The sequence below is a fragment of the Chryseobacterium sp. 6424 genome (assembly GCF_003692615.1).
GTDB lineage: Bacteria > Bacteroidota > Bacteroidia > Flavobacteriales > Weeksellaceae > Kaistella.
Window position 1 is genome coordinate 922,743 of record NZ_CP023540.1, and the last position, 57,671, is coordinate 980,413.

Annotated in this window: 52 protein-coding genes and 2 tRNA genes (2 of these 54 cut by a window edge); 28 read left to right on the top strand and 26 right to left on the bottom strand. The window is 43.2% G+C overall.

The window, feature by feature from the left end:
* Positions 1–1,318, bottom strand: partial view of a malate dehydrogenase (quinone) gene (gene mqo, locus CO230_RS04270; RefSeq protein WP_122027460.1) — the 5' portion only. Its footprint begins 188 nt before the window's first position; the window shows 1,318 of its 1,506 coding nt (coding positions 1–1,318); it begins with the start codon at positions 1,316–1,318; its stop codon lies off the left edge, out of view.
* Positions 1,319–1,403: 85 nt separating this feature from the next.
* Positions 1,404–2,411 (bottom strand): NAD(P)H-dependent glycerol-3-phosphate dehydrogenase, encoded by a 1,008-nt coding sequence (locus tag CO230_RS04275; protein WP_122027461.1) that lies wholly within the window; start codon positions 2,409–2,411, stop codon positions 1,404–1,406.
* A gap of 200 nt (positions 2,412–2,611) precedes the next feature.
* Between CO230_RS04275 and CO230_RS04280 the strand changes: the two genes are divergently transcribed.
* Positions 2,612–3,511, top strand: a complete 900-nt coding sequence (locus CO230_RS04280; RefSeq protein WP_410492874.1) for a M23 family metallopeptidase — start codon at positions 2,612–2,614, stop codon at positions 3,509–3,511.
* Between the two features lie 142 nt (positions 3,512–3,653).
* On the opposite strand, the gene CO230_RS04285 is transcribed toward CO230_RS04280, so the two are convergent.
* A tRNA-Arg gene (locus CO230_RS04285) sits at positions 3,654–3,730 on the bottom strand.
* A 47-nt stretch (positions 3,731–3,777) separates the two neighbouring features.
* Between CO230_RS04285 and CO230_RS04290 the strand changes: the two genes are divergently transcribed.
* From CO230_RS04290 to CO230_RS04300, 3 genes are read left to right on the top strand one after another with little or no spacing between them, the layout of a single operon-like run.
* Complete coding sequence (locus CO230_RS04290) at positions 3,778–4,824, top strand: ABC transporter substrate-binding protein (protein ID WP_122027463.1); 1,047 nt, start codon at positions 3,778–3,780, stop codon at positions 4,822–4,824.
* Between the two features lie 52 nt (positions 4,825–4,876).
* Positions 4,877–5,521, top strand: a complete 645-nt coding sequence (gene mtgA, locus CO230_RS04295) for a monofunctional biosynthetic peptidoglycan transglycosylase (protein WP_122027464.1) — start codon at positions 4,877–4,879, stop codon at positions 5,519–5,521.
* A 15-nt stretch (positions 5,522–5,536) separates the two neighbouring features.
* Complete coding sequence (locus CO230_RS04300) at positions 5,537–7,570, top strand: recombinase (RefSeq protein ID WP_122027465.1); 2,034 nt, start codon at positions 5,537–5,539, stop codon at positions 7,568–7,570.
* On the opposite strand, the gene CO230_RS04305 is transcribed toward CO230_RS04300, so the two are convergent.
* Genes CO230_RS04305 through CO230_RS04315 form a run of 3 tightly spaced genes read right to left on the bottom strand, consistent with a single transcriptional unit; the run spans position 7,548 to position 9,745 of the window.
* On the bottom strand, positions 7,548–7,844 hold the full coding sequence (locus CO230_RS04305) for a hypothetical protein (RefSeq protein WP_122027466.1): 297 nt from the start codon (positions 7,842–7,844) through the stop codon (positions 7,548–7,550). The genes CO230_RS04300 and CO230_RS04305 overlap by 23 nt on opposite strands.
* Positions 7,841–8,926, bottom strand: coding sequence for a DNA replication/repair protein RecF (gene recF / locus CO230_RS04310; RefSeq protein ID WP_122027467.1), 1,086 nt, complete (start codon positions 8,924–8,926; stop codon positions 7,841–7,843). The genes CO230_RS04305 and recF overlap by 4 nt, the downstream gene beginning before the upstream one ends.
* 60 nt (positions 8,927–8,986) lie before the next feature.
* On the bottom strand, positions 8,987–9,745 hold the full coding sequence (locus tag CO230_RS04315; RefSeq protein ID WP_122027468.1) for a hypothetical protein: 759 nt from the start codon (positions 9,743–9,745) through the stop codon (positions 8,987–8,989).
* A gap of 60 nt (positions 9,746–9,805) precedes the next feature.
* On the opposite strand from CO230_RS04315, the gene CO230_RS04320 reads away from it, so the two are divergent.
* The 7 genes from CO230_RS04320 to CO230_RS04355 all read left to right on the top strand — a co-directional run bounded on the left by CO230_RS04320 (position 9,806) and on the right by CO230_RS04355 (position 21,158).
* Positions 9,806–15,736 carry an alpha-2-macroglobulin family protein gene (locus tag CO230_RS04320; protein ID WP_122027469.1) on the top strand — a complete coding sequence of 1,977 codons (5,931 nt, stop codon included), beginning with the start codon at positions 9,806–9,808 and terminating at the stop codon, positions 15,734–15,736.
* Between the two features lie 233 nt (positions 15,737–15,969).
* Entirely contained in the window at positions 15,970–17,367 is a 1,398-nt protein-coding gene (locus tag CO230_RS04330) for a TolC family protein (protein ID WP_122027471.1), read from the top strand.
* A 21-nt stretch (positions 17,368–17,388) separates the two neighbouring features.
* Positions 17,389–18,354, top strand: coding sequence for an HlyD family secretion protein (locus CO230_RS04335; protein WP_122027472.1), 966 nt, complete (start codon positions 17,389–17,391; stop codon positions 18,352–18,354).
* Between the two features lie 4 nt (positions 18,355–18,358).
* A complete protein-coding gene (locus tag CO230_RS04340; RefSeq protein WP_122027473.1) occupies positions 18,359–19,558 on the top strand; it encodes an ABC transporter permease in 1,200 nt (399 codons plus the stop codon).
* 91 nt (positions 19,559–19,649) lie between these two features.
* Positions 19,650–20,210: a Crp/Fnr family transcriptional regulator gene (locus tag CO230_RS04345; RefSeq protein WP_122027474.1), complete on the top strand. Its 561-nt coding sequence runs from the start codon at positions 19,650–19,652 to the stop codon at positions 20,208–20,210.
* Between the two features lie 50 nt (positions 20,211–20,260).
* Positions 20,261–20,716: a DUF1569 domain-containing protein gene (locus CO230_RS04350; protein WP_122027475.1), complete on the top strand. Its 456-nt coding sequence runs from the start codon at positions 20,261–20,263 to the stop codon at positions 20,714–20,716.
* A 31-nt stretch (positions 20,717–20,747) separates the two neighbouring features.
* On the top strand, positions 20,748–21,158 hold the full coding sequence (locus CO230_RS04355) for a hypothetical protein (protein ID WP_122027476.1): 411 nt from the start codon (positions 20,748–20,750) through the stop codon (positions 21,156–21,158).
* Positions 21,159–21,205: 47 nt separating this feature from the next.
* On the opposite strand, the gene pcaF is transcribed toward CO230_RS04355, so the two are convergent.
* From pcaF to CO230_RS04370, 3 genes are all read right to left on the bottom strand, one after another.
* Positions 21,206–22,423, bottom strand: a complete 1,218-nt coding sequence (gene pcaF, locus CO230_RS04360; RefSeq protein WP_122027477.1) for a 3-oxoadipyl-CoA thiolase — start codon at positions 22,421–22,423, stop codon at positions 21,206–21,208.
* Positions 22,424–22,627: 204 nt separating this feature from the next.
* Entirely contained in the window at positions 22,628–23,383 is a 756-nt protein-coding gene (locus CO230_RS04365; protein ID WP_122027478.1) for a tryptophan-rich sensory protein, read from the bottom strand.
* Between the two features lie 49 nt (positions 23,384–23,432).
* Complete coding sequence (locus tag CO230_RS04370) at positions 23,433–24,527, bottom strand: MBL fold metallo-hydrolase (RefSeq protein WP_162989978.1); 1,095 nt, start codon at positions 24,525–24,527, stop codon at positions 23,433–23,435.
* A gap of 145 nt (positions 24,528–24,672) precedes the next feature.
* Here CO230_RS04370 and CO230_RS04375 point away from each other — a divergent pair, with 145 nt between their 5' ends.
* On the top strand, positions 24,673–25,098 hold the full coding sequence (locus CO230_RS04375) for an SRPBCC family protein (protein WP_122027480.1): 426 nt from the start codon (positions 24,673–24,675) through the stop codon (positions 25,096–25,098).
* A 23-nt stretch (positions 25,099–25,121) separates the two neighbouring features.
* Here the strand turns inward: CO230_RS04375 and tatC are convergent, their stop codons facing one another.
* A complete protein-coding gene (gene tatC / locus CO230_RS04380; RefSeq protein ID WP_185140502.1) occupies positions 25,122–25,946 on the bottom strand; it encodes a twin-arginine translocase subunit TatC in 825 nt (274 codons plus the stop codon).
* A gap of 64 nt (positions 25,947–26,010) precedes the next feature.
* Complete coding sequence (locus CO230_RS04385; RefSeq protein WP_122027481.1) at positions 26,011–26,970, bottom strand: SIS domain-containing protein; 960 nt, start codon at positions 26,968–26,970, stop codon at positions 26,011–26,013.
* A 209-nt stretch (positions 26,971–27,179) separates the two neighbouring features.
* Here CO230_RS04385 and recQ point away from each other — a divergent pair, with 209 nt between their 5' ends.
* The 4 genes from recQ to lpdA all read left to right on the top strand — a co-directional run bounded on the left by recQ (position 27,180) and on the right by lpdA (position 34,690).
* A complete protein-coding gene (gene recQ / locus CO230_RS04390) occupies positions 27,180–29,384 on the top strand; it encodes a DNA helicase RecQ (protein ID WP_122027482.1) in 2,205 nt (734 codons plus the stop codon).
* A 45-nt stretch (positions 29,385–29,429) separates the two neighbouring features.
* A complete protein-coding gene (locus CO230_RS04395; protein WP_122027483.1) occupies positions 29,430–30,503 on the top strand; it encodes a glycosyltransferase in 1,074 nt (357 codons plus the stop codon).
* A 152-nt stretch (positions 30,504–30,655) separates the two neighbouring features.
* Positions 30,656–33,202 carry an adenosylcobalamin-dependent ribonucleoside-diphosphate reductase gene (locus CO230_RS04400; protein WP_122027484.1) on the top strand — a complete coding sequence of 849 codons (2,547 nt, stop codon included), beginning with the start codon at positions 30,656–30,658 and terminating at the stop codon, positions 33,200–33,202.
* Between the two features lie 84 nt (positions 33,203–33,286).
* Positions 33,287–34,690, top strand: a complete 1,404-nt coding sequence (lpdA, locus tag CO230_RS04405; protein WP_122027485.1) for a dihydrolipoyl dehydrogenase — start codon at positions 33,287–33,289, stop codon at positions 34,688–34,690.
* A gap of 105 nt (positions 34,691–34,795) precedes the next feature.
* On the opposite strand, the gene CO230_RS04410 is transcribed toward lpdA, so the two are convergent.
* Positions 34,796–35,053, bottom strand: a complete 258-nt coding sequence (locus CO230_RS04410) for a KTSC domain-containing protein (protein WP_228438187.1) — start codon at positions 35,051–35,053, stop codon at positions 34,796–34,798.
* A gap of 4 nt (positions 35,054–35,057) precedes the next feature.
* Here CO230_RS04410 and CO230_RS04415 point away from each other — a divergent pair, with 4 nt between their 5' ends.
* Positions 35,058–35,891 (top strand): S1 RNA-binding domain-containing protein, encoded by an 834-nt coding sequence (locus CO230_RS04415; protein ID WP_122027486.1) that lies wholly within the window; start codon positions 35,058–35,060, stop codon positions 35,889–35,891.
* 65 nt (positions 35,892–35,956) lie between these two features.
* Positions 35,957–36,586 (top strand): chloramphenicol acetyltransferase, encoded by a 630-nt coding sequence (locus CO230_RS04420; protein ID WP_122028886.1) that lies wholly within the window; start codon positions 35,957–35,959, stop codon positions 36,584–36,586.
* Positions 36,587–36,710: 124 nt separating this feature from the next.
* Here the strand turns inward: CO230_RS04420 and CO230_RS04425 are convergent.
* The 3 genes from CO230_RS04425 to CO230_RS04435 form a co-directional block, all read right to left on the bottom strand.
* Positions 36,711–36,784: transfer RNA gene (locus CO230_RS04425), tRNA-Pro, on the bottom strand.
* Positions 36,785–36,872: 88 nt separating this feature from the next.
* Entirely contained in the window at positions 36,873–37,220 is a 348-nt protein-coding gene (locus tag CO230_RS04430; RefSeq protein ID WP_122027487.1) for a hypothetical protein, read from the bottom strand.
* Positions 37,221–37,562: 342 nt separating this feature from the next.
* Positions 37,563–38,228, bottom strand: coding sequence for an SMI1/KNR4 family protein (locus CO230_RS04435; protein WP_122027488.1), 666 nt, complete (start codon positions 38,226–38,228; stop codon positions 37,563–37,565).
* A gap of 292 nt (positions 38,229–38,520) precedes the next feature.
* Between CO230_RS04435 and CO230_RS04440 the strand changes: the two genes are divergently transcribed.
* The gene (locus CO230_RS04440) at positions 38,521–38,919 is read left to right on the top strand and encodes an N-6 DNA methylase (protein WP_122027489.1); all 399 of its coding nucleotides are present in this window, start codon (positions 38,521–38,523) and stop codon (positions 38,917–38,919) included.
* Positions 38,920–38,974: 55 nt separating this feature from the next.
* Positions 38,975–39,220, top strand: a complete 246-nt coding sequence (locus CO230_RS04445; RefSeq protein ID WP_122027490.1) for a hypothetical protein — start codon at positions 38,975–38,977, stop codon at positions 39,218–39,220.
* Here the strand turns inward: CO230_RS04445 and CO230_RS04450 are convergent.
* The 6 genes from CO230_RS04450 to CO230_RS04475 form a co-directional block, all read right to left on the bottom strand.
* Positions 39,207–39,563 carry a hypothetical protein gene (locus tag CO230_RS04450; protein WP_122027491.1) on the bottom strand — a complete coding sequence of 119 codons (357 nt, stop codon included), beginning with the start codon at positions 39,561–39,563 and terminating at the stop codon, positions 39,207–39,209. The two genes, CO230_RS04445 and CO230_RS04450, sit on opposite strands and share 14 nt — an antisense overlap.
* Positions 39,557–39,991, bottom strand: a complete 435-nt coding sequence (locus CO230_RS04455; RefSeq protein WP_122027492.1) for a hypothetical protein — start codon at positions 39,989–39,991, stop codon at positions 39,557–39,559. Before CO230_RS04455 ends, CO230_RS04450 begins: the two co-directional genes overlap by 7 nt.
* Entirely contained in the window at positions 39,985–40,323 is a 339-nt protein-coding gene (locus CO230_RS04460) for a hypothetical protein (protein ID WP_122027493.1), read from the bottom strand. The genes CO230_RS04455 and CO230_RS04460 overlap by 7 nt, the downstream gene beginning before the upstream one ends.
* Positions 40,320–40,559, bottom strand: a complete 240-nt coding sequence (locus tag CO230_RS04465; protein ID WP_122027494.1) for a helix-turn-helix domain-containing protein — start codon at positions 40,557–40,559, stop codon at positions 40,320–40,322. Before CO230_RS04465 ends, CO230_RS04460 begins: the two co-directional genes overlap by 4 nt.
* A gap of 466 nt (positions 40,560–41,025) precedes the next feature.
* A complete protein-coding gene (locus CO230_RS04470) occupies positions 41,026–42,570 on the bottom strand; it encodes a SulP family inorganic anion transporter (protein ID WP_122027495.1) in 1,545 nt (514 codons plus the stop codon).
* 331 nt (positions 42,571–42,901) lie between these two features.
* The gene (locus CO230_RS04475) at positions 42,902–44,680 is read right to left on the bottom strand and encodes an AMP-dependent synthetase/ligase (RefSeq protein WP_122027496.1); all 1,779 of its coding nucleotides are present in this window, start codon (positions 44,678–44,680) and stop codon (positions 42,902–42,904) included.
* 240 nt (positions 44,681–44,920) lie between these two features.
* Here CO230_RS04475 and CO230_RS04480 point away from each other — a divergent pair, with 240 nt between their 5' ends.
* Both CO230_RS04480 and CO230_RS04485 read left to right on the top strand, forming a co-directional pair.
* Positions 44,921–46,060, top strand: coding sequence for an acyl-CoA dehydrogenase (locus CO230_RS04480; protein WP_122027497.1), 1,140 nt, complete (start codon positions 44,921–44,923; stop codon positions 46,058–46,060).
* A gap of 18 nt (positions 46,061–46,078) precedes the next feature.
* Positions 46,079–46,447 carry a hypothetical protein gene (locus CO230_RS04485; protein ID WP_122027498.1) on the top strand — a complete coding sequence of 123 codons (369 nt, stop codon included), beginning with the start codon at positions 46,079–46,081 and terminating at the stop codon, positions 46,445–46,447.
* Positions 46,448–46,485: 38 nt separating this feature from the next.
* Here CO230_RS04485 and CO230_RS04490 read toward each other — a convergent pair whose 3' ends face one another.
* Positions 46,486–47,604, bottom strand: a complete 1,119-nt coding sequence (locus CO230_RS04490; RefSeq protein ID WP_122027499.1) for a DUF4349 domain-containing protein — start codon at positions 47,602–47,604, stop codon at positions 46,486–46,488.
* Between the two features lie 153 nt (positions 47,605–47,757).
* A complete protein-coding gene (locus CO230_RS04495) occupies positions 47,758–49,356 on the bottom strand; it encodes a peptide chain release factor 3 (RefSeq protein ID WP_122028887.1) in 1,599 nt (532 codons plus the stop codon).
* 118 nt (positions 49,357–49,474) lie between these two features.
* On the opposite strand from CO230_RS04495, the gene CO230_RS04500 reads away from it, so the two are divergent.
* The 3 genes from CO230_RS04500 (at position 49,475) to CO230_RS04510 (ending at position 52,014) form a co-directional block, all read left to right on the top strand.
* The gene (locus CO230_RS04500; RefSeq protein WP_122028888.1) at positions 49,475–50,317 is read left to right on the top strand and encodes a CPBP family intramembrane glutamic endopeptidase; all 843 of its coding nucleotides are present in this window, start codon (positions 49,475–49,477) and stop codon (positions 50,315–50,317) included.
* A gap of 6 nt (positions 50,318–50,323) precedes the next feature.
* Positions 50,324–50,899, top strand: coding sequence for an RdgB/HAM1 family non-canonical purine NTP pyrophosphatase (gene rdgB / locus CO230_RS04505; RefSeq protein ID WP_122027500.1), 576 nt, complete (start codon positions 50,324–50,326; stop codon positions 50,897–50,899).
* Positions 50,900–51,003: 104 nt separating this feature from the next.
* Complete coding sequence (locus tag CO230_RS04510) at positions 51,004–52,014, top strand: phenylalanine--tRNA ligase subunit alpha (protein WP_122027501.1); 1,011 nt, start codon at positions 51,004–51,006, stop codon at positions 52,012–52,014.
* 62 nt (positions 52,015–52,076) lie between these two features.
* Here the strand turns inward: CO230_RS04510 and CO230_RS04515 are convergent, their stop codons facing one another.
* Together CO230_RS04515 and CO230_RS04520 are read right to left on the bottom strand one after the other, a co-directional pair.
* Positions 52,077–54,500, bottom strand: coding sequence for a DUF5916 domain-containing protein (locus CO230_RS04515; RefSeq protein WP_122027502.1), 2,424 nt, complete (start codon positions 54,498–54,500; stop codon positions 52,077–52,079).
* 113 nt (positions 54,501–54,613) lie between these two features.
* A complete protein-coding gene (locus CO230_RS04520) occupies positions 54,614–55,381 on the bottom strand; it encodes a DUF3108 domain-containing protein (protein ID WP_122027503.1) in 768 nt (255 codons plus the stop codon).
* 148 nt (positions 55,382–55,529) lie between these two features.
* Here CO230_RS04520 and CO230_RS04525 point away from each other — a divergent pair, with 148 nt between their 5' ends.
* From CO230_RS04525 to CO230_RS04535, 3 genes are all read left to right on the top strand, one after another.
* Complete coding sequence (locus CO230_RS04525; protein WP_122028889.1) at positions 55,530–56,582, top strand: NAD(P)/FAD-dependent oxidoreductase; 1,053 nt, start codon at positions 55,530–55,532, stop codon at positions 56,580–56,582.
* 66 nt (positions 56,583–56,648) lie between these two features.
* Complete coding sequence (locus CO230_RS04530) at positions 56,649–56,831, top strand: hypothetical protein (RefSeq protein WP_122027504.1); 183 nt, start codon at positions 56,649–56,651, stop codon at positions 56,829–56,831.
* Positions 56,832–57,054: 223 nt separating this feature from the next.
* On the top strand, positions 57,055–57,387 hold the full coding sequence (locus CO230_RS04535; protein WP_122027505.1) for a 2Fe-2S iron-sulfur cluster-binding protein: 333 nt from the start codon (positions 57,055–57,057) through the stop codon (positions 57,385–57,387).
* Positions 57,388–57,448: 61 nt separating this feature from the next.
* Here CO230_RS04535 and CO230_RS04540 read toward each other — a convergent pair whose 3' ends face one another.
* Positions 57,449–57,671, bottom strand: partial view of an aminoacyl-histidine dipeptidase gene (locus CO230_RS04540; RefSeq protein ID WP_122028890.1) — the 3' portion only. 1,220 nt of this gene lie beyond the right edge of the window; only the last 223 of its 1,443 coding nucleotides appear in the window; its start codon lies beyond the right edge, outside the window; its stop codon occupies positions 57,449–57,451.

Genomic DNA, 57,671 nt, shown 5'->3' on the forward strand with positions numbered 1-57,671 from the left:
CCGGCGAGGCGCCGAGTAGAGACGCGATGGTACCTTTTTTATTCACCACCACTTCTGTCCCGAATTCGAGTTTACCGCCCTGCTTTTCATCTTTTTTAATAATCTGTACACGTTGACCGGCTATTTTTATTTCCCAGTCTTTTTCGTCAGCATCTTTTATGAACTCCCGAAGGTGCTGCATACGTTGGGTTTTCGTCATGGCTACCTGTCGCAACAGGTATTGCGTAAGGGGTAAGTTGTGCCACCAAGCGCCAAACAACGACCGGATATTCTTGAAATTGATGCTTTCCGGGAGGTCGAGATAGCTGCCTTCTTTTAAAAATTTGGTCGAAAAACTCGCAAACGGCCCGAACAGCAGTGCCTTTTTACCATCAATGATGCGCAGATCAAGATGTGGTACACTCATCGGGGGCGCATTCAACGGTGCCTGTGTATATACTTTGGCGTGGTGTTGTGCCACCAATTTTTCGTTGTGGGTGACAAGCCATTCACCGGATACCGGAAAACCGCCGTAACCTTCGCTTTCAGGGATGTCGGAACTTTCGAGCAAGGGTAACGCGTAGCCACCAGCGCCGATGAACACAAAATCGGTTACCACACGCTGGCTGTGCTGGTGCAGGCGGTCCTTGATTTTCATTTCCCATCGGCCATCGCTTCTAAGGTCCAAATCTTTGGCTTCATGATAGAGGAAGACCTCTACTTTAGAATCTTCGGAAAGGAATCTGGCCATTTTACGGGTAAGCGTACCGAAGTTTACATCGGTCCCCAAGTCCATTTTGGTGGCGGCCAATTTTTCATTTTCCTTTCGCTTACTCATGATGAGTGGGATCCATTCTTTCAGTTTTTGATGGTCGGTGGTGAATTCCATTCCTTTAAAAAGTGGCGATTTTATCATCTCTGCATGTCTTTTTTGCAGGAAAGTTGTGTCATATTCACCGAAAACCAGACTCATATGAGGACATGAATGGATGAATTCTTTTGGATTTGAGATGTGGTCCTTTTTAAGTAAATAGGCCCAAAATTGTTTGGAAACTTCGAACTGTTCGGCAATTTTCTCTGCTTTCGAGATATTAATGCTGCCGTCAGCGCCAGGCACGGTATAATTCAGTTCACAGAAAGCGGAGTGGCCTGTACCGGCATTGTTCCACGCGGCCGAACTTTCTTGTGCAAACCTCCCAAGCCGTTCGAAGATGGCTATTTCCAGATCGGGCTGCAGTTCATGTAGAAGAGTGGCCAGTGTAGCACTCATGATTCCGCCCCCAATCAGTACAACATCGTAAGAGGGTTTTGGCGTATGTGTAGTTTTGAGTCCGTGCATGGTGAAAGTATTTGCAAAAAAGTTTTTGTAAATTTAAAAAATTCGGGATAAAAGGTGTTTTTTTCGTCCGGTGTGCCTCTCAGCTTTAATTTAGGACTTTCGTAAGATGTTTGAATTCTTTTTCCGCGTTTTTTTCTTCGTAAAGAATTCGGTAAACCGCGTCAATTATTGGGGTTTTCATCTTTTTTTGCTGAGTGGTTTTGTAGATGGAATCAACAGCGTAATATCCTTCGGCTACCATGTTCATAGACTGTATGGCAGACTTCACCGTATATCCCTTACCTATGAGGTTCCCCAAACTGCGGTTTCGGGAGAAAAGTGAGTAGGCTGTAACCAGTAAATCCCCCAGATAGGCGCTTTCATTCACGTCACGCGGGGTCTCGTGTATCGCATCCAGAAAAACTTCCATTTCGCGGATAGCGTTGCTAACCAAAACTGCGGTGAAGTTATCACCATAACCCAAGCCGCTGGCAATACCGGCGCTGATAGCATAGATGTTTTTAAGAATCGCGCTGTATTCGTTGCCCAAAATATCAGCAGAACAGTTCACCTTGATGAAATGGGAAGAGAATTTACGGCTGAGCATCTTTTGATTTTCCTCAATGGTAGCGATGGTGAGGTAGGAAAGACGCTCCATGGCCACTTCCTCCGCGTGGCACGGGCCGGCGATAACGGCCTGATGGCGGTAACCTATTTTAAACTCATCTCGCAGGTAGTGGGCAACTACATCATTCACTTTTGGTACAATGCCTTTAATGGCTGAAACAAAGATTTTCCCAGTGTAATCGCACGTCATCTTGTCAAGCGCATCTGATAGATATATGGAAGGCGTGGCAAGTACTACGATATCACAGGCGGTAACCAGTTCGTTAATATCGGTGGTTAAGCACAGGTTACGGGTGTTAAATTTAACAGCGGTAAGATAGGTGGGATTATGGTGGCGAAGCTCGATGGCGCCTTTCACATATTCATTTCTTACACACCAATGAACGGTTTTGCTGTTTTCGGTAAGCATCTTCACAATTGCCGTGGCGAAACTGCCGCTGCCCAGCACACCTATTACTTTGTCGTTGTCCAATTCTTTCTTAACCATAACAGTTTTGCTAATCTTACAAAGATACAAAAGTACACATGTTTACCGAAGATTTCTGGCGTAATTAGGCAAAGGATGGGTGGCCAACCTTTAACATTCTGTAAGCGATGGTATTAAAAATATGATAAATATCCTGATTGTTAAAGATTCATCAGGATTTTCGTAATTTTGCAGGCGCAAATTTAATCATAATGAAATATATAAAGAATATAAAGAATTATTGGAGTAAAAGGAATAAGCATCTTTTGCTAACTCTGTTACTGCTGGTGATTTTCGGGCAGGCAGTGATGATTGGGAAGCTATTTTCCGAACGCGACCACAAATCGTATGAAGTAAATCTGGTAAAAATAAATACAGAAAAAGACAGTGTAGATTATCTGGAAATGAAGAACAACCTGTCCTTGGTCGATCAAACTGTACGTGAATTAAACGCTTTTTTAGCTGCCAAAAACCTTAGTGACGCAAGAATTAGCGTGTTGGCGCAAGACAGTATCTCCGATGCGGTATATCTGGCAAAACAGACCAACCGTTACAGCCAATATCTGATGGACCTTCAGGATAGGTTGCAGAAAGTTCCGCTTGGGATCCCGACTTCGGGATATATTTCCTCCAACTTCGGACAGAGGAAAAATCCGATCCCGGTGCGCAATGTATTGCTTGCTGCAGTAAAACCCGCTAAACCTGCCGCCGTGCAGTACGCAGAGGAGAAAGACAGCTTAGGGAACATCATTCGTAAACCCATGCCGGCACCGGTGATAAAAAACGACCAGCCAAAGGAACAAAACCAAATGCAGTTTCATAAAGGGATTGATATCGCCGTGGCTTATGGCACCGATGTGGTGGCTTCAGCCAAAGGGAAAGTGATTTTTGCAGGTCAGAAAGGCGGTTACGGTAAATGTGTGATCGTTTCTCATGGCAACGGATTGGCTACTTTGTACGCGCATCTTTCAGACATCCTGGTAGCGGCCAATGATGAGGTGAAAGTGCATCAGGTAATCGCAAAATCGGGGAACTCTGGCCGTTCTACAGGGCCACACCTGCATTATGAAGTACATAAGAACAACACACCTGTAAACCCAAAACTGTTCATGCAGCTTTAATTAACCGGATATTAGGATTTGATATAAAACACTGTTTCGACAGTGTTTTGTTGTTTAATGTAACTACCGAAACCTATTTGGTGAAGAAGAAAGATGGAAAAAGTAAAAAACCGGCAAATGAATTAACTTCAAATGCCGGTTGTGGTGACCTCGACAGGATTCAAACCTGTAACCTTCTGAGCCGTAATCAGATGCGCTATTCAGTTGCGCCACGAGGCCGTGTTTTTCGGTTTGCAAATATAGCAAAATTTTGTTTCCTTTGAAATATGAAACGATTTTTTTTAATAATTTTTATACTTTTTTTATGTTCATCCTGTCACGACAAGAAGCAAACTGTTGACGAAAATTGGCGGAATGTCTCGCAAAATGTTCAGTTTCAGAAAGATGAGCAGGTTTTTAAACTGAAGTCCGGTCGTTTTACCTATGAGATCCCATTATCTGAACTTCCTTTCAAAAAAGTGCTTTTACTGAACGCAAGCCTGGTAGGTTACTTTACCGAACTTCAGTTGGAGCATAAAATCGCCGGAATATCCAGCCCCGAATACGTGTATTCCCCGAAAATGAAACAATTAATTGCAAAAGGACACATTCAAAACCTCGGAAATGAACAGAAATATGATGTTGAAAAAATCCTGGCACTGAACCCGGAGGCTATTTTCACTAACTATGTCGCAAGTTTTGAAAATACGTATAACCTAATAAGACAAAAAGGCATCAAAATCATCTTTTTAGATGAATATATGGAGCAGAACCCACTTGAAAAGTCTGCTTATCTACTGATTTTCGGTGAATTGCTAGGCGCACAGGAAATGGCCGAAAACCGTTATCAGCAAATAGTGGATAATTATCATGCCCTTGCTTCTTTGGCCAAAAAAAGTCATCAGTCACCGACAGTGCTGGCCAACGAAATGTATGGCAACCAATGGTTTTTGCCGGGTGGTAAAACCAGTCTGGCCATGTATTTAAAAGATGCCAACGCGCACTACATCAATGCCGGTAACCCAGCAGAAAAAGCTGTGCCTATGAGTTTTGAAGAAGTGTTTAGCAAATCGCAAGAGGCTACTTTCTGGGTAAATGTCGGTAATCATAAATATAAGAAGGAATTGTTGCAGATTAACCCGAATTATGCTGAGATGAATGTATATAAGAACGGGAAATTGTACACGGTAAGCGGCCGAGAGGCTGGTAGCTCAAACGATTATTTTGAAAGCGGCGTGGTGCGTGCAGATCTGGTGCTGAAGGATTATATTAAAATTTTTCATCCGCAGCTATTGCCCGGTTATAATTTAACCTACCTGAAACCGCTGAACTGATTTATATTTATATTTTTGCAGCTTCAAACCGTGCTTTTTATTCATCATCTTTATGTGGAAGAAACTTAAGAAACTACTATATATCGTTATCCTTGCCAATATTTTATTCATTGTATGGGGTAAATTCTTCAATCCACCCATTACGATAACCCAAATGGGTGGTGTGGTGGATTATGGCAAACTCGAAAGGGATTATATTTCCTATGCCGACATGGGTAATAATGTAAAGAAAGCGGTTATCGCTTCGGAAGACCAGGCTTTTTTCACCCATAACGGTTTCGATTATAAAGCTATTGAAAAAGCAATGAAGCACAACGAACAGGGCAAAAAACTGCGTGGCGGAAGCACCATCTCACAACAAACGGCTAAAAATATCTTTCTTTGGCAGGGCCGCAGTTGGCTGCGCAAAGGGCTTGAAACCATTTATACCTTCATCATTGAAACCATTTGGGGTAAAGAAGTTATTCTTGAACGATATTTAAACTCCATTGAAATGGGCCAGGGCGTTTTCGGGGTAGAAGCGGCGGCTGATTATTACTTCAACAAATCATCAAAAGACCTTACAAAAAGCGAAGCTGCATGGATTGCCGCCATCCTACCGAATCCCAAAAAATACGATCCCAAAAATCCTTCTGCCTATCTGAAACGCAAACACCGTTGGATCCTGCGACAGATGAGTCATGTAAGTCTTAAATAAATTATCTTTGCAGCGATGATGCCTTTTCAACGGAATAAAGTAAATTTCAATACGGTGCTTGCCAAATATTTCAGCTTCCGTAATGAAACTAAATCGCTGGAGCCACTTTCAGAGCTGATGCGCAACCTCCGCGATACCCAGTTCTCGGAAATCCTTTCCTTCTTACATGATAATCCGGAAATTGCTGAAAATTTCGGCTTCTACCTTAACCATCTGTTTGACGGTAAACCATTCAACCTGTCGCTTACCGAAGCCAATATCATCTCTGAAAATGCCTTCTTCCCGGAATTTAAGAAGCGTTTACTGAATAAGATTTTGCCCCCAGTAGAGAATGAAAATTCCGTGTGGGTATTGGTGGATACAACCTCTGTTCGGCCAATTAAAGATTTGGAGTATTTCCGCAGTTTGCACCCTGAACAGTTGGATCAGTTTTTCCGTTTATTGAGGATTGATGACATGGTTGCGCGCCCCAAAGCTAAGCGCGAATTACTGTTTTCACTGAATATTCTGGCTTGGCGCGCCATCGGTAACGCCATGGATGCTGAAGTCGTAAATATGGTGCCCAGCTACCGGCAGTTTGATAATCCTTTTTTGGCCCTGCAGAATGAACTGGATGTGCTGAACGAGAATTTTGCCGCAGACCAGCAATATTTCCTGACCTCGCGGGATGAGTTGTACAAACAGATCAAGGTGTACTTACAACAATGCCTTAATTTTGTAACGCTTGCCTTTAAAAATTCTGAAAAATACGGTATCTCAAGTAAGATCAACCAATCTTTGATCAAGATTCGGCAGCAGCTGAACCGTATGGCAGATATTCTCCAGATTCTGGTGATTGACGCGCCAGAGGATGTCTTAAAGAAGTCTAAGCAATTGTTTTTCAATATATTAGAATATAAGACGCACAAAAACAATATACGCGACCTGATTTCCGACAGTACCACGCTGCGCTCCCACCTGATCACCAATCACACCGCGGAAACCGGTATGCATTACATTACCTCTTCGCGGGCAGATTATGTAACGATGTTTATGAAGGCTGCTGGCGGCGGTATCATAGTGGCCTGTCTGGTCGTACTGAAGCTTTTTTATGGCTCTTTGCCGGGCAGTGATTTCTCACACGCGGTACTTTTTGCGTTCAATTATGCGATGGGCTTTATCATGATTTATCTGATGAATTTCAGCTTGGCTACTAAACAGCCTGCGATGACGGCGGCTACGATGGCAAAGGTGCTTTCGGATGGTGAGAATAAACGTAAGAATTACAAGGATTTTGCCCATTTAGTGTCTAAATTGTTCCGCTCGCAGTTTATCGCTTTTGTGGGGAATGTACTATTGGCCTTTCCGGTGACATTGGCGATCATTTATGGTCTTGAAGTGCTTTTCCAAGAAAATTTTGCGGCCGAGAAAGCCACCAAATTGCTCAGGGATCAGGATCCGTTTCAGTCCAAAGCCATTCTGCATGCGTGTATCGCAGGTTTTTTCCTGTTCATTTCTGGGATTATTTCGGGCAACGTAGGCAACAGTTCTGTGTATTACAACATCCCGAAACGCATCGCCAAAAATCCCTTGCTTAATTACTTCATCGGGGCAAAAGCGGCCAAGAATATATCAGATTATTATGCACGCAACTGGGCTGGGATCGTCTCTAATTTCTGGTTTGGGATTTTTCTGGGTGTTACCGCTCCAATAGGGATTTTCTTGGGGCTTGATCTGGATATCCGCCACATCACGTTTGCAGCCGGTAATATCGCGCTTGGTTTTTATGGGAAAGGGTTCGTGGTAGATCCTTATACCGTTTGGGTTTCCGTAACCACGGTTTTCTTGATAGGTTTTTTCAATTTTGCGGTGAGTTTCGGACTTTCCACGCTGTTGGCATTCCGGTCCCGAAAGGTGAATATGCAGGAAATCCGATTGATATTCCGCGAGATCTTCCGTTATTTTATGAAGAATCCGCTGCGTTTCTTCCTGCCGATACGTTCACATCTTGATGATTCCACTCAAAACCTGCTGCGTGGCACCAAGGCTACAAAATCTGAAGATCGATAAAGTTTTCAGCACCGAATCTATCCCTGAATTTCTCGAGAAAAAAAGTTTTCCGCATTTTGAAATCGTTTTTTAACAGAGGCGATTTGATCTTGATTTCAAGTATTTTTTTATTCAGGTTCACCGACTCTATTTCCTGAAACAGCGCGTCGTTTAAATAATCACTCAAAAAATCCTTTACTTCAAAAGCCAACAGTTTTTCTTCAAACCCGTGGATGCGCGCGAATGATTTTACCAGATCAGAAGCCTGAAACTCTCTTTTACGTGGTTTTTTCATGCCTGGATTTCAAAGATTTTCGATTCTTCATTGATTTTTTTCACCACCGCCTCAGTGCGTTCGCGGCTTGTATCGGTAATGAATATCTGCCCGAAATGTTCCCGGTTCACGAGTTCTATCAATTGTGAAACACGCGTGTCATCCAGCTTATCAAAAATATCATCCAGAAGCAGCACGGGTGTCTTGCCGGTAAGTTCTTTCATCCTGTTCATCTGCGAAAGTTTCAGCGCTATCAGAAACGACTTCTGCTGGCCCTGGCTACCGGTTTTTTTTATCGGGCTGCCATCCATTTCGAACAGCAGGTCGTCTTTGTGGATGCCGCGTGAGGTGTGCGTGAGCAAACGGTCTCTTTCTAAATTCGTTTCCAGAAGCGTTTCAAAACTGGCTTCAGAAAGATCAGATTGGTATTGTATCGTAACTTTCTCACGGCCGTTTGACAAGATGTCATAATACTGTTGAATGAGTGGCGAAATGGCGCTCGTAAAATCACGTCTTTTATTGAAGATGGCTGTGCCAAACCGGCTGAGCGGCTCATTATAGATTTCCAGGCTTTCTGCATCGAAATAGCGGTTTCGGGCAAAGTTTTTAAGGAGTGCGTTTCTTTGCTGCAGCGTTTTTTGATACTGGATGAGATGAAAAAGATACTCGGCGTCGGTTTGCGAGATCATCGCATCCAAAAATTTCCGGCGGCTTTCCCCCGAATCAGAAATGAGGTTAGAATCGTACGGAGAAATGATCACATTAGGCAAAAAACCGATGTGGTCTGCGAGCCGATCATAGGTTTTATCGTTTTTTTTAATGATTTTTTTGGCTTCACGGGGCATCTGGACCTTGATGATGTTCTCTTTATCACCATCATTTATTTCGGCTTCAATCGCAAAAAAATCCTCACCGGCTTGTATATTATTAAGGTCTGTGTTTCCCAGAAAACTTTTCCCGACAGACAGGTAATGCAGCGCATCCAGAATATTGGTTTTCCCCACGCCATTGTTACCTACAAAGCAGTTGATCTGCGGTGAAAATACAAATTTCTGTTCTGTGTGATTTTTAAAATGATAAAGAGAAAGACTTTTAATAATCATATAAGAGCTTGCTTTTTGTGGTTAAATATTATTTTTAAACCGGAAAAAAGCGACATTTTTTTATTGGATGTAAAGATACGCAATGTAGAATAAAAGCGGCAGGCCTGTACAACTTTCTATCCAAAAGGTAAAGTAGGTATTTCGGCTGCTGTTTGTAGAAAAGTATATCAGGAAAAATGTAATGACAGAATTTAATAAGAAAGCCATGGCAAATGCTGTTTTTAAATAAAGAACTGAGATAATCGCCGCTACCAAGACCAGCCAGTACGCCATAACTTTAGTTCTTTGCACGCCAATGAGTTTAGGGAAAGTTATCACTTTGTCCTCATGCATATCCCGGATGTCAAACGGAAGCACAAGCGCAGTGATGAAGAGCAGCGTAACGAAGAAGATACCGAGGTGAAATTCAGGTAAAATGAGCCATGAGTTTACCAGCGCCCATGTAAAACCCACGTAAAATACCTTTAACAGCGGCACTTTTCGGATGTAGATTTCAAGAAATGTAGAATTGTACATCAGCCCCAATAAGACAATAACCAGCCATTTCACAAGGCGGATTTCATTATGATTCTGAAAAATTAAAACCGCTGAAATTATTCCGCAAAGTAAATTGAAAACCAGGATTTTCGGAAAGAGACGGTGTTTCTGATATTTCGTATAAAGATATCCGCTGAAATAAGTGATGAAAATAAGCAGCACCGTGGGCCAGCGGAATATATTTTGCTCCAGCATGAAAAATACCGCCAGCGCGGTTCCCATCAACGAAACATAAATCTGCCCGTCAATGATGTATTTTTTCGCTAAATTTAGAAACTGCATCTGCGCAAATTTAACCAATAATTACTTGCCCAATCCTACTTATATTCCAGTGCTACAGATATGAACAACTTTACACGAATTTTCACCGTTTTCCTGTTTTTAATACTTTTCACGCCTATGTTCGGACAAAAACTTTACGATGACCAATGGAAGAAAATTGAAGCCAATTACAAATCCGGAAAATACAAATCGAACCTTCCCATCATTTTAGAAATCCAGAAACAGGCCGTTAAAGACGGTAATGCAAACCAGCTCATCCGTTCGCTGAAAGCGGAATTCAGCATCGCAAACCAAACGCAGGACGATGAGAACAACGATTCGGCGAGCCGGTTTTTTACGAAGCTTTCCACTTTCGGAAATCAGTTGAAAGGCGAGCAGCGCTTGCTTTATGAGGTTCTTTTGACGGAATTCTTCAATGATTATTACGATAATGAATCATGGGAAATCAATCAGCGCACCAACATCAACAACCAGGATTTTTCACAAATCGAAACCTGGAGCAAACTTGATTTTAAGAATTATCTGACCAAAAAATATAACGAACTCGAAGCGAAAAAACCCGATTTGCAGAAAGTGCAGCTTTCCAAATACAAGGCGATTTTCGAGGAAACGCAGGATCTCGATTATTTCCCGACTTTATTTGAATGGAACGCCATCAATCAGATCGAATTCCTTAAAGATCCAAATTTCTTTACACCAAACGAACTTAAAGCAAATCATACGAAGATTTTAAGTCTTTTCGATGAACTTATTGCAAGGAATTCTGCGAATGCAAAACTGTATTTTGAACATCAGAAACTCAATTATTCCTGTGAGTTCAGCAACTGCAAAGACCGTTTGGTGCAGCTTGAAAATTTAGTAAAATCTCCTGTTGATGGTGATTACAAACTTCTGCTTACGGCGGAAATGATGGATGAACTTACCCAAGACCAGAAATTTAAAGAAGCGCTGCTTCTCGCAGAAAATGCTAAGAAAAATTATCCAAAATCCAAATTCCTCAACAATATCCTTCAGCGTGAAAATCAGATTGTAAATCCGTCCCTGAACATCAAATATGAGACGCACACACAGTCTAATCTACCCATTCATTTGGTGGCCAATGCGAAAAATATCCGTCAGTTTTCGCTGAATATTTATGAAGTGAAAAGCGATTTCAATAATTTCTTAAAATATGTCAGCGATTCTTACAGTAAAGAAAATTTCGCGGCCGTAAAGAAATCTTTGGTCCGCAAAGAAACCTTTGAGCTGCAGGATTTGAAGGATTTCAAAACGCATACAACTTCTTTGGAGATCAAGCCGTTGCCTTCTGGCATTTATATGGTGGAATATGTGGTTGAGAATGCTATTCAGGAACATTTTTATTTTATCGCGACACAATCGCGGCTGATTTACCACAAAAAAGATGAAAGAAAATTCTTAGAAAACCAGATGAAGCTGGTCAACCGCGAAAACGGAACATCGATTTCAAATGAAGACCTTAAAATCCTTGAATATGGTAGGGGAAAAACCGGAACCGTTGTCGCTGAGAAGACTGACGCTTCCGCTAATTTTAAATTCCCGGGAACAGCTGAGAAGGCCTATTACCGCTACTATTTGGTGCAGCAGCCTAGAACCAATGACTTTAATCTGATGCAGGTTTATGGCAATCAGTATTATGGTGAAAAAAAGATTCAGGACCGCGAACAGGCGCAGATTTTCCTTGACAGAGCCATCTACCGTCCGGGGCAAACGGTTTATTTTAAAGTGATCGCGACAGCGTTCAACGGTGAATCAAGGAAAGAAAATGTCGTTTCAAAATCTAAACTCAATGTTATTTTAAATGATGCGAATGGTGAAGAAATCTCGAAACAGCAGCTCATCACCAACGAATTTGGCTCCATCAATGGCAGTTTTATTCTTCCGCAGGGAAAATTGAACGGCCAATTCAGTATTGTAGTGGATAATGATGATGAAGATTCGGATTATCTGATTGGTGGTACTAAATATTTCCAGGTCGAGGAGTACAAACGCCCGAAATTTGAAGTCGTCATCGACCCCGTTAAAGATGAATACAGATACGGCCAAACCCTAGAAATCAAAGGAAAAGCCATGACTTTTTCCGGCATTCCGCTGAGTAATGCGACGGTGAATTACGAGATTAAAAAACGCAATATCCGATGGATGTATTTCTGGTGGTACCCACGCGGAAACGATAACGAAAACTCCATTTTAGGTGAGGTGAAAACCAATGAAAAAGGGGAGTTTGTCATTAAAGTCGAGCTTCAAAAAGACGAGACTTTAGACGGAATTCAGATCGATAATTACGAAATCAATGCTTCTGTAACCGATATCAACGGCGAAACACAGTCGGAAATGGCGAATGTGAAGGTTTCTTCGGTTTCACATTACCTAAAAGCCGATGACATCAAAGATACTTTCACGGATGAAAATATTAAGATTAAGGTTGAAACAAAAAACTACAACGACCAAAATTTAAACAAACCATATCAGGTAAAACTGTCGAAACTTAGCGGGGATGCAAGGGTTTTCAGAAGCAATTTTGAAAACGAAATTCAGGATTTGCCTAAGTTTTCAAAAACAGAATTCATCCAGAAATTTCCGCACGATTATTTTTCAGAAGATGAAAAAGATGAAAAAGAGGACAAAGTTGTTTTGGAGAAGATGCAAGAGCCCAGAAGCAAGAATCAAGATAAAAATAATGGTCCTGAATCTGATATCTTAAATCTTGGTGCTCTACCTGCCGGAAAATACAGACTGGAGTTGTACAATATCGAAGGAAAAGACACCATTAAAACCGAAAAAACCTTTGAAGTTTTCGATAAAAGGTTCCTGGTAGATACGCAGAAACCATTTCTGAAAGTCATTCAGCCAAAAAATGAATTTAAAAGAAACGAAAAAGCAAAAATTTATGTTTATTCCGCGGTTCCGAATGCTTTGGTAAATGTTTTCGTACAAAATGGAAACGGTAAAACGGCAACCGAACAGAAAACTTTCAAAAACGGCGTTTTGGAATATGAACTTGCATTTCCGAATGATGAAAGCATCGACCAGATCAATGTTCAGTTCCAATTGGTGGCTTTCAATGATGTGCAGACGGAATCGGTTAATCTGAAGATTGCGACTGACAAAAAACGTTTGCGTATTGAAACCGTGACTTTCCGCGACAAACTGCAGCCGAACTCCAAAGAAAAATGGACAGTGAAAATCCTTGGCGAGGGCAAAGAGCGCGTCAACGCCGAAGTTTTGGCGAATATGTACGATAAATCTTTGGATCAGTTTGCGATGAATTCTTACTCGTGGCAAAAACTGTATCAGCAATATTTCCGCGTGAATTCTTACGGCTTCAATGAGTATTTAGCGCAGGAAAATTACAGCAAAAGAGTAGGGTATCTCAATCAGAGAGAAATTAATATTCCGGAATTTCAATGGTTTGATGGCGGGATTTATGGATTACCTATAATTACCCGACAACTTGAAACGAGTGCAGGATTAGTAAACCAAGTTGGCGCGAAAGATGCGAACTATGCTCCACCACCGCCCTCAGTATCGAGTACTGAGGTTTATTCAGAAGTTGAAGAAATAGATGCAAAGGGGTACATTGTTAAGATAAATGGACAACCTGTGCGACCTAGAAAAAAAAGATCAGATGAAAAACAAAGTTTAGACAAAATCCCCGTCCGCCAAAATCTCAACGAAACCGCATTTTTCTACCCGAATTTAATGACGGATAAAGACGGCAATGTAACTTTCGAATTCACTTCACCAGAAGCGTTGACTCAATGGAAACTCATGTTTTTGGCGCATACAAAGGATGCCAGAGCGGCCACACTTGAAAAGGAAGTCGTGACGCAAAAAGAATTTTCAGTCACGCCAAATTATCCCAGATTTCTGCGCGAAGGTGACGAACTGAACCTACAGTCGAAACTTTCGAGCTTGGTTAATCAAAAACTCAGCGGAACCGCGCAACTACAAATCTTAGACGCCTTCACCAACGAGGATATAACCGAAAAATTCGTAGAAATTCGAAATAATTCGCGCCAATTTGCATTAAAAGAAAACGGAAATGATGTCGTAAATTGGAAGTTAAAAGTTCCGAACGATGTGTCTTCGATTATCATCAAGGTCGTAGTGCGGGCCGGAAATTTCTCCGATGGTGAACAGAAAGCCATCGCTATCCTTCCGAACCGGATGCTGGTGACCGACGCGGTTCCGATTTTCGTTAAAGAAGGCCAGACTAAGACCTTTACCCTGGAAAATTTAGCAAAAAATACGTCCTCCACCGCGAGCAATTTTTCCAACACACTCGAACTGACGACTAATCCGATCTGGGAAATTCTGTTTGCGCTGCCAAGTCTGAAAAACGACCAGAACAATTCGGCGGATGTGATCTTTAATAAATGGTTTGCGGATGTTTTGGCGTCTGAAATTTTTAGAGCAAACCCAAAACTGAAAACCGTTTTCGACGAATATCAAAGCAAAGGTTTGCTTACTTCAAATCTTGAAAAAAACCAGGAGTTGAAACAGCTTCTGCTCGAAGAAACGCCGTGGGTTTTGGACTCTAAAACTGAAACGGAACAGATGGAAAAACTCGCACGGCTTTTTGATGCCAACACGATGCGCAATTCTATTCAAACGGATTGGGCGGAACTGAAACAACTTCAGAACCCGGACGGCGGTTTCTCGTGGTATCAGGGTTATCCGAGCTCGTATTACACTTCATTATATATCCTTAAAAATTTAGGCAGGATCAACGAATGGCTGAAAGGAAATCTCGCTGATTATCAATCTTCCGAACAGAAAGAACTGGTGTCGAAACTCATTGCGTATGTTGATCAGGAAGTCAATAAATATGACAACACCGACAAAAAACTGGTGGTGAATAATTTCGTGCTCGATTATCTCGACACCCGCAGCTACTGGGAAGCACAATATCCTTTAAAAACTAAAGGAAACGCCCTCAAAAACGCGGTGATGACAAAAGCCAAAACCGAGAAAATCACCGATTTTACTTTCTTCGGACTTCACCGGTTGGCACTTCTTTTTGATAAATACGGCATGAAAACCGAGTCAAAGAAATTCCTGACGTACTTAAAGGACACTTCCACCGATACCCAAACGCAGGGCGTTTACTGGAAACAGAACCTCAACGACTGGGGTTGGTACTCAACGAAAATCGTAAACCATGCCGGTGCATTGGAAGCCTTTAACAAACTGACTCCGAACGACATCAATTTCATCGAAGAAATGAAGATCTGGCTCGTCACCCAGAAAGAAGTCAACTCCTGGGGAAGTTCGCGCGGCACCGCCGAAGTGATTTTCACGATGCTGAATTCCGGAAAATCGTGGACAACTGCAGAAAGCGATAAAGCCACAATTATTTGGGGAGGGAAGGAACTTGTAAATCCGGACACAAAAGCCACCGGCTATGTGAAATCAACTTTAAAACCAGAAAAAATCGACAAAAACTTAGGAACGGTAACCGTTACCAAACCCGGCCCGGGAATCGCTCAGGGCGGCTTATTCTGGCAGTATTACGAAGATCTGGATAATATAAAATCCTCGGAATCTTATCTTTCAATCACCAAAGAACTGTACAAAAAAGTGAAAACGGTCAATGGTGAAGAATTAATTAAAATCACAGAAAATTCACCGCTGAAAGTCGGTGACAAAGTTACGGTACGAATGATCCTGAACACCGACCGCAACATGGAGTTCATCCACCTAAAAGACATGCGCGCCGCAGGTTTCGAGCCGCTCAACGTAATTTCCGGCTACGAATGGAAAAACGGTCTCGGCTATTATCAAAGCACAAAAGACGCATCCACCAATTTCTACATCGAGTACTTGCCGAAAGGGAAATACGTGTTCGAGTATGATTACATCTGCAACGCTTCCGGAACCTTCAACAACGGTATCACGACGCTGCAAAACTACTACGCCCCGCAGATGAACGCCCACACGATGGGAGCGAGAGTGACCATTTCGGAATAATAATTCTCCGGAAATAAGCTCATAATGGGCCATACCACAAACCCCGCTTTTCAGCGGGGTTTGTGGTACCGCGCTTTCCGCTGCAAGTTCCTGCCAGTGCCTTGGCCACCGCTGGCGGAAGCTTTCCGCTGCAATCGCTTGTCCGTACCCAAGCCTGAAACACGTTTTTTGATAAATATCAAAGGAAAAGTTGAAAGGTTTTCCGAACTTTGCACCCGCAAATCATCTAGAACATGACACATTTCCGTAAAATATTTATCCACAGTTTATTATTGCTTCCGCTGTGCCTCTCGGCACAGCAGGCGCCTACGCTGCGCGAACTGGTCGATAGCGCCATGGTACAGGACGGTGCCTTGCGCAACCAGATCCTTGAAAACCGCTACACTCACCTCGATGACGAAAAGCTGCGCTCAGTTTTTCTGCCAAAACTCGAAATCAGTGGCAAGACAGGTTACACGCAGGCAAACGTTCAGTTTCAGTCCCCCGAAATCACCGTTCCTGCGGTAAAGCCGGTTTTTCCCGGGATGCAGATTCCCGCCGGGCAAATTAACGATTTGTCCGTGTCCGGTATTTCAGCCGCGGCAAAGGCCGAAGCTAGTGTACTCATTTATTCCGGTGGTAAAGTGAAATATCTGCGTGAAGCCAACCGGGAGAAAAACCTGTCGGAAAAAGTGCTTATGGAGAGAACCAAAGATGAAATCATCACTGAAATCTCGAAAGCATACGATCAGCTGGCCTTAATCCGTGAGACCGGAAAAACGCTGGCTGAAGCAGAAAAACGTCTGGCGATTAACAGGAAAACTGCGGACAAGGCTTTGTCTTACGGTTTGATCACGCCTTATGATCACAAAAAAATAGAACTTGCACAGGCCGTACTCGACTCAAAAATGGTGGAGTATGAAGGTAAAAAAGAACTGCTGATGACTCAATTGAGTTTATTAACAGGAATTGAACGGGCACGGATCAGTCAGATTTCAGCCGCTTTAGAGCCGATTGCAAACGTTGTCTCCGATTTCAGTATAGAAAACCGCTCCGAAATTCAGGCGCTGAACCACGGAATAAAAGCGACAGACTATAAAATAAAAGCCGAAGAAAGATGGTGGGTGCCAAAAGTACAGGCGCAGTCATCTTTGTCTTACCTCGGTTTATACGGCCGAAACATCAGTTCAAAAGACGAATTATTACCCGGTAGAAAACTGGATATCAATCCTTCAAATTTAAATATACTGCCGCTTTTCGAGGCCGGGATCGCTTTTAAATGGGATGTTTTCGATGGAAACGAAGGTCGGCATGCCATAGAAAAAGCAAAATTAGATCGTGAGATTCTTAACGCTAAACGGCAGGATGCTTTAAAGAAACTTCAGTTGAATTTAGCCAGTCAGCAAACCGGTTTTAAGACTGCCGGTGCGCAGGTATCGCTGAAACTAAAAGCCAAAGAAATTGCGCAAAGCGCGCTGCAGCAGGTTGAAAAAGAATTCCGCTACGGTTCCAAGACCTCTTCCGCGCTCATCGAAGCTGAAAACGATCTGCAAAACGCAGAGCTCGAACTTCAGACAGCCATCTTTAATCAGCGCCGAGCCGCCATTGAACTGATGAAAGCCACGCAAAACCTTAATATTGACGCACTTTAATTGTAAAAATACAGAACTCTAATGAAAAATCACTTTTTATCTATTTCATTTATATTGTCCTTTTTGATGCTCACCGGATGTTCCGAAACTCATGAAAAACGTGTACTAACCGAGGGAAAAGCCAAAAAGGATCTGGTCACTTTTTCTCCAAAAGTTACAGGACGCATTCTTGAAATTTATGTAGAAGAAGGCCAAATGGTTAAGGCTGGCGATACGCTGGCCAAACTCGACGTACCTGAAGTTTCGGCAAAAATTGCGCAGGCTCGCGGCGCAACTGCAGCTGCCCGCGCACAGGCGCAACTCGCCCGAAACGGTGCCACACAGGACCAACTGCGTCAACTGAATGCCAAACGAAAGGGATTGCAGGAGCAGTTTTCTTATGCACAAAAAGCCTACACCCGAGCACAGAATATGTACCGCGACAGCTTGCTTTCTCCACAGAATTATGATGAAGCTTTTGCAAAATATCAGGGCGCAAAAGCGCAGCTGGATGCCGTAAATGCGGAATTGCATGAGGTACAGCTCGGTACCCGCTATGAGAAAATTGATATGGCGCAGGGGCAGGCAGATCAGGCCGCCGGCGCGTTGCAGGAAGCCACCGTGGCCTATTCTGAACGATATGTGATCGCCACGAACGATATGGAGATTGAAACCATCAGCCTGAACAAGGGTGAACTGGCGACAGCAGGCTACGCACTTTTTTCGGGGTATATTCCTGACACTACTTATTTCCGGTTTACGGTTCCTGAAAGTAAGATCGCAGCGTATGGGAAAGGTAGGGAAGTGCAGGTGATAGTAAATTACAGCAAGAAAGAAATCCCCGGCAGAATAATCTCGTTGAAACAACTCGCAAAATATGCTGATATCACCACCGCCTTCCCCGATTATAATCCGCAGGATGCGGTGTACGAGATAAAAGTGAAACCCCTGAACAGCAAAGATGCCCAGCAGGTACTTGTTAACGCCACCGTTCTCCTGAAACAATAATCTGATGAAACAGTTACGCTATTTGCTTCGCCGCGAGTTCCGGCTCTTTTTTACCAACCGTACCATGCTTTCGGTATTTTTTCTGGCGCCGATCGTGTATGCGCTGCTGATTGGTTTCACGTATGAAAAAGGGAAGGTAGAACATATTCCGGTGATTCTTGTGAATCAGGACCAAACACCGCTTGCAGGCCAGCTGGCAGAGATGCTGGCAGATAATAAAACCATCAGTGTCCTGAATTATGCGGAAGAACCCGCCAACATTAACGATGAAGTCATCAGAACGGAAGCGGCAGCCGTGATCATCATTCCAGAAAGATTTGAGGCCGCGATGTTACAGAAAAAATATCCGGAGGTGAATGTGTACATTAACACCTCGAATGTACTGACCGCAAATTTTGCTACGAAAGCGATCCAGCAGGTATTGGGCACATTTTCAGCCGGTGCGGAAATGAAAGCGATGCAACGCAAAGGGATGTCGGCAGAAATGGCCAAAACGCAGTTTGAGCCTTTTAAAGCCAATTACATTACGCTGTTTAATACCACCAGCAATTATCTGATTTTCATGTGGCCCGCGATGATGGCCGTGGTGCTGCAACAGGTGATTCTGCTGGCGATGGCGGTGACTTTCAGTGAAGAGTTCAAGAGGGAATCTTTTAAACGGGATTTTGCGGGAAAACATAAATATGCGATACTGGTGATGACGCTGAAATGTCTGCCGGTATGGATTTTCGCGAATTTCAATATCCTGTTCTTCTATGCTTGCAGTGTGTACTTTAAAATTCCGGTGCCTGAAAACATCCTCAATTTTATATTGCTGACAGCGGGTTTTGTAGTGGCGGCTACCAATTTGGGTGTGCTGGTAAGCATCCTGATTCCGGATGCGCTGAAAGCGACACAGATTTTAATGGTGATTGCCTCACCGGCATTCATCATCAGTGGGTTTACCTGGCCGTCTTCGGCAATGCCCGCATTTATACGGTTTTTCAGTGATATTATTCCGCTTACGCCATATCTTGAAGCACTAAAAATCATGGTGGTACAGCGGGGCTCGGATGCTTTAACGCAACGCTATTTTATTCACTTATTTATTCTAGGTTGGGTATATTTTATTTTGGCCTGGGCGGCTTTGAAGATCAAGATTCATTTTCTGTTTAAAAAATATCAGATTGATGAGGCTGAGCAGGATAATGATGTGCTAAGGTGATTTTCGGTTATAAAGGCACTTGTAACCGTGTTTTTTGATGGCGGTTTTCCAGGGGAACATAATTACACTTACTTTTGTAAAAAACTAGCAGGTGCAGATTTTAGAAATCCTTGAGCGGCATATTACGGTTGATAACGAAATCCGAGAGTTCGTGCAGCACAAAACCCACACAGAAACCCATCCGAAAGGTACGCTGCTTACCCGCCAAAACCAGTACAGCCGCAAAATATACTTTATGGAAGAGGGCCTGGCCCCAAGTTTCTATTATGAAAATGGCAAAGATATCACCACTAATTTCTATACCGAAGGTAAAATCCTCGGTAATGTAGACAGTATTTTCACCGGCGTACCTACCCGTTATAATTTTGAAGTCCTCGAAGAAAGCACCCTCGTGTCGTGTAATTATCAGGAGTTGGAGGCACTTTGCGCTGTGTCTTTGCCGGCCGCCAATTTTTCGCGATACATTTTGGGCAACCTGATGACGCAGACACTCGCGCGCCTAACATCTTTGCAACACATGACCGCGAGGGAAAAATATGAACAGTTGCTGGAAGAAAACCCTGGCATCATCCTTCGGGCCCCACTTGGGATGATAGCCACTTACCTCGGTATTTCCCAAGAGACACTCAGCCGCATCCGCAGTGAGAAATGATGGGGAATCCTTTGAAAAAGCTATCTTTGTTCTTCATAAAAAATTGAACCATGCAGGATATCTTCAGTCCTCTAGATGCACAGCAATACATCGACCGAATAAACCGCCTGACACCCGAAACTCCCCGAAAATGGGGGAAAATGTCTGTAGACCAAGTCTTGGCGCACCTCAATGTGTCTTATGAAACCATTTATGAGCCGGGCAAACATCCGAAACCCGGTTTCATCGCTGCTTTTTTACTTAAGAATTTCGTGAAGAAGAAAACGGTAAATGAACTTCCTTACAAGCAGAATATCCCCACCGCACCGATGTTTATCATGAAAGGAGATAAAGATTTTGAAGCAGAGAAAAAACGGCTGATCGGGTACATACAGAAAACACAGCAACTCGGTCGCGAAGCTTTCGACGGGAAAATCTCGCATTCATTCGGGAAGTTGACCGCGCAGGAATGGAATAATATGCTTGCCAAACACCTTAATCATCATCTTGAGCAGTTTGGAGTTTAAATTGCTGTACCGGGATAAAAAATAATAAACGATGGTACGTCAAATTATCTCCGTAATCGCAGGGTTGGTAACCGTAGGCATTACAGTCGCTGCAATACAAATGCTGGGTCATTATATCATTCCGATGGCACCAGGCAGTGACCCCAATGACCCGGAAGCTGTGAAATCTTACATAGAGCAGCATCCCGCCGCCATGCTTTTTGTACTTATTTCCTATGCGGCAGGTGCATTTTTAGGTGGGTTTGTCGCTACAAAACTGGCCAAAGACCACAGCCGGTCCTCAGCCTTTATCATCGGAGCTTTGTTCGCGCTAATTTCTGTCTATATGATGCTAACCATTCCTACTCCGTTCTGGTTTTGGGTACTTGGGATTGCTGCGTGGGGACTTGTACTTACAGGCCGGAACGTAGCACGCCGTACAAACCGGCATAAAATTCAGTAAAACAGTTGGTACGTTACTAAAGATTTGATGAAGGTTTATCCTGAAGTTTATCTGTACGCAGCATTTTCTAGGATGACAGCGTAACCTTGTCCTACACCAACACACATGGTGGCTAAAGCATAGCGTTTACCGGTTTTATGTAATTCGAGCGCAGCGGAATAGGTGATCCGTGCGCCGCTCATCCCAAGTGGATGACCGAGGGCAATAGCGCCACCATTCACGTTTACGCGGGGGTCATCTGTAGCGATGCCCAGTTCGTGTAAGCAGGCGATGCTTTGTGCGGCGAAAGCTTCGTTCAATTCAATGAAATCCATATCTTCCAGAGATAATGACGCTCTTTTAAGTGCGAGTTTCGTAGCTTCTACCGGACCGATGCCCATAATCCGAGGTTCGGTTCCGGTGACTGCTGAGGTGACGATTCTGGCCAAAGGCGTAAGCTGATAAGTTTCCACCGCTTCTTCTGAGGCAATTAACAGCGCAGCTGCACCATCATTGAGACCGGAGGCATTGCCAGCAGTCACTGTACCATTTTCGGGGACAAATGCCGGACGTAATTTTGCCAGAATATCCATTGTTGTATTAGGTTTCAGGAACTCGTCGGTGTTGAAAATGATTGGGTCTCCCTTACGTTGTGGGATTTTTATGTCAACTATTTCCTCGGCTAAACGACCGGATTGTTGTGCTGTCTTTGCTTTCCGCTGTGAATTAAGTGCAAACTCATCCTGTTCGGCCCTTGAGATCTTATATGTTTCAGCAAGATTTTCTGCTGTTTTACCCATGGCTTCGGTGCCATATAGCTTTGCGATCTGCGGGTTTATAAAGCGCCAGCCAAAGCTGGTGTCATACATTTTCTGTTCCGTTCCGTAGCTGGTTTCAGCTTTCGATAGGGCATATGGAGCACGCGTCATCCCTTCCACACCACCGGCAATAAAGAGGTCACCTTCACCTGCTTTTATGGCTCTGGCAGCCTGCACTACCGCACTCATCCCCGAGGCACACAGCCGGTTTACAGTTTCCCCAGGTACCTCTACCGGCAGCCCGGCGAGCAGCGCGCCCATTCTTGCCACATTGCGGTTATCTTCGCCGGCTTGGTTGGCACAGCCTATTATTACATCGTCAATTTTATTTAGAGGTAAATTAGGATGTCTGTCACTAAGATTTTTAATGACTGATGCCAGAAGATCATCGGTACGTAGCGCAGACAGGCCACCTTTAAAGTTACCGATTGCTGAACGGACACCATCAATAATATATGCGTTTTTCATGTGATTCATTAGTGTTCGTAAATTTAATAAAATAAATAAGACTTCCCATCGGAAGCCTTAATGTCCTTTCATAAGGGTAAATATATAAATGATATGATTGCGGTAAGAACGTATTCCGCACGAAGTGTCAGCAGTGAGTGTTTTTGTATCTGTTTGATTTAAAATTAATAAAAACACCAGTAAACATCATCAATAGATAAATGATTAAATACTTTTTCTTTTAACCATATTGGCCAGGCTGCTCACCAACACCACAGCGGCAGTCACTAAGGCAAAAGTAGTGATTTCAGAATGTTGCATTTCTTCCTGCGAGATCGCTATGAAAGCCCAAACCGCGACTAAAGAAAACACCGCTGTATTTCGGCTCCAGGTCATGTATAAATGAATGATGGTCACAACGCCCAGTACAATCATAGCCCATGCCGCGCCTGAAAGTCCTAGTTGTTCCCAGCCTGTCTGTGCAAGCCAAGAGGAAGTCGCCACCGTGAGTGCCACGGTGATCCAACCCGTGTAAATCTGGAACGGGATATTGATCAGCCATTTGGCAATGCCTTCAGTGTATTTTAATACGTTGAGTAAAATTTTCAGCAGAGCAATCAGCATGATTACAAGGATCAATACAGAGGTTCCGGTAGCGCCGTATAGCCAAGCGATAATCCAGGCACAATTTGCCACACATGAGATTACAAACCACCAGCCTGCATTCTCTACGATGCCATCGTGCTGCTTAGTTTTTTTAGTGAAAAGACTTTTGCCGGTGTAAATTACAAAGCCTAACAGCAGCAAATAAATAAGTCCCCAAATGGAAAACGCATATCCTGCGGGCGTAAGCAACGTATGGTATTCATCAGAAACATTTCCGATGGTTTTCCCGTTGAAGACGCCGGTATTGCTGACGTAGTTGAAAATAATGGTGAATACCAGTGCAATTCCGTTGGCAATTTGTAATGTTCTTTTCATGATGTATGATTTAACCTTTCGAGAGGTGAAAAAATCATTCCAAAAAACATTAGTCGTAATCAAGCCACCATTTACGGTATGTCTTATTATCATCTTCCCAGGCGGCCTTTTCGCCAATGGCGGGGGTGATGATGCGTAGATTCTCGGTATTCAGTTCGGTTACTTTATTCAGTGGCTCGTTCCATGGGTGTGCAGCCAGCGTGAATTTCGATGAATGTACCGGGATCATACGTTTTGCGCGAAGGTCTTTCATGGCCTGTATGTTTTCTCCTGGCATAAAATGGATGTAGCGCCAATCTTTATTATATTGCCCGTTTTCAAGGATTGCCAAATCGAAATGGCCGTATTTCTCGCCTATTTTACTGAAGTGTCCATCATACCCGCTGTCGCCACCGATGTAAATGCACTGCCGCGGACTTTCAAGCACAAAACTGGCCCAAATCGCTTGGTCCCGCTTTAGTCCACGTCCGGAAAAGTGCCGTGCGGTTTCGCAATGTACGGTAAATCCTTCTTCTAGATTGTGTTTTTCGCCCCAATCCAACTCAATTATTTTTTTCGGGTCGTAACCCCAATACTCCAGATGTTCAGCGGTGCCTAGGCCAGTGATGACGGTTTTTACTTTAGATTTTATTTTGGTAACGGTTTCAAAATCCAGGTGATCCCAGTGATCGTGTGTAATCATCAGATAATCCAGTTCAGGCAAATCATCAGCAGAATATAGATCAGTGCCGGCGAATGCTTTATTGATAAATGAAAAAGGTGCGGCGTAGCCACTTAAAACAGGATCTACAAGAATTTTCTTGCCTTCAGTCTGTAAAAAATAAGAGGAATGTCCCATCCAAATGAATACGTTTTCGTGCCGCTGAAGATTTTTAAGGTCTGTTTTGGTGAAATTGAGTTTTGTGGCAGGTTTCAACAGCTTTTTGGTACCGAAAAGCATACGGAACATCACTTCCGGCATCGAGGTATCCTCTGCAAGCTGCGGTGTCGCATTCAGGTTATCGAAACGGCCGTTTTTATAATGCGGCGAGTTTTTGATCCTTTCGAGGCGTTTGCCCGAAGGTGCTTTGCCGAATTGGGGCTGGTTGATGATGATGAGTGTGGCGACAAGAAGCAGCACAACAACAGTGATAAAGGCAATCATTATTTTAAGGAAGATTTTCATTTATTCTACAGAAAGACAGCAAATGTAATTCAATTTTAGGGATGATGGAAATCAGGCAGTTATTTTCGGTTACCGGTAAAATTATCCTTAATTTTAATACTATAATTTAAAAATCAACACCATTATGCACGAGAATGTAATTGTAAAACAGAAACTTGCGTCACCGGCTGAAAAAGTGTGGAAAGCCTTAACCGATAAAGCCCAAATGAAGCAGTGGTATTTTGACATCCCCGATTTTGAGTTGGGTGTCCACAATGAATTCAATTTTTATGAACCCGGAACCGCGCAGAAATTTCATCATCATGCAGAAATCCTGGAAATCATTCCCGGAAAAAAACTGAAACACACATGGTCTTACCCGGAACTTTCAAAAGAAAAAACCATTGTAAAATGGCAGCTTGAAGAGGATGGGGACGCCACAATCGTTACCCTGACACATAAGGGCCTCGAAAACCTCCACCATCTCGGCAGTGAGTTCCATCGGGAAAACTTCGAGAAAAGGTGGGCTGAAATCGTGAACGTGCAGCTAAGGAAATATGTAGAATATTAAAAACACGCCTTGTGGCGTGTTTTCTATGATGTTTTAACAGGGAGCTGTTCCCTTTTCTGTAATTTTCTGAAGGTGTAGGCGCTCATCATGATACTGAATTCATATAGCAAAACCAATGGGAAGGCGGCCATCAACATACTCATCACATCGGCTGGGGTAATGATGGCTGCCACTACCATAATCAGCACAATCGCATGGCGACGGTAAGTGCGCATGAATTTTGGTGTCAGAATGCCGATGGATGTCAGGAAGTACACAATCACCGGAAACAGGAAAACAATGCCCATTCCTAAGACTACCTGTAGGAAAAGCGTGGTATAATCCGTCAGATCGAAAAGTTGTGTGATCGAATCTGAGATTTTGAAAAGTAAACCGAAATTAATCGCAAAAGGCAAAATAAGGAAGTAACCGCAAAGGATGCCCGCCAGGAAGAGTATCCATACAAAATTGATCAGAAAAACCGAATTTTTTCTTTCATTGGGATGAAGCGCGGGTGAAATAAAACGCCAGAGTTCCCACACGATATACGGAAAAGCCGCTACCAGCCCACCAAAGATGGAAACAGACATCATTACATTAAACTGCTGGAAGAGTTTTTTCTGCTGCACGGCAAACTCACCGGGAAGCACGATGCTGTCTTCGCCGATCAGCTCGCGCGAAAAATGATTTACCACCCGAAAGGTAAAAAAATCATTTCTGGTGGGCCCAAAAAAGATATGGTCCATAATCCAGTTCACATTTAGTCCTACCACAATGGCGCCAACCACAATAGCAATAAGGGAGCGGATCAGGTGCCCGCGTAACTCGCCGATGTGTCCCCAAAAAGACATTTCTTTTCTCTCGCTCACAGATATGGGTGTTTTTATGGTTAAAAAAACTGCGCAAATTTAACGTAAATTATTCAACCATCTATCAGTTGATTCCTTCATCTAAAAGACGGTGGATATCAATGATCCCATGATATCTCCCGTTAGAGGTGACAATCAGTTGACCGATGTTCTTGTCCTTTAGAATAGCCATTGCTTCCTTCGCAAGCGCTTCTTTATCAATGGATTTTGGGTTCTTGCTCATGATGTCCCGTGCGGTGACAGTGCTCAGGTCGTTTTCGCCAAGCAACATCCGGCGCAGGTCGCCATCGGTAATCACGCCGGTAATTTGTTCGCCGTCTGTCACTACCGTAATACCGTGTGTAGAAGCACTGATGGAAATGATAATCTCGCGGATGCCGGCAGTTTCGCTAACCTGTGGTTTTTGTGGTGAAAGGAACTGCTCTACCTTGGCTGTCAGGTTTTTGCCCAGACTTCCGCCCGGGTGAAAACGTGCGAAATCATGCGCGCGAAACCCGCTGAGTTCCATCAAACAAACCGCCAGCGCATCGCCAAGCGCCATCTGTACCGTGGTAGAGCTTGTCGGGGCCAGTTTAATAGGGCAGGCTTCTTTATCAACAGAGGTATCCAAAACAATGTCAGATATTTCCGCAAGTTTGGAAGTCATTTTTCCGGTCATGCCGATCAAAGCCGCCGAGTATTGCTTAAGGAAAGGCAAAAGCGTCACGATCTCAGGCGAATTCCCTGAGTTGGAGATGCAAAGGACCACATCAGTATTCTGTATCACACCCAAATCCCCGTGGATGGCCTCTGAAGCGTGCAGAAACTGCGATGGGGTACCGGTGGAATTCAGCGTGGCCACGATTTTATTACCAACGTGAGCGGATTTGCCAATGCCTACGATGATTAGTTTGCCCCTCGCTTCGTGTATGAGTTTCACTGCGCTGATGAAGGCTTCACCAAGACGGTTTTTAAGCTTTTCGAGTTCTGAAATTTCGGTTTGAAGTGCCTCGCGTGCAATTTGAAGGATATGGGCGTTTTCCATAGTATTTGGCAGAAGATTGTCGGGTAATAAATTAATTGATGAAGTTTTTACCCAAATGAGCTGCTGTATTTCTTATTTTAATATTTATTTTCTAACTTTGGGTAAAATGCAAATTTAGCAAACATTTTCAAGTATCTCATCGTATGGCGGCCAAAGCGCCCTGTGCAAGGATGTGTGCGATGTTGCATTTATAATAATTTACAATCAAAATGAAAAAAAATACTGCCGATTTATCGAAAGAACTCAAAAAATATTTCGGCTTTTCAACATTTAAAGGACAACAGGAAGAGATTATCAAAAATTTACTACAGGGTAAAGATATTTTCGTGCTGATGCCTACCGGTGGGGGAAAATCGCTTTGTTATCAGCTTCCTGCGCTGATTTCCGAAGGAACTGCCATTGTGGTTTCGCCTCTTATTGCCCTCATGAAAAATCAGGTAGATGCCGTTAACGGGCTTTCTTCTGATGAGGGTGTGGCCCATGTTCTCAATTCGTCCCTAAATAAATCGCAGACCAAACAGGTGTTTGATGACATCAAGAGTGGTAAAACCAAATTGCTGTACTTAGCCCCCGAATCCTTGATTAAAGAAGATTATCTGGAGTTTCTGCGTGAAGTGAAAATCTCTTTTGTCGCCATTGATGAAGCCCATTGTATCTCAGAATGGGGACACGATTTCCGCCCGGAATACCGAAACCTCAAACTGATTATTGATAAGATCGCCGATGTTCCCGTCATCGCACTTACCGCCACAGCGACACCGAAAGTGCAAGATGATATACAGAAAACCCTCGGGATGAGCAACGCTTTGGTGTTCAAAGAAAGCTTCAACCGCCCGAATCTCTTTTATGAGGTAAGACCAAAAGTAAATATCGACCGCGAGATTGTAAAATTCATCAATCAGCATAAAGGTAAATCTGGCATCGTGTATTGCCTCAGCCGCCGCAAGGTGGAGGAGTTCGCGCAACTGCTTCAGGTAAACGGCATCAATGCCTTACCTTATCATGCAGGTCTTGACCAGAAAACGCGCGTTGCCAACCAAGATAAGTTTTTGATGGAGGAGGCTGATGTGATCGTCGCTACCATTGCTTTCGGGATGGGGATTGATAAACCCGACGTGCGTTTCGTAATCCATTACGATATTCCAAAGTCACTCGAAAGTTATTATCAGGAAACTGGCCGTGCGGGTCGCGATGGCGGCGAAGGCTACTGCCTCGCATTTTATGATCCGAAAGACATTGAAAAACTCGAGAAGTTCCTTGCGCAAAAGCCCGTGTCAGAAAGGGAAATCGGTTTGCAACTCCTCAATGAAGTCGTAGGATATGCAGAAACCTCCATGAGTCGTCGCCAGTATATTCTTTATTATTTTGGCGAGCACTTCGATCCGGTGAATGGTGCGGGCGCGCAGATGTGCGATAATTCCGTCAATCCACCCACCCTTAAAGACGCTTCTGCGGAACTAAAACAGGTGCTGACTTTAGTGAAGGATTTTGAAGAAAAATTCAAAACCAAAGATTTGCTTGCCGTTATTGTTGGTAAAGAAAATTCGGTGACCAAATCCTATAAGCTTGATGCCAGCAAACATTTCGGTTTCGGGAAAAACCAGCCGGAGAATTTCTGGAAAACCATCATCCGTCAGGCAACAGTACAGAATTTCCTGCAAAAAGATATCGAAACTTACGGTGTGCTGAAACTTACCCCAAAAGGGTTAGAAGTAATCTCTGGCAACCATGACGAGCCGTTCATGATTGCGGAAGACAGGCAATATGATCTCGCCCAGACAAAAGCCGACAGCGGAGCGGCGCAGCCGACAGCGGGCAGCGGACTTGATGAGGTGTTGTTTACACAATTGAAGGAACTTAGGAAAAAAGTCGCTAAAACACATGGCATACCACCTTACACGGTGTTTATGGATCCCAGTTTGGAGGACATGACGGTGCAGTACCCTGTCACGATTGAAGAAATTAGCAAGATCTACGGTGTAGGCGAGGGCAAAGCAAGAAGATATGGTAAAGCTTTCGCCGATTTCATCCGCCAGTATGTGGAGGAAAACAATATCGAAAGAACCCAGGACATGGTGCTGAAACAGGTGGCGAATAAGTCCAGCCACAAAGTGTTCATCATCCAAAGCACTGATAAGAAAATTGACCTTGAAGACATTGCGAAAGCCAAAAATCTTTCGATGGATGATTTGCTTAAAGAAATGGAACGCATCGTATATCAGGGGACCAAGCTTAATATTGATTATTACATTGATGAGAATTTCGATGAGGATATTGTCGAAGAGTTCATGACCTTCATGGGAGAAAGCGAAAGCGACAGCATGAAAGTGCTGCTGGCCGAGTTTGGCGACGACCTTACGGATGAAGAGGTACGTATGCTGCGCATCAAATTTATTTCAGATGTGGCCAATTAATCCTTGGAAACTTCATCTGTCATCTGAGGCCGGAACATAGTTAAAATGGACAGAAAAACCATCATCTTCATCCTTCCAGACCTTGAAACCGGCGGTGCGGAACGCGTGGTGCTGACCCTCGCAAATCATTTGCCCCGCGATCGGTTTCTGCCCAAAATCATGCTTCTGCGCAAAGAGGGCGGCTACTTGCCCTTGTTGAAGAGCGATGTGGAAGTTGTTGATCTTAAGACGCCGCGCATCCGCCATTCCCTTTGGCCCATAGTGCGTGAAATAAAGCGACGCAAACCGGATGTCGTGTTCAGCGGATTTGGGGAAATCAATGCGTATCTGGCGATGTTCATCCCTTTTTTAGGCAAAACAAAGTTCGTGGCAAGAGAAACTAATGTGGTTTCAAAGCATGTGACGCGCCCTGAAATTCGTTTTTTTTACCGATTTTATAACCATTATCACCGCATCATTTGTCAAAGTGATGATATGCGGAATGATTTAATGGTAAATTTTAATATTAAGCCCGCCAAAACGGTAAAAATTAACAATCCGGTAGATTTTGATTTCATCCACAATCAGTTAGAAAGCGCTGAAAAGCCTGAATGTTTTAAACCAAATTTTAAAAATGTAGTTGCGATTGGAAATCTTTCGGCACGAAAAGGCTTCGATCATTTACTGAGGGTTTTTGTTCACCTTAAAGAGTACAGGATTCACCTTCATATCGTAGGCGATGGGCGCGATCGCGAAATGCTTCATCAGTTAAAAGAAGGACTGGGCCTGCGACACGTAACATTTCATGGGCAGCAGAAAAATCCTTACCGTTTCCTCAGGTTTGCGGATTTGTTCGTCCTTTCTTCGCGGTACGAGGGCTTTCCGAACGTGTTACTAGAAGCCGGCGCGTGTGGTGTGTATTCCTTGGCTAATAACTGTCCGGGAGGCATCAATGAAATCATTATACATGGTGTAAACGGTGAGATTTCTTCTGTGGAAAATCTTGATGATTTTGCGAGGCGCATTTTGAAAGCAGTGAATGAAACACATGACGCAGACAAAATTGCAAATTCGGTTAAGGCTCGGTTTTCTAAAGAGTTTATCCTCAAAAAATATGAAGATTTGTTGTCTAATTTATAAACTAAAATTGATGGTGCAATTAATATTTGTAAACTTTTCAATTGTTGATAAATTTTAACATATTGATATTCAATAATATAATCCTAAAAATTTGTAAACAATTTTTTTAATTCGGAATATCTTCTCAACTTTAATTAATTAAATTTTAAAGTATGAAAACGTTATACGCTGAAAAAAAATCTACCGTTTATTCCTATAAAGACGCTTACGAACGAACGCTTGAGTATTTTGGCGGGGATGATTTGGCTGCGAAAGTCTGGGTGAGTAAATATGCGTTAAAAGATTCCGAAGGAAATATTTATGAGCAAACGCCCGATCACATGCACCATCGCATTGCCTCGGAAATTGCGCGGATTGAAGCCAAATATCCGCATCCGCTCTCAAAAGAAGAAATCTTCGATGTCATTAAGGGTTTTAAGTATATCATCCCGCAGGGCAGCCCGATGACAGGGATTGGCAACGATTTTCAGATTGCCTCACTTTCAAATTGTTTTGTAATTGGCAACGGTACCGACAGCGATTCTTATGGCAGCATCATGAAGATTGATGAAGAGCAGGTGCAGCTTATGAAACGCCGTGGTGGTGTGGGACACGATCTTTCCCATATTCGGCCGAAAGGTTCCGCGGTTAAAAACTCTGCGCTTACTTCGACAGGCTTGGTGCCTTTTATGGAGCGGTATTCCAACTCCACGCGCGAGGTTGCGCAGGATGGCCGCCGTGGTGCGCTGATGCTTTCCGTATCGGTTAACCATCCGGATTCCGGCGACTTTATTGATGCTAAACTAGAGCAGGGGAAAATCACGGGTGCCAATATTTCGGTGCGTATTGATGATGAGTTTATGAAGGCCGTGGTGGAAAAAGACAGCTATACCCAGAAATATCCCATCCATAGTGCGCAGCCCAAATTTGAAAAAGAAGTGAAAGCGACCGAACTTTGGGATAAAATCATCCATAACGCCTGGAAATCTGCCGAACCCGGTGTACTTTTCTGGGATACCATTATTAGAGAGTCATTGCCGGATTGTTATGCCGATTTGGGCTACGAAACGGTCTCTACCAATCCCTGTGGCGAAATACCACTGTGTCCGTACGACTCTTGCAGGCTTTTAGCTATAAACCTGTTCTCTTATGTAGAGAATCCTTTTACCAAAGAAGCCAAATTTAATTTTGATCTTTTCCGTAAACACGTAGGCTATGCCCAACGTATGATGGACGATATCATTGACCTTGAAATTGAAAAGATCGACGCCATTCTTCAAAAAATTGAACAGGACCCTGAAGGGGATGATATAAAAGCAACCGAAAGAAATCTGTGGCTGAAGATCCGTAAAAAAACCATCGAAGGCAGAAGAACAGGCGTAGGCATCACAGCGGAAGGCGATATGCTGGCGGCACTTAATATACAGTACGGCAGCAAAGAAGGCAATGATTTTTCGACTTTAGTACATAAGACACTAGCACTGGCCGCATATCGTTCCTCTGTAGCATTGGCAAAAGAGCGTGGTGTCTTTGCGGTCTACAGTGCTGAAAGAGAGGCGAAAAACCCTTTTGTACAGAGAATTAAAGAAGCCAATCCGGCGCTTTATGAAGATATGCAGCAATATGGCCGCCGAAATATTGCGCTGCTCACCGTGGCGCCTACCGGAAGCACCTCGCTGATGTCGCAAACCACCTCAGGTATTGAGCCGGTGTTTTTACCCGTATATAAAAGAAGAAGGAAAGTAAACCCTAATGATAAGGATGTTCGGGTAGATTTTGTAGATGAAGTAGGCGATTCTTGGGAAGAATATCTCGTGTTCCATCACCGTTTTAAGCAGTGGATGCAGGTGCAGGGGATTGATACCGAAAAAAATTATACCCAAGAGGAGATCAATAAAATCATTGAAAAATCGCCTTATTATAAAGCAACCTCTAATGATGTCGATTGGCTGAGTAAAGTAGAAATGCAGGGCGCGATACAGAAATGGGTGGACCATTCGATTTCTGTAACCATCAACATCCCGAACGACGCCACCGAAGAACTCGTGAATCAGCTTTACATCAAAGCCTGGGAAGTGGGTTGTAAGGGCGTGACGGTGTACCGTGATGGCTCACGCTCCGGAGTATTGATTTCCAGTGAGGAGAAAAAAACCGAAGTCCAGGTTCCAGCTATTTTCCCCACCAAAAGACCACAGGTTTTAGAAGCCGAAATCGTAAGATTCCAGAATAATAAAGATAAATGGATTGCCTTTGTGGGGCTTATCGATAAAAAACCCTACGAAATTTTCACCGGTCTGGCAGATGACGAAGAAGGCATCTCTTTGCCACGTTGGGTAAATGAAGGGCTTATCATAAAAAACCGCGACGAAAACGGGAAGACACGTTATGATTTTCAGTTCAAAAACCTGCGCGGTTATAAAACAACCATCGAAGGACTGTCGCATAAATTCAATCCGGAATTCTGGAACTACGCTAAACTCATTTCAGGAACCCTCAGACATGGGATGCCCATCGAAAACGTGGTAGAACTCATCAACCGCCTCGAACTGGATTCTGAATTCATCAATAACTGGAAAGCCGGTGTTGCCAGAGCGCTCAAGAGATATGTGGCAGATGGTACCAAGGCTTCAGGCAAATGCTCAAGCTGCCATTCGGATCAGGTCGTTTATCAGGAAGGTTGTCTGATCTGCAAAAACTGCGGAAGCTCCAAATGCGGATAATTTTTAGCCATCAGAAACGTGTGGCACTCACACAAAATTTGTAGTTTTGTAAATATTAAAAATTAAACCAATAAAAGAATAAAAATGAGTCAATTCGATGTTACTGTTATCGGTTCAGGCCCCGGAGGTTACGTTGCGGCGATCCGCTGCGCACAGCTCGGAATGAAAACCGCTATTATCGAGAAATATCCCACCATGGGTGGCACCTGCCTTAACGTAGGCTGCATCCCTTCCAAAGCACTTCTGGACAGTTCCGAACACTTCGAAAACGCCAAACATAATTTTGCAAATCATGGGATTGTGATTGGTGAGCCAAAAGCAGACCTTGCCCGCATGATTGCCCGCAAAGATGAAGTGGTAGAGCAAACCACCAAAGGAATCGCCTTCCTGATGGATAAAAATAAAATCACCGTATTTGAAGGTGTCGGAAGTTTTGAATCTGCCACACAGATTAAAGTGACTAAAAATGATGGCTCCACTGAAACCATCGATTCGAAATATACCATTATCGCAACAGGTTCCAAGCCAAGCTCTCTGCCTTTCATCAGTTTAGACAAAGAGCGCATCATCACTTCAACTGAGGCGCTGGGACTTAAGGAAATCCCGAAACATCTTATTGTAATTGGCGGCGGTGTTATTGGTCTGGAATTAGGGTCGGTGTACAAAAGATTAGGTTCTGAAGTTACCGTTGTGGAGTTTATGGATAAAATTATCCCTACCATGGATGGTGCTTTGTCTAAAGAATTAAACAAAGTCCTGCGTAAGCAAGGTATCAAGTTCATGCTTTCCACCGCTGTACAGGCTGTTGAAAGAAACGGAGACACTGTGAAAGTGACTGCTAAAGACAAAAAAGGGGCAGAAGTAGTGGTTGAGGGAGATTACGTATTGGTTTCCGTGGGTAGAAGACCTTATACCGATGGCCTTGCACTTGAAAAAGCCGGAGTGGATCTTGATGAAAGAGGCCGCGTAAAAACCAATGAACAGCTTCAGACCAATGTTTCTAACATCTATGCGATTGGTGATGTGGTAGCCGGTGCCATGTTGGCACACAAAGCTTCCGAAGAAGGCGTATTGGTAGCAGAACAGCTTGCCGGGCAAAAACCCCACATCAACTATAACTTGATCCCGGGCGTAGTTTATACCTGGCCAGAGGTAGCGGCTGTCGGCAAAACCGAAGAACAATTGAAAGCCGAAGGTGTGGCCATTAAAATCGGTAACTTCCCGATGAGAGCCTTGGGCCGAAGCCGTGCCTCAGGTGATACTGACGGATTCATCAAGATCATCGCCAACGAAAAGACCGATGAGGTACTAGGCGTGCACATGATCGGCGCCAGAGCCGCTGATATGATTGCCGCAGCCGTAACCGCAATGGAGTTTCGGGCAAGCGCTGAAGATATCGCAAGAATGTCCCACGCACACCCAACATTTGCGGAAGCCATTAAAGAAGCCGCTTTGGATGCGACCGGGAAGATTGCCATCCACATGTAAGATTTAAAGTTAATAACCGAAGAGTCCGTTTCCGTGTGAAACGGATTCTTTTTTTTTCTCCCATTTTTTCAGCGTTGTTAGCGCTCAAAGCGCTAACAACGCTCCTTAATCCCTTTTCACATACCGAAAGTTCGGTTTGATGTTTTTATTCAGAAAATTTCCTTTTGAATATGCTTCCCGGAACGCATCGAACACCGCTTGTGGCACATCAAGGTAATGATATACCGCACCGGAGACATACACGATGGTAAGCAGCTCCCGTTCAGGTTTATAATAATATTTGGCAATGACAGAAGAGGGCATGCCGTGGTTGTGCAATTTCTGTTCCTTTAGATTTCTTACCTTTGCAGCTAAATATACCATCTGTATGAACATCGGCAAAACCCAACTATTAAAAATCGCTGAAAAAAACTATTCCGGATTTTTTCTGGAAGATGAAAACGGGGAACGCGCTTTCCTACCCAAAATTTTTGCCACCGAAAGTGCCGAAATTGGTGATGAAATGGAAGTCTTCGTCTATCAGGATGATGACCGCCTGAAAGCTACTACCGAGAAACCCAATGCCGAAGTAGGCCAGTTTGCCGTGATGTCTTGTGTACAAAGCTTGCCCAGCGGTGCCTTTATGGACTGGGGAATCATCAAGGATCTCTTTATCCCGTACAAACAACAAAAACAGAAGATTGTAGAAGGCAAAAGGTATCTTGTACATGTATATTTTGATGAAAGTGTAGGTTTGATTACCGGTACCACCAGATTCAAACGTAACCCAACTTATGAAGACTTGCCCTTCCGCAAAGGTGATAAAGTACAACTGATCTTGATGGGTGAGGGAGAACTCGGGTGGAATGTCGTTATCAACCAACAGTATATTGGCTTGGTTTACGGCTCTGATGTGTATAAAAAACTCTTCCCGCTGTCAGAAGAAGTTGGGTACATCAAAGCCATCCGCGAGGACGGTAAAATCGATGTATCATTACAGCCGGAAGGTTACGAGAATAATGATGAATTTCAGCAAATCATCCTTGATAGGCTTGAGCAGAACTATGGGTTGCTGTACCTTTCAGATAAATCGGAGCCCGAGGAAATCAAACAAGAACTTCAGATGAGCAAGAAAAACTTTAAGAAAGCCATTGGCGGACTGTACCGCGATAAGAAAATTGAGATTTTAGACGACAAAATCCGTTTGATCACCGAAGATTAACGGAAGTCTGTCTTCCTATCGAACATCCTGTAAGATTGGGTTTCAATAACAAGCTGAAAATCATTATGAAAATCATCGATACCGAAACCTGGAACCGAAAGGAACATTTTGAGTTTTTCTCTAAAATGGCCAGCCCATTTTTCGGCATCACCGCTGAGGTAGATTGTACGGAGACGTACCGTAATGCAAAAGAAAGGAACCAATCTTTCTTTGCCACTTATCTACACAAATCAATGTTGGCGGTAAATACCGTAGAAGAGCTGAAACTGCGCATCGCCGATAATCAGGTTGTGCTTTATGATTCGGTAGATGCCGGCGCGACCATTGCACGGGCAGACGGTACTTTTGCTTTTATTTTCGTGAAGTTTTCAGCAGACTTCCAGACTTTTGCCAAAGAACTGCGGAGAGAGATTGCGGAAGTGCAGAACTCTACTGGCTTAAGATTGAATGATGACGACACAAAAACCGGGCTGATACGCCATTCTACCTTGCCCTGGCTTTCGTTCACCGCTATTCTGCATCCCACTAATTTTAATAGGAATGATGCTGTCCCGAAGATTACCTTCGGAAAGATCGTTGATAGGGAAGGCCGAAAGTTCCTGCCGGTTTCGGTGGAGGCCCATCATGGGTTGGCAGATGGCTACCATATCGCAAAATATTTTGCGGCATTTCAACGTCAACTGGATATTAATTAGGCTTAAAGCATTTAAAGCTATTGAAGGGATCAAAAAGCCAGATTCGGGTAATATCTTCTAAATTGCAGGAAACGCTGAGCCGAAACATAATAAAAGAGCAGTTCATCAAACTGCTCTTTTTTCGTCGGGATGACTGGATTCGAACCAGCGACCCCTTGCACCCCATGCAAGTACGCTACCGGGCTGCGCTACATCCCGCGCGGTGCAAAAGTATTAAATAGTTTGGCAATCTCAAAATGATTTTCAGTGTTGGGCACAGATACAGATATACATCGCCGCAGCCTGCTCAATCCTTCCGCACCAGCAAGATCCAATCATCTTCCAGGTATTTATAACCAATATCATACACGAAGCGGTATTCGGCGCCGTTTTTATAGACTTTCAGGCTTGTAAAATAGCTGAAATCAAAACCCTCGGCCATGAGTTTATTGCGGGTAGTTTTGGCTTTGCCTTCAATGAATTTCTGTTCAGAAAGGATGCGGTGATTCTTGCGCAGCTTATTGTTGATGTTGCGCATCAGGTTAGTGGAATCTTTGTTGTGTTTGTTGTTGTAGGCGTTCCGGCAACCGTCGTTACAGAATTTCTTATCGCTGCGACCGATGATTTTCTCGCCACATTCCAGGCAGTCTTGCATAGCGATCATTTGATTTTCAAATATATAAATTTATTCTTTTACAGACGGGAATAATCAATATTTGCTAAGGAATTTATCTAATTATCATTAAAATTGTTGCAGGTCTGCTTTGACTTTTCCGGAACACCGGAAAGCCTGTTACACGCGTGTTTGGCGTTTTCGGGGACACCCGAAAGGTTGTTGCAGGGGTGCGTGGAGTTTTCGGGAACACCCGAAAGGTTGTTGCAGGGGTGCTTTAAACTTTCGGGTGATTAAAGAGGTTGTTTTTTTTTGAATTTTCAGAGTTTGCTGTAATTTGAGGTTGCGCGACGGTCACCCTTGTTAGCGGCTGCTTTTGTCGGTTTATATCTTCAATTCATTGAGTTCAGTTTCAAGTTTTCGCTTAGTCTGAATATAGCTTTTTAGGTCAATTTTTTCTTCGTCTTTGTCCTTTTTAATTTTTTTAAGCGCTTTGTAGATTTCAGTTATTCTCATTCCCTTTTCAGTAGGTTCTGCTCGTTGATAAAGTATATCGAGCTCTTCTTCTATGTTTATGGTCTTGCTTAAAACCTCTTCTAAAGTCCGGCCAAGGACAACTGAACTTTCATATTCTAAGTCGCCGGCTCCAACTGCTACAATTTTAATGTCTGTTAAGTCTCTGAAATCGTAAGCGTAAAATGTCCCTCCACCATTAAATGCAATTGGTAAAAAATAGGGTGTCGACAATGGAAAACCGTAGGCGAAATAATAATAGCGAATATCTTGCAAGGAAAAATATCCAAATTCTCTGTCTCCGTTTATTATTCCACCGCCATTTGAGTATTCCAAAAGCTCACGAAATTCCGTTGTCAATGTGAGGTTTTTAGGAATTATGAGTTTCTCGTAATCTAGGAATTCTGGATAAAGTTTTTTAATGTCAGGATACAGTTTAATTTCTTCTTCAGTCACATATTCAGAGAAATAACTGGCGATCGGAACTTCCTTGAGTCCGTCTTGTTTGTTGGAAAAAGCAAATTTGTTATACCACATTTTATTGTGTTGGGTGTGACTGTAAAGTTGCAACTAACGGTTTGGAGCTTTGCGAGGGAGCGGATTTTAGCACCAAAGTTTAAAAGAAGTGCGAATGCTTAAATTTACTAAAAAGTTTTATACGAAGCACTTAAACTGCTCTTTTGCAAAATCCTGGTTACAGTCTGGCGTTCTTGTTTTTCGTGTTGGTTATGTTTTTACTGTAGTGCATTTTATGGTTTTTCAGAATTAATCGTAAAAATCTTAACTTTTCTCGTTGCAGTTTTGATGATTTTAAGTATCTTTGTCAAAGATGATAACCAAAGAGCAAATAAAAAATACTGGTGCGACCTTTACACCGAAAGAACTTGCAGTTTTTTTGGCTGACAGAATTGCGTTGTATGCTCAACCAATAAATAACCGTATTCTTGACCCTGCTTGTGGAGAAGGGGAATTATTAATTGCAATGGGAGAAGCCCTGAATGAAAAAGCAATTGATTTTTCGCTAACTGGTTATGATGCAAATGAACAGTATTTGAGTTTTGCCAAAGACCGTTTATTTTGTTTTGGAAAGGATAAATCTGATTTAGTTCACAAAGATTTTTTACTATCTGTTGATGTGCCGAGTTCACAAAATACTCCGTCATTATTTCATGAATGTACATCTTCTGTTAATAATTCATTTGATATTGTAATTGCGAATCCGCCTTAAAGAATCTGATGTCGAAAAACTTTTCTTGATTCAAGGAATTGCCAATTCAAAACTAATGACAAAATACCACGATTTGGTGTTTAACAACAAATTATATTCGGGCAGAAGAAGATACTTTACTCAGTATGTAGAGAAATACACGTTACCCGATTTTAATTCAGAGGTTGCGAAGGGAATAATTGCTATCGTCAAAGAGTTAAATCAATTTAACGATAAAACAGTCATTTCTGATTTGGAAAATCAGTTAGAAATTGCTGTTGCCAAATCGTTTGGAGTTGAACCTGTTTTTACTTTGGATTAAAAACGGATTTTCCATTTTGACTTTTAAAAAACGACATTGGTATTGCTCGCTGACATTTGTAACTTTCTGCACTCACATAAGAAAATAATTCCCCTAATTTCTCGCCGGGCGAAAGTATAATTCCTTCGATTATTTCTGTTTTTGGGTTTGTCAATGCTATCAAATAACGGACATCAAAGGTTGTCAAGCCTGAATCCTCAATAACAATCTCCTCTTTTTCCGGCGAAAATTTACCTAAATCTACGGTTGGACTATCCTGAACTTTAACTTCCAAAAGTCGATTTCGAATATCAGGAAAAGCTCCATACAAAAGGTCGTTTTCATTCACTTCGTAACCTAACAATTCAAGAACTTTTTTTCTAATGCTTGTCCTCTATTTTTGGTAGCCGCTGCATCTAATTTGAAACCAATTAGTTTTTCAGCAACCATTTTCTTCAATAAACTAATAGAAAACAAATTTTTAATACTCGGTTCTTCTACCATTCCCGATTTTGGTGGTTCGTATTCTTGTCGAATTTGATAGGAGAGTTTTTTAGAATCTGGAAATGAAAGGATTTTATCTTCTCGCTCGTAAATTTCTTTTCTTACTTTGCTCGAAATTAAAAGTTGGTGTTTAATTGTAGGTTTACCAAACTTGCCAAACTTCTGTTCAATGTATTGAGGAGTAAGAATAATAACCGAAGCAATTTTGTTATTTTCCGTATCAATTGTCACAAAAACAAAACGAACATCAGTACATTTCAGACTTTCGCCCGATTCGTATTTTACCAATAATGTTTCCGTTGCTGGAATTCTATTCCAAACTTACAGGTTATATGATGCTCCACTTGTAACAATATAGGAGTCGATAAATTCACGAGTAATTTTAGGGACGCCTTTCGCTTTTGGTGGACAATTTCAAATTGTCCTGGTTCGGCTAATTCGGGTAATGGATGTTTTTCTAAAGTCGAAGCGATCAATTTACGAATATTTGAGCCGTCTGTTCTCGTTTTACCGGTTAAGGTGAATGGTTGTCCAACTAATTCAGAAAAGTATTTTGCTAATGTGTCTGATTTAGTCAGTATTGCAACTGACTTTGGTGGAATTTTAAGTTCTTTATTCATTCTTCAATATTCAATAAAACGGGAACTTTTATTTTTAAGGCTTTTGCGATTTTTCGTAGATTGATGACGGAGATATTCCTTTCGCCTCTCTCAACAGAACCGATATATGTTCTATCAAGCTCGCATTCAAAAGCTAATTTTTCTTGAGATAAGTAGGCTTTAGTACGAAGCTCTCGTATTTGGTTTCCTATTCGTTCTAAATAGGCTTTCTCATCTTTAGAATATGTTGTAGCCATTCACAATTATTTGGGTCAAATTTCCGAAATAGATGTAAATAAGTCCACGGACTATGAGTATCAAGTATAGAATGTTCAAAATAGACTGTTTTGAAACTTTTTAGGAGAAAGAAATAGTTAGGCTACAGCGAAACTGTCTTTTTTGCCTTAAATGTTGAGGTGGTAATGGTCATCCCACATTTGCCTGTAACAGTTCGGTATTTTTGTTGGCGAGGAATATCTCAAGGAACGGTCATCTTGCATATAAGTCCAATATAAGTCCAATGAAAATCCATTATAAATCTAATAAGCTATTGGAGTTATAATGCTGTGATGTTGTAGAAATAATTGAGTTGAATCGAACTACGGGCGATGCCTGTGTTGAAAGTGAGAAGCGCAGTGCAATAATCTTCGTTGATAGCCGCAAAACCGCTAACGTTATAATAGTATAGTTAATTAAATCTGCGCATAAACACCGCAAGGGCCCTTAATCCTTCTCACTTACCATATACTCCGGATCTTCAGCGATGTTCACCTCGATGATGGCGTCGGCGTTTTTCAGGAGTTTGATGGAGTCGGGGCTGAGGTGTTGCAGTCGCACGGTTTTTCCCAGCTTGCTGTAGCGGCGGGAGAGGCTGTTCAGCGCTTCAATGGCCGACATATCTACCACGCGGCTATCTTTAAAATCAATAACAATTTCCGCAGGGTCACCGGCAGGATCAAACTTCTCCGCAAAACCCGCCACAGAACCGAAAAACAGCGGGCCGTATATTTCGTAATGCTTCACGCCGTTTTCATCCACATGCTTTCTCGCACGGATTCTTTTGGCGTTGTCCCACGCGAAAACCAATGCGGAAATAATCACACCAATCAGCACCGCCAGTGCCAGATTGTGAAGGAAAACCGTGATCAAAGTCACCACGATCATCACAAAAATATCCGATTTTGGCATCCGTTTGAAAATCCTAAGGCTGGTCCATTCAAAAGTGCCGATGGCCACCATGATCATCACGCCGGTCAGAGCCGCCATCGGCAGTTTCCCGATCACTGGGGCGCCAACCAGGATGATGGCCAGAATGGTGAGTGCCGCCACAATTCCTGAAAGCCTTGCGCGCGAACCTGCGGAAAGATTCACCAAAGTTTGCGCGATCATCGGGCAGCCGCCCATTCCGTAGAAAAATCCGTTCAGGATATTGGCGCCGCCCTGCGCGACACATTCGCGGTTCGAATTGCCTTTGGTTCCGGTGATTTCATCGACGAGATTCAATGTTAGAAGTCCTTCCGTTAAACCTACTGCTGCCATAATCGCGGCATACGGAAAAATCACCTGCAGCGTCTCGAACGTGAACGGGATATTCGGGATATGGAATGGCGGCAGGCTGCCGCTTACCGAGGCGATGTCTTCCACGCGTTTGGTGTCGATATTAAAGATCATCACCAGCGCGAAAACCACCATGATGGCCACCAGTGAAGCCGGAATCTTTTTGGTAAATTTCGGCCACAGCACCACGATGACAATGGTGAGCGCGACGAGTCCGGACATGATTAGAAACGGTGTTCCGGTAAGCCATTCGGTGTGTCCGTTCGTGGAGACTTTAAATTGCTCGAACTGCGACATAAAGATGACGATCGCCAGACCATTTACAAAACCGAACATCACGGGTTGTGGCACCAGCCTTACAAATTTGCCGAGTTTGAACAAGCCGACAAGGATCTGCAGCACGCCCGCCAGGGCGATAGCGCCAAAAACATACTCAAGGCCGTGGGATTTCATCAGCGCGATCAGTACGATCACGGTGGCACCCGCGCCGCCGGATATGAGTCCGGGCCTTCCACCAAAAATAGCCGTTACCAACCCCATGATAAAAGCGCCGTACAAACCCACCAAGGGCGGAAAGCCCGCCAGTATCGCGAACGACAGCGATTCCGGAATCATGGTCATCGCCACGGTAAGCCCGGCCAGGATTTCAGTGCGGTAATTTACTTTCTGGGAAAAATCGAAGAGGTTGAGTAAGGTTTTAGTCTGCGCCATAGGACTGCAAAAATAACGCTTTGGAGAGCAAAAACGCACACAGACTTTGCACTTTAAAGCATTAATTTTTTAAGGCTACTCAGTATTTTCAGCGGCATCTTTAAACATCATTCAGCGAGTTAATGCCATCACGCAGAAGCTGGGCAATGCCTTCTTTCATTTTCTGCACCTGAGCGTGGGGATGCGACGTGGCTTATCCTGAAGCGTTCTATGACTGAGAAAGAACGGGAGATTTATTAATTAGTATATCAAGTGATTTTGTCATCCATTTTAATTAATAATAGTCATCATCACTTCAAAAAAAACACGGTCTGTAAACCGTGCTTTCATTTTAGGCTTCGTGGCCATACATTTTGTTGTAAAGCTTGATGTACCGCTCTTTCAGTGCCTTTCTCTTTAGCTTCAGCGTGGGTGTTAATACGCCCTGTTCGATCGTCCAGGCTTCAGGCGTCAGCTCGAATTTCTTGATCTGCTCCCAGTTGCCAAGTTTGGTATTCAGATAATCGATTTCTTTTGCGATTCTTTCTCTAAGCTCTTTGCTATTAGCCATTTCAGCAGGTGTGGTACCGATGTTATAGCTTTTTCTTTCGGCCCAGTGACTGGCAAAATTAAAGTCGGGCTGTACAAGCGCGCATGGCATCTTCTCACCATCGCCTACGATCATAATTTGCTCTATGAATTTTGATGCTTTTGCCATATTTTCAATAACCTGTGGCGCCACATATTTCCCACCGGATGTTTTGAACATCTCTTTCTTACGGTCGGTGATGTGTAAATAACCCTCATCGTCAATATGGCCAATGTCACCAGTTTTGAAGTAGCCGTCTTCGGTAAAGGCCTCTTTGGTCATTTCCTCATTTCTGAAATAACCTTTGAAAACTGAAGGTCCTTTTACGGTAATTTCGCCGTCCTCCTGAATTTTAACATCAAGGTTTTCAAGTACGTGGCCCACCGTTCCGATTTTTATTTTACCGAAACTGTTCACCGAGATCACCGGGGAGGTTTCCGTAAGGCCATAACCTTCTAAAATTGGGATTCCGGCATTTTGGAACATTTTGTTTAGACGAGGCTGAAGGGCTGCGGAACCGGAAACCAGCGTGATGATATTGCCACCCAGTCCTTCGCGCCATTTGCTGAATACCAGTTTGTCTGCGATGATCTCTTGTAGTCCGCTGGGTTTGCCTATATGTTGCTTGGCTTTATTCACGCCGAGTGCCCAGTGGAAGATCCTCGATTTCAGACCGCCTGCGCTGCTGCCTTTGTCGTAGATCTTGTCATATACCTTTTCGATAAGGCGTGGTACCACCGTCATGATATGCGGTTTTACCTCTTTGATGTTGTCCCCCATCTTGTCAATACTTTCCGCGAATGTGACCGAATAACCGTTGTATTGATAAAGATAGAAGAGCATCCGTTCGAAGATATGGCAGATGGGCAGGAAACTGAGGATTTTGATGTCGTTGTACTCCAAGCCTTTTACACGCGGAATTCTGGAGTTGGACGCCAGTACGTTTGAGACAATATTTTGATGTGTCAGCATCACACCTTTTGGCCTTCCGGTGGTGCCAGATGTGTAGATGATGGTGGCCAGGTCTTCGGTATTGATGCTGTTGGCCAGGTCGGTCACTTCGGATTGGTTATCGTGGCTGTTCCCCAAATCCAGCACTTCATTCCAGTTAGCCGCTCCTTCCACCTGGTCAAAGGTGAAGATCCCCTGCAGGCTTGGTACGCTGGCTTTTATTTTAAGCACTTTTGCGAGCAAATCTGCATCCGAGACAAAACAGTACTTCACTTCCGCATTGTTAAAGATAAACTCATAATCTTCCGCTGAAATTGTAGGATACACGGGTACGGATACAGCGCCAATTTGCGAAATACCGAAATCCATTACCGCCCATTCCGTACGGCTGTTAGTGGTAATAAGCGAGATTTTGTCGCCTGGTTTAATGCCGAGTTTCAGTAAACCACGTGAAATCCTGTTCCCTAACTGGTGAAATTCCTGGGTAGAAGTTTTTTCCCAAACGCCATTGTATTTGGTTACAAACATATCCTCGCGAGGATATGTTTCAAGGGCATTTTGGGAAAAATCAAAGATTCTCTTTATTGTCATAGTCATTTATTTAGCTGGGTTTTGTTTTTAGAAAATTTAACCGGCGATAAATGTAAAAATATTATTTTTATTTTAAACAACAAAAAAAGAAATGTGGTATCTGTTTGTCAATGAAATAATGGCCTTATTGTTAAATTATTTTCCTCTGGTAGTGTGTTTCGCTAATCTTTTAAACAACTTTTGCCGGTTTTTGGTTTTTCAGAAAAATTGTAGATTTACAGACTAACAATTATATTTTTTATGAATTTTAATTTATCTGAAGAACAATTGATGATTCAGCAGGCAGCAAGAGATTTCGCACAGAATGAACTTTTGCCGGGCGTTATAGAGAGAGACAATGAACAGAAGTTTCCGCACGAACAGGTGAAGAAAATGGGAGAACTCGGTTTTCTTGGGATGATGGTAGATCCGCGCTATGGCGGTGCCGGGATGGACAGCGTTTCCTACGTACTCGCCATGGAGGAGATTGCCAAGGTAGATGCTTCCGCAGCCGTAGTGATGTCGGTAAACAACTCCCTGGTTTGCGCAGGTCTTGAAAAATACGCAAGCGAGGAGCAGAAAATGAAATACCTGAAACCACTCGCTAGTGGTGAGGTGATTGGCGCATTCGCACTTTCTGAGCCGGAAGCCGGTTCTGATGCCACTTCACAGAAAACTACCGCTGTAGATATGGGTGACCATTATCTGCTGAACGGTACCAAGAATTGGATTACCAACGGTGGAAACGCTACTTATTATATCGTGATCGCACAAACAGATCCTGAAAAAAAACACAAAGGCATCAACGCATTTATCGTAGAAAGAGGCTGGGAAGGTTTTGAAATTGGGCCAAAGGAAGATAAACTCGGTATCCGCGGAAGCGATACACATTCTTTACTTTTCACCGACGTAAAAGTACCGAAAGAAAACAGAATCGGGGCCGACGGTTTCGGGTTCAATTTTGCCATGGCGGTACTTAACGGTGGCCGTATCGGGATTGCCTCACAGGCATTAGGGATTGCTTCAGGCGCTTATGAACTGGCTTTGAAGTATGCGAAGACCAGAAAAGCGTTCCGTACAGAAATCATTAATCACCAGGCGATTGCCTTTAAATTAGCTGACATGGCTACGCAGATCACCGCGGCAAGAATGTTGTGCTATAAAGCTGCGACCGAGAAAGATGAAGGTAAGGACATCTCTGAAATCGGTGCGATGGCGAAACTCTACGCTTCACAAGTCGCGATGGATATTACTGTAGAAGCGGTACAGATACACGGTGGATATGGTTATGTAAAAGAATATCATGTGGAAAGAATGATGCGTGATGCCAAGATCACCCAAATCTATGAAGGTACTTCAGAAATCCAGAAGATTGTAATTTCCCGAAGTATCGCCAAATAAACCACTTAATTATTCGCTATGAAAAGATATCTGTGGATTACAATCGTTGCTGTACTGTTGCTGCTTATCGGCCTTGTGTATTACAAATACTATTTTGTATTCGGTGAAGGCGTAAAATCCGGCGTACTGAATTATGCCGTGAAAAAAGGCAACCTTTTCAAGACCTATGAGGGCAAACTCATTCAGCAAGGTTTCGGCTCTAATCCCCGTACGGGCAGCCTGACGAGTTACGAATTCGAGTTTTCTATTGAAGACGAAGCCATCTTCAAACAGCTTGAAGTAAATAATGGCAAAACTTTCGACCTGCACTATAAAGAATATCATGGCGTACTGCCATGGCGCGGCAATACCCGCTATGTCGTCGACCGCGTAGTGAATATGAAGTAAGAATGAAGCCTCCCGCCATGCAATGGGAGGCTTTTTAGTTATTTCTTTGGCAGATATTTACTGTAATCACTGTCGGGTGTCGTATGATTCTGTTGATCCCCCAACGGTTCTGTAGAAGTTTGGTTTTCTGTCGGATATTCCTCAGTTTGAAGCTGTGGTGTTTGCTGCTCGTGCATTTCGCGTGCTTTTTTCTTTTTATTTCTGCTGATGAAATACCATACAGTTGCTCCGATTAAAAAGAGTGGCCAGAACGGTAACAGAAATATAAACGTTTTTTCAAGATAATCCAGGCCTTTCAAGAACGCCCCTTTGGCACCGGTCGCCTCGCCTTCAGATTCATCAGGGTTTTGAGCAAAATTATCCTGCTGAAGCAATGTTACCTCCACCTCGCAGATTTGTGAAGCATCATAATCACGGCCTTCGGAAGCCATACTTTTTGACTGTATGTCCCCAAGATTTCCCGATAGATCGTTCACTAACTGATCGAAATACGATAACGGAACACGCGCCGTGTAATATTCACGTTTAATCCCCTCGTTCTGACTAAAATTCTCATCGACGAGTTCTGCGTTGTTTTCCCTTATTTTTTGCCTTAACAAAGTTTTTGAGGCAGATAAATCATCTACGGCAATTTCAAGGCGGGCGGTTTTCACCAGAGGGTCTCGCGTGGCCGTTACTGTCGGTGTAGTATTTTCGGTTGGGTCGGTTTCTGCGTTGGGTGATGTGGCTTCTGTTTGTTTCTTAGTTTGGTTCAGTATTTTATCAGCAGCACCGCTTAAGACTTTCAAGGCGTTCTCTCCTTTGCTCAGCGCGTTATTGGCAGAATCCAGGGTTTTTGCGACCTCTGTTCCTACGACGACATTGCGCGTGATTTTCTCAATTTTTTTATTGATCGAATCCAATCCCCAACCACTCGATTTTACGGTACTGTCGATGGTTTTTTTCTGTTTTTCAATTTCAGGAAGGATGACTTTTTTCGTAATGCCTTCCGTGTCGGTAATCGTTTTTGAAATAGAGTCGAGGGTTTTGATACCATTATTGGCTTTAGTAAAAAGACTGTCGGCTTTCTTTATATTATCGGTAGTTTGCTGTACAGTGCTTTTGTCGCAAGACAGCAACAGCATTGCCGAAAGTAGGGGAGCTAAAAAATTCTTCATAAGTTGTTTTTGTTTTATAACGCAGCTACTTCATCAAATGGTGTTCCTTTAAAAGCTATCATTAATGAATACAATTGATAATCAATTTATTGTAAAATTATTTGCTGGTGTTTTACAAAAAAATCTCCAGCCTGGCTGAAGATTTAATATTGATTATAGGTTTTTCCGGAATTCGCTGATGAAATGTAACTTCACGTTCGGGAATTTTTCCTGTGTCATGTGTATCGTAAACGATGAATCTGCCAGGAAGACGAGTTGCCCGTATTTGTCGCGCGCCATGAATCTTTGTTTAAGTCGCGCAAACTCTTTGAATTCCTCTGATTTCTCATCGGCTTCAATCCAGCATGCTTTGTGGATCGAAAGCGGTTCATACGTACACTTTGCGCCATATTCATGCTCCAGGCGGTACTGGATCACCTCGTATTGCAGCGCACCTACGGTCCCGATGATCTTACGGTTGTTCATCTCTAACGTAAACAGCTGTGCTACCCCCTCATCCATCAGTTGGTCTATTCCTTTGGCAAGTTGCTTGGCCTTCAGCGGATCATCATTGTTAATGTATCGGAAATGTTCCGGCGAGAAGCTTGGGATGCCTTTGAAACTGATTTTTTCCCCGGCCGTCAGCGTATCACCGATGCGGAAGTTGCCGGTATCGTGCAGTCCTACGATGTCACCCGGATAGCTTTCGTCAACCACTTCTTTTTTATCGGCAAAAAATGCGTTGGGAGAAGAGAATTTCATCTTTTTATTATCCCTAACCAGCAGGTAGTTTTCATTTCTTTTGAATGTACCCGATACAATCTTAACAAACGCCAGACGGTCACGGTGTTTGGGATCCATATTCGCATGGATTTTGAAAACAAAGCCCGTAAAATCCTTCTCTTCGGGTTTTACAAGGCGGGTTTCGCTTTCTTTGGGCTGTGGTTTTGGTGCAATGTCGATGAAGGCGTCAAGCAATTCGCGTACACCGAAATTATTAAGAGCTGAACCAAAGAAGACTGGTTGCAGGTCGCCCTTCATATAATCTTCGCGGTTAAACGCTGGGTACACAGACTGTACAAGTTCTACCTCTTCACGAAGAGTGGCTGCTGCTTTTTCACCAATTACCTCATCAATCTTAGCATCGCTGAGGTCATCAAATTTGATGGTTTCGCCTACTTTCTGTTTTTTTTCTTCAAGGAAGAGTTGGATGTTATTTTCCCAGATATTGTAAATTCCCTGAAAGTCGCTACCCATACCGATTGGCAGTGAGAGCGGACACACGGTGAGGCCCAGTTTCTGTTCTACCTCATCCAGAAGGTCGAAGGCATCCTTACCTTCACGGTCCAATTTGTTGATGAAAACCAGCATCGGGATGTTACGCATGCGGCATACCTGCACGAGTTTTTCGGTTTGTTCCTCAACCCCTTTTGCCACGTCGATCACTACGATGACGGAATCTACGGCGGTTAAGGTCCGGTAAGTGTCTTCAGCAAAATCTTTGTGCCCGGGTGTATCAAGGATGTTGATTTTGTGATCTCTGTATTCAAATGCAAGTACAGAAGTGGCTACGGAAATACCACGCTGCCGCTCGATTTCCATAAAGTCGGAGGTGGCCCCTTTCTTTATTTTATTTGATTTTACGGCGCCCGCTTCCTGTATGGCCCCACCGAAAAGCAGCAATTTCTCTGTAAGGGTGGTTTTTCCCGCATCGGGGTGCGAGATGATTCCGAAGGTTTTACGCCTTTCTATTTCTTTGAGGAGTGTTGACATAATTATTTTTAGCAGTTGCAAAAATCGTGTTTTTTTACCGAAAATGAAAACCGGATTATAAGCCGCGCTCATCACTTCAGCCTTTTTAAATTATATTTGCTGTAAATTACCTATGGATATGCAAAAACAGCCTTCGGCCTCTCATTTTACTTTCGATTGGATGGGGGCGCTGGTCCTTATTGGCGGTATGTTTGCCGGTACGATGCTGGTAGCTGTGCTGAATACTTTGTCTATTTTTTTGTTTAACAGAAACTTTCAGTACGAGGATTTTTACCTGATTATCGCCAATGTCGCAGGATTCTTAACCGCGATCTTCGCTTTTGATCATCTGATTGTAAGGCCACAAACTGGCCAGAAACTAAATTTTAATGTATCCGCTGCCAGCTTTTCGACTTATCTGCTGGTGTTCCCTATGATGTTTGGTATGATGCTGATCGCAGAATTTATTTCATCAAAAATCCCTACAACCGGAGCGTTTTTTGGGCCGTCTTATGAATTTTTCACTGAATTAATGGCTCAAATGACCAAGGATGAGGCCACCCTTATCGTACTCGCGGTGATTATGGCGCCACTTTTCGAAGAGATCATATTCCGGGGCATTATCCTTAAAGGGCTTATCAACAAAGGCATGAGACCTTTAATTGCCATCTTGCTTTCCTCATTAGCATTTGGTATAGTGCATGGTAACCCATGGCAGTTTGCTGGCGCCGTGCTTTTGGGCAGTGTGCTTGGCTTGGTATATTATAAGACCAAAACGCTGCTGTTGCCCATTTTACTGCATGCTTTTAATAACTTTTGTTCCGCATTGCTGATCTTTTATGCCGATACAGAAAGTTTTGCCGAAACCTTTAAGATATCAGAATATCTGCTACTCGCAGCTGGTGTGTCTCTATTTGGTTTTACCTATTATCTGTTCAGCAAGAAATTCAGTACTCCTGATTCCGAACCTAATCAATTATAAATAAAAATGGCTAAAGAACTGTTGATCGCAACACATAACCAACACAAGAAAGAAGAAATACAGCAGATTTTAGGGACTGATTTTACTGTAAAGTCGCTCACTGATTATGATTTGCATGAAGAGATCATAGAAGACGGCGAATCGTTTCATGCCAACGCCCTCATCAAGGCGCAGTATTGTTACGAAAAAACGGGGCAGCCGAGCATTGGTGACGATTCCGGACTTGTTGTGGAAGCGTTGGACGGCCGGCCTGGCATCTATTCTGCACGGTATGCCGGGGACCATGATTTTGCAAAAAATATGGCCAAGGTGTTAGATGAACTTGGCGATACCGAAAACCGCACGGCTTATTTTGTAACCGTGTTGTGCCTGGTAAACCAAAATGGCGTCCAGTACTTCGAGGGACGTGTGTACGGAACACTTACGAAAGACATCCGTGGGGAAAAAGGTTTTGGTTACGATCCTATCTTTATCGCAGATGGGGAATCGGTAACGTTCGCTGAAATGAAACCGGAGGATAAAAACCGCATCAGCCACCGCAGCCAGGCACTTGCAAAGCTTTTGGCTTTTCTCCAACAATAATGTCAACCCACATTTCGGGCAGTCACTGGTAGCGTAAACCTATTTTACACGCCAAAGATTTCGCTGAAAAAGTGTACTTTTGCCACTCGATATATTAAGAAACGATGTTAGAAAAAATTGATGATTTGCTGCTGCAGGTAGGAGCTTTCAATACTACCGATAAAGAAGAGATCGAGCAGTTCCGTATCCGGTTTAACGGAAAAAAAGGGATTCTGAACGATATTTTTGCGCAGTTCAAGACTGTGCCTAATGACCAGAAAAAGGCTTTCGGACAGAAAATCAACACCCTGAAACAAGCCGTGGAAGAAAAGCTGGAAACCCTAAAGTCAGCTTCTGCCTCTGCGTTTATTATTGAGAAGGAAGACCTTACACGTCCCGGTTTCCCCTCAGAATTAGGAACGCGCCATCCGATAAATATCGTGAAGAATAAAATCATCGATATTTTTAAATCCATTGGTTTCGCTGTAGCCGACGGCCCAGAGATCGAGGACGACTGGCACAACTTTACCGCGCTTAACCTACCGGAATATCACCCCGCAAGAGATATGCAGGATACTTTTTTCATTGAAACCCATCCTGATGTGCTGCTTCGTACGCATACCTCTTCGGTGCAAATCCGTTATATGGAAGAAAACCAGCCACCGATGCGGATTCTTTCCCCAGGCCGGGTTTTCCGTAATGAGGCTATTTCATCGCGCTCGCACTGTATTTTCCATCAGATCGAAGGACTGTATATTGATGAGCATGTGAGTTTTGCGGACCTGAAGCAAACCATACAGTATTTCACCACCGAACTTTTCGGTAAGTCTAAGATTAGGATGCGACCTTCTTACTTTCCGTTTACAGAACCAAGTGCCGAGGTAGATGTATATTGGGGCCTGAACTCTGAAACCGATTACCGAATCACCAAAGGCACCGGCTGGCTTGAGATTATGGGTTGCGGAATGGTAGATCCCGCGGTTTTACAGAACGTAAACATTGACGCTGATAAATATTCGGGTTATGCGTTCGGGATGGGGATTGAGCGTATTGTGATGCTCTTGTACCAAATGAGCGACATCCGTATGTTCTTCGAGAATGATAAAAGGATGCTGTCGCAGTTTCGCTCACTATAGATTTTTCATTTCAAACCTATAAGGTTTTTTAAAACCTTATAGGTTTAATAAGTTTATTCAGCTTAGCCTTTTTTCAGCCAGTTTTTTGCCTGGTTGTAGTCAATGTAATAGGTTAACTTCACAGATAAACTATTGACCATCGGTTCACTGAAAAGGCGCTCGAAATTCTTACTGAATCCAACGCGAGATTGTTCAAGGTAATTACCCACCGCGTTTCGGTAGAGTAGTGTGAGCTGGCTGCCCGGCGCAAACCACCATGAATATCTTACATCTACATTCCACGAGTTAAACGTGCCGTTTCTGTTTTCCGTAAAAAGTGTGGTGTCATTTACGCTGCCATCATTGTTCAGGGTAGAGAAATTTTTATAAGTTACCTCAGAGAAATAATGTCTGAAAGAAAGGTTCAGTGCCATGGTGTTATTAAAAGTATACTGTGACGATATCCCATTCTCGAATGTCAAACGGTTGCGCGTGCCCATGAAAATGTTTTCAGCATCTTTACCTGCGAATCCACGGTCGTTTTGCTGATAATTAATACTTGCGTTATAATAAAGTCTTAGCCTGTCAGAGAATTTGTAACTTGGGTTGAGCTCATAAATCAACTGATAGCGGCCTTTTTCATCAAACGCATAATAATCGATATAAGTGTTGAGACGGAATTTCTTACGACTGTCGGTATTGATGAAAATCCACGGGTTGATCATCGCCGGAACTTGCAGAAAACGGCCGGCCGTGCGTGGTTCGTAGATGTCATTTTCACCAAATGGCCAAATCATGAGCCCGCCACCAAACCCGAAGAAATTCTTGGTCTGCATATCAATACTGTTGTGGATCACGAACTCTGTAAACAGGTCATCATCTAAGCGGCGGTTATGTGTAAGATTCAAAGTGTACTGTAAAGTATTCAACCCACCTTTTGGCTGCAGATAGCGGTAAGAGTAGTTGGTGTTGATGCTGTGGAAATTCGTGCGGTCGAAATAACCGAGATCGCCAATGTCGTAATCTTTTGTGCGTACGAAATATTTAGCCCCGAAACGGTGTATGCCGGCCACTTTATTAAAACCTAAAGAGCTTTCATTCCCGAACTTTGTTTCATCATTCATCACGAAACTGCCTTTGGTGCCACCGTAATATTGGTACGTATTCTTCCTGTTTCTGATATCGAATAGCATCGCGGTAACATTGGCGTCGCGGAAACTGCCGTCACGCGTAACATTCGTATTCACAAGAGATACGGAGGAGTTACCCCTAAAACGCTGGTCCAGTACAAAAACATTATAATTTGCCCACGGTTCGGTAACTTCTTCACGGATGTCGCCGGTGTTGATATCGCGGATGGTGGCGGTGGTTTTTTCTGTAACGGCATTGAAGAAGCCAATGCCCAATCCTGCATTGGTGCGTCCTGAAATCTTTATCGCGTTGAAGAGTTTTACTTTTTCAGGGTTTTCCACAAATTCTTCGTCATTATTTAATCTGGCGGTTCCGGAAGGGCTGCCGCCGATACGCCTCGAATAGAAAAGGTCGCCCTTGCTGAAAAGCTCTGTGCCTTCAGTGAAAAAAGGCCGCTGTTCCTCGAACTGTACTTCAAATGGCGAAAGATTAAGCACGGACCTGTCGAAAGAAGTCTGGCCGAAATCAGGTATCAACGTCAAATCAAGGGTGAAGGCATCATTAATGCCGTATTTTAAATCCATACCACCATTGATGTTGGCGGCGGTTTTGCCATCATAATGGTTCAGATAAGTCGAAAGATAGGGGAGAAATGACAGCCTTACCGGCGGGTTGATGTTCTCAATGCCTGCCAATACGCCATCATACAGCATATAGCTTCCTTTTTCATTGTTCACGAAGTTCCAGTCATACATGGTACTGGTTCGGTTGACGAGCCTCAGCATATTGATGCCCCATTCCTGCACGTTCTTTTTGGGAAACCGAAGTTCAGAGTATGGGATCTTCATTTCGACTACCCAACCTTCATCGGTAATTTTCACGGCAGAAAACCACACGGCGTTCCAGCTGAAATCTTCCCCAAAATCGGTAGTGATTTTAGCATCTGCCTGCACACCCGCCGGTGTCAACAGGAATTCCAGACTTTGCTGATGGTCGTTATACCCATTAATGGTAACCCCGAAGATGTCATCATTTTCAATATTATCCCTTTCGGTAAGTTCTTTGGCAATCTTTGCAGGTTCGTGGTCGTACAGCGTCGCACCGAAATATATGCCGGTATCATCATAAAGTATCTTTACTTTTGACTTAAATAAATCGCTTTCAGCGCGGCCATTATTAGGTCTTCTTTCTACAAAGTTTTCCGCGGTGGCTGCTTGTTGCCAAATATCCTCATCCAGCACACCGTCAATTTTTGGGACCTCCGTAGCTTTTATGGCGCGTATTTTTTTTCTGGCAATGCTGTCGCTACTAACCGTTTGTGCAGAAAAGAGTGTGAAACTCCATAGAAAAAGTACTGAAAGCGAGCGGGATTTCATAGTTATTATTTTATTAATGATAGGACAATGCGGACCAGCATATTGTTACAATACAAACAAAAAAATCCGGTCATAGGCCGGATTTTGTCGTATATTTTTAATATTTGAACTGGTTATTTTACGAATCTTAGCGGGTATTTTACATTCCTATACGAATCGATGCTGGCTCTAAGCGATCCTACGGCCAGTTCAGCCTTTATAGAAATTGGCACCAGGTTTCGGTCATTACTTACCCAAAGCGTTACACCTTCCTTATCCCGAAACACACGCCCACTAATGACCTGCGGAATAATCTTCAGGCAGTTGATGGTACCAAATTTAGTTTTTACGTTTTCGGTGCCTACTACTTTTAGTTGGAAAGGGAAAAGCTCATCGTCGATCCAGATGTTGAGTTTCCTTACACTTCCTACCTTTAAGTCTGACGGTTCCAGGCTTCTTAAATGATAAAAAGCGGACAACATGTCTTGGACACCTCTGACAGTTTTAAGGGTTTTTGTAGTGTTTTTTTCCTTATCGGTAAGTTGCAGCGTGTTATTGCTGTGGTTAAAAAGCGTTTCCAGATGCTGGGTATAACCACCTTCCTGTACATTCCTTACATAAAAACTGGGCAGGCCAGACCGTTCATTGATGTAACTTTCATAATGGTCTTCCACCTTGAAAAAGGCACGTACCGCGCCGGTAGTGCGCCCATAACCTTTTACGTAATAATGTGGTTGGCCCTTATATGATGTTTTGGTGGCCGAAAGTGTCGCGGTTCCGGCATTCAGCACCCCATAGTGAATTCTGTAGTTGAGAACCTCACCAGACTGAATGTTATCAAGTTTTTGGGAATAGATTAGGGAGAAAAAGAAAAGCCCTAATAGACTAAAAAATTTATTCATATCCTATGTTTTGCAAAAAATTTGCCATACTATATCACCCTACTTTTTGACACTTTTTTGTGTAGCGTTATGCCCTTTATACCCCTTATGCGTGGCTTTGCTTCTTTTATTTTTCTTAAATTTGGCGATTGAAACAAAATATTCACTAATGATTACAACCGATATATTGATTATAGGAGCAGGGCCTACAGGGCTTTTTGCTGTATTTGAGGCAGGTTTGCTGAAAATGAAATGTCACCTCATCGACGCGTTACCACAGCCAGGCGGACAACTTACAGAACTCTACCCAAAGAAACCTATTTTCGATATACCAGGCTTCCCATCAATTAACGCCGGGGATCTTGTTGACAACCTGATGGAGCAGATCAAGCAGTTTCAGCCCGGTTTTACCCTTGGCGAGACTGCACAGACCTTAACTAAACTTGAAGACGGCACTTTCGAGGTCATCACCAACAAAGGTACCGTACATCACGCCAAAGCGGTAGCTATTGCCGGTGGACTGGGGACATTTGAACCACGGAAACCAGCCATCGAGAATATCGCTGAATACGAAGAAAAAGGCGTGGAATATTTCATTAAAGAACCAGAGCATTTCCGTCATAAGAAAGTGGTGATCGCAGGTGGTGGCGATTCTGCCCTCGACTGGAGCATCTTTTTGGCCAATGTTGCCGCAGAGGTTACCCTCATCCACCGCCGTAATGAATTCCGGGGCGCGCTGGATTCCGTAGAAAAAGTGCAGGACCTGAAAAATCAGGGCAAAATCAACCTCATTACCCCCGCAGAAGTTACCGGTATCAAAGGAGAGGGTAAAGTTACCGCGATTACCATCGAAAAAGATGGCGAAACGTTTGACCTGGAGACTGATTACTTCATACCATTGTTCGGTCTTACACCAAAACTCGGCGATTTGGCTAACTGGGGCCTGGAGATTGAAAAAAATGCCATCGTGGTAAATAACGCGCTTGATTATCAGACCAATATACCCGGTGTTTACGCGATTGGCGATATCAATACCTATCCAGGGAAACTTAAACTGATTCTCTGTGGTTTCCACGAAGCTACGCTGATGTGCCAGAGTGTGTATAACATGCTGAATCCCGGGAAAAAATATGTACTGAAATATACCACGGTAAGTGGAGTGGATGGTTTCGATGGCAGCCGAAAAGAAGCGGAGAAAGCTGTGGTAAAGAAGATTGATTAAGGTGTCTTTTCACAACGTTTAAAAAAGAGTCAATCCATCACAGAAGTCTACCAAACACCTGCATATATGAACGGGATATTGGTAGAAATGCACCGGACACCTAAAGAAATGAACCGGACGCTTGTAGAAATGAACGGGACGCTTGTGGAAATGGACCGGACACCCGCAGAAATGGACGGGACACCCACAGAAATGAACGGGACGCTTGTTCTGCCCATTTATTTAGATAAAAACACAATAATTATTTGATTTATGTGCTGCATTTGTAATTTTATGGTGTTAAATATAAAGATTTAATAAAACCAAAACCCGAAACCGAAACATCAGTTTCAGGCAATATAGATACAAGGATAATAATCAAGGAAAAGGGATAATCAATGGTGATGGTAGTAAAAAGACTTAAAAATTTACTTGCTTAGAACAGCGTGTAGGATTAATCCATAATTTAAAAATTCATAATTAAAATCATTCAATGCAGGATATTAATTTAAAAATTACCGACCGGAATGGGGATACACACGAAATCGTAGCGCCCACCGACATGTCGATGAACCTGATGGAGGTCATCCGCTCCTTTGAACTTGCAGATGAAGGTACGATTGGGGTTTGCGGCGGGATGGCGATGTGCGCTTCCTGTCAGGTTTACATTACCGGCGGTGCTGAAAAACTGGTGCCGATGGATGCGGAAGAAGACGCTATGCTTAGCGAAGCTTTCCATGTGGAAGATAATTCAAGACTTAGCTGTCAGATCCGCATCAGTCCAGAGATTGATGGCTTAGAGGTGGCGATTGCACCGTATCCTTAGAATTAAGATTCCTTAGAAAAATAAATATCCAGAACGCATTGTTCTGGATATTTTTATTTAATTATCTCTTAGGGATTTCTTTCAGGATTTCTTTCAGGAAGGACCAGAATTTCTGTGCTGAACTGATGCTCGCACGCTCATCCGGTGAATGTGCGCCACGTATTGTGGGCCCGAAACTCACCATTTCCATCTCGGGATAGTTCGCGCCGATGATGCCACACTCCAGTCCCGCGTGGCCCGCTACAACATGAGGTTTGGTACCGAAATCTTTTTCGTAGATGTTT

Excerpts from the sequence above, each read along its gene's own strand:
- CO230_RS04275 (WP_122027461.1), bottom strand. The coding sequence starts at position 2,411 with ATGGTTAAGAAAGAATTGGACAACGACAAAGTAATAGGTGTGCTGGGC.
- CO230_RS04290 (WP_122027463.1), top strand. The coding sequence starts at position 3,778 with ATGAAACGATTTTTTTTAATAATTTTTATACTTTTTTTATGTTCATCC.
- mtgA (WP_122027464.1), top strand. The coding sequence starts at position 4,877 with ATGTGGAAGAAACTTAAGAAACTACTATATATCGTTATCCTTGCCAAT.
- CO230_RS04300 (WP_122027465.1), top strand. The coding sequence starts at position 5,537 with ATGATGCCTTTTCAACGGAATAAAGTAAATTTCAATACGGTGCTTGCC.
- CO230_RS04305 (WP_122027466.1), bottom strand. The coding sequence starts at position 7,844 with ATGAAAAAACCACGTAAAAGAGAGTTTCAGGCTTCTGATCTGGTAAAA.
- recF (WP_122027467.1), bottom strand. The coding sequence starts at position 8,926 with ATGATTATTAAAAGTCTTTCTCTTTATCATTTTAAAAATCACACAGAA.
- CO230_RS04315 (WP_122027468.1), bottom strand. The coding sequence starts at position 9,745 with ATGCAGTTTCTAAATTTAGCGAAAAAATACATCATTGACGGGCAGATT.
- CO230_RS04320 (WP_122027469.1), top strand. The coding sequence starts at position 9,806 with ATGAACAACTTTACACGAATTTTCACCGTTTTCCTGTTTTTAATACTT.
- CO230_RS04330 (WP_122027471.1), top strand. The coding sequence starts at position 15,970 with ATGACACATTTCCGTAAAATATTTATCCACAGTTTATTATTGCTTCCG.
- CO230_RS04335 (WP_122027472.1), top strand. The coding sequence starts at position 17,389 with ATGAAAAATCACTTTTTATCTATTTCATTTATATTGTCCTTTTTGATG.
- CO230_RS04340 (WP_122027473.1), top strand. The coding sequence starts at position 18,359 with ATGAAACAGTTACGCTATTTGCTTCGCCGCGAGTTCCGGCTCTTTTTT.
- CO230_RS04350 (WP_122027475.1), top strand. The coding sequence starts at position 20,261 with ATGCAGGATATCTTCAGTCCTCTAGATGCACAGCAATACATCGACCGA.
- CO230_RS04355 (WP_122027476.1), top strand. The coding sequence starts at position 20,748 with ATGGTACGTCAAATTATCTCCGTAATCGCAGGGTTGGTAACCGTAGGC.
- pcaF (WP_122027477.1), bottom strand. The coding sequence starts at position 22,423 with ATGAAAAACGCATATATTATTGATGGTGTCCGTTCAGCAATCGGTAAC.
- CO230_RS04365 (WP_122027478.1), bottom strand. The coding sequence starts at position 23,383 with ATGAAAAGAACATTACAAATTGCCAACGGAATTGCACTGGTATTCACC.
- CO230_RS04370 (WP_162989978.1), bottom strand. The coding sequence starts at position 24,527 with ATGATTGCCTTTATCACTGTTGTTGTGCTGCTTCTTGTCGCCACACTC.
- CO230_RS04375 (WP_122027480.1), top strand. The coding sequence starts at position 24,673 with ATGCACGAGAATGTAATTGTAAAACAGAAACTTGCGTCACCGGCTGAA.
- CO230_RS04385 (WP_122027481.1), bottom strand. The coding sequence starts at position 26,970 with ATGGAAAACGCCCATATCCTTCAAATTGCACGCGAGGCACTTCAAACC.
- recQ (WP_122027482.1), top strand. The coding sequence starts at position 27,180 with ATGAAAAAAAATACTGCCGATTTATCGAAAGAACTCAAAAAATATTTC.
- CO230_RS04395 (WP_122027483.1), top strand. The coding sequence starts at position 29,430 with ATGGACAGAAAAACCATCATCTTCATCCTTCCAGACCTTGAAACCGGC.
- CO230_RS04400 (WP_122027484.1), top strand. The coding sequence starts at position 30,656 with ATGAAAACGTTATACGCTGAAAAAAAATCTACCGTTTATTCCTATAAA.
- lpdA (WP_122027485.1), top strand. The coding sequence starts at position 33,287 with ATGAGTCAATTCGATGTTACTGTTATCGGTTCAGGCCCCGGAGGTTAC.
- CO230_RS04410 (WP_228438187.1), bottom strand. The coding sequence starts at position 35,053 with ATGGTATATTTAGCTGCAAAGGTAAGAAATCTAAAGGAACAGAAATTG.
- CO230_RS04415 (WP_122027486.1), top strand. The coding sequence starts at position 35,058 with ATGAACATCGGCAAAACCCAACTATTAAAAATCGCTGAAAAAAACTAT.
- CO230_RS04420 (WP_122028886.1), top strand. The coding sequence starts at position 35,957 with ATGAAAATCATCGATACCGAAACCTGGAACCGAAAGGAACATTTTGAG.
- CO230_RS04430 (WP_122027487.1), bottom strand. The coding sequence starts at position 37,220 with ATGCAAGACTGCCTGGAATGTGGCGAGAAAATCATCGGTCGCAGCGAT.
- CO230_RS04435 (WP_122027488.1), bottom strand. The coding sequence starts at position 38,228 with ATGTGGTATAACAAATTTGCTTTTTCCAACAAACAAGACGGACTCAAG.
- CO230_RS04440 (WP_122027489.1), top strand. The coding sequence starts at position 38,521 with ATGATAACCAAAGAGCAAATAAAAAATACTGGTGCGACCTTTACACCG.
- CO230_RS04445 (WP_122027490.1), top strand. The coding sequence starts at position 38,975 with ATGACAAAATACCACGATTTGGTGTTTAACAACAAATTATATTCGGGC.
- CO230_RS04460 (WP_122027493.1), bottom strand. The coding sequence starts at position 40,323 with ATGAATAAAGAACTTAAAATTCCACCAAAGTCAGTTGCAATACTGACT.
- CO230_RS04465 (WP_122027494.1), bottom strand. The coding sequence starts at position 40,559 with ATGGCTACAACATATTCTAAAGATGAGAAAGCCTATTTAGAACGAATA.
- CO230_RS04470 (WP_122027495.1), bottom strand. The coding sequence starts at position 42,570 with ATGGCGCAGACTAAAACCTTACTCAACCTCTTCGATTTTTCCCAGAAA.
- CO230_RS04475 (WP_122027496.1), bottom strand. The coding sequence starts at position 44,680 with ATGACAATAAAGAGAATCTTTGATTTTTCCCAAAATGCCCTTGAAACA.
- CO230_RS04480 (WP_122027497.1), top strand. The coding sequence starts at position 44,921 with ATGAATTTTAATTTATCTGAAGAACAATTGATGATTCAGCAGGCAGCA.
- CO230_RS04485 (WP_122027498.1), top strand. The coding sequence starts at position 46,079 with ATGAAAAGATATCTGTGGATTACAATCGTTGCTGTACTGTTGCTGCTT.
- CO230_RS04490 (WP_122027499.1), bottom strand. The coding sequence starts at position 47,604 with ATGAAGAATTTTTTAGCTCCCCTACTTTCGGCAATGCTGTTGCTGTCT.
- CO230_RS04495 (WP_122028887.1), bottom strand. The coding sequence starts at position 49,356 with ATGTCAACACTCCTCAAAGAAATAGAAAGGCGTAAAACCTTCGGAATC.
- CO230_RS04500 (WP_122028888.1), top strand. The coding sequence starts at position 49,475 with ATGCAAAAACAGCCTTCGGCCTCTCATTTTACTTTCGATTGGATGGGG.
- rdgB (WP_122027500.1), top strand. The coding sequence starts at position 50,324 with ATGGCTAAAGAACTGTTGATCGCAACACATAACCAACACAAGAAAGAA.
- CO230_RS04510 (WP_122027501.1), top strand. The coding sequence starts at position 51,004 with ATGTTAGAAAAAATTGATGATTTGCTGCTGCAGGTAGGAGCTTTCAAT.
- CO230_RS04515 (WP_122027502.1), bottom strand. The coding sequence starts at position 54,500 with ATGAAATCCCGCTCGCTTTCAGTACTTTTTCTATGGAGTTTCACACTC.
- CO230_RS04520 (WP_122027503.1), bottom strand. The coding sequence starts at position 55,381 with ATGAATAAATTTTTTAGTCTATTAGGGCTTTTCTTTTTCTCCCTAATC.
- CO230_RS04525 (WP_122028889.1), top strand. The coding sequence starts at position 55,530 with ATGATTACAACCGATATATTGATTATAGGAGCAGGGCCTACAGGGCTT.
- CO230_RS04530 (WP_122027504.1), top strand. The coding sequence starts at position 56,649 with ATGAACGGGATATTGGTAGAAATGCACCGGACACCTAAAGAAATGAAC.
- CO230_RS04535 (WP_122027505.1), top strand. The coding sequence starts at position 57,055 with ATGCAGGATATTAATTTAAAAATTACCGACCGGAATGGGGATACACAC.